The 57,671-nt window shown below is 45.2% G+C and carries 57 protein-coding genes (1 of these 57 cut by a window edge); 28 read left to right on the top strand and 29 right to left on the bottom strand.

Annotated elements, in window-relative coordinates; translation table 11 throughout:
- Positions 1-464, top strand: the 3' portion of a protein-coding gene (locus EWM62_RS06395) for an SDR family NAD(P)-dependent oxidoreductase (protein ID WP_129875823.1). It extends 343 nt beyond the left edge of the window; only the last 464 of its 807 coding nucleotides appear in the window; the start codon falls outside the window, past its left edge; its stop codon occupies positions 462-464.
- A 2-nt stretch (positions 465-466) separates the two neighbouring features.
- Entirely contained in the window at positions 467-952 is a 486-nt protein-coding gene (locus EWM62_RS06390; protein ID WP_129875822.1) for a methylated-DNA--[protein]-cysteine S-methyltransferase, read from the top strand.
- Here EWM62_RS06390 and EWM62_RS06385 read toward each other — a convergent pair.
- The 8 genes from EWM62_RS06385 to EWM62_RS06350 all read right to left on the bottom strand — a co-directional run bounded on the left by EWM62_RS06385 (position 936) and on the right by EWM62_RS06350 (position 10,315).
- Entirely contained in the window at positions 936-2,879 is a 1,944-nt protein-coding gene (locus EWM62_RS06385) for a response regulator (protein ID WP_129875821.1), read from the bottom strand. The genes EWM62_RS06390 and EWM62_RS06385 overlap by 17 nt on opposite strands.
- Positions 2,880-2,908: 29 nt before the next feature.
- Positions 2,909-3,496, bottom strand: a complete 588-nt coding sequence (locus tag EWM62_RS06380) for a chemotaxis protein CheB (protein ID WP_162499792.1) — start codon at positions 3,494-3,496, stop codon at positions 2,909-2,911.
- On the bottom strand, positions 3,486-4,322 hold the full coding sequence (locus EWM62_RS06375) for a CheR family methyltransferase (protein ID WP_129875819.1): 837 nt from the start codon (positions 4,320-4,322) through the stop codon (positions 3,486-3,488). Before EWM62_RS06375 ends, EWM62_RS06380 begins: the two co-directional genes overlap by 11 nt.
- A 3-nt stretch (positions 4,323-4,325) precedes the next feature.
- Positions 4,326-7,757, bottom strand: coding sequence for a response regulator (locus EWM62_RS06370; protein WP_129875818.1), 3,432 nt, complete (start codon positions 7,755-7,757; stop codon positions 4,326-4,328).
- Positions 7,758-7,849: 92 nt separating this feature from the next.
- Positions 7,850-8,266 carry a hypothetical protein gene (locus EWM62_RS06365; RefSeq protein WP_129875817.1) on the bottom strand — a complete coding sequence of 139 codons (417 nt, stop codon included), beginning with the start codon at positions 8,264-8,266 and terminating at the stop codon, positions 7,850-7,852.
- A gap of 7 nt (positions 8,267-8,273) precedes the next feature.
- On the bottom strand, positions 8,274-8,606 hold the full coding sequence (gene gldC, locus EWM62_RS06360; protein ID WP_129875816.1) for a gliding motility protein GldC: 333 nt from the start codon (positions 8,604-8,606) through the stop codon (positions 8,274-8,276).
- Between the two features lie 73 nt (positions 8,607-8,679).
- Positions 8,680-8,991: a hypothetical protein gene (locus tag EWM62_RS06355; RefSeq protein ID WP_129875815.1), complete on the bottom strand. Its 312-nt coding sequence runs from the start codon at positions 8,989-8,991 to the stop codon at positions 8,680-8,682.
- On the bottom strand, positions 8,951-10,315 hold the full coding sequence (locus EWM62_RS06350) for a DEAD/DEAH box helicase (RefSeq protein WP_129875814.1): 1,365 nt from the start codon (positions 10,313-10,315) through the stop codon (positions 8,951-8,953). The genes EWM62_RS06355 and EWM62_RS06350 overlap by 41 nt, the downstream gene beginning before the upstream one ends.
- Positions 10,316-10,533: 218 nt before the next feature.
- On the opposite strand from EWM62_RS06350, the gene EWM62_RS06345 reads away from it, so the two are divergent.
- A complete protein-coding gene (locus EWM62_RS06345; protein ID WP_129875813.1) occupies positions 10,534-11,172 on the top strand; it encodes an outer membrane beta-barrel protein in 639 nt (212 codons plus the stop codon).
- A gap of 83 nt (positions 11,173-11,255) precedes the next feature.
- Here the strand turns inward: EWM62_RS06345 and EWM62_RS06340 are convergent, their stop codons facing one another.
- A complete protein-coding gene (locus tag EWM62_RS06340) occupies positions 11,256-12,062 on the bottom strand; it encodes a hypothetical protein (RefSeq protein ID WP_162499791.1) in 807 nt (268 codons plus the stop codon).
- Positions 12,063-12,216: 154 nt separating this feature from the next.
- On the opposite strand from EWM62_RS06340, the gene EWM62_RS06335 reads away from it, so the two are divergent.
- Entirely contained in the window at positions 12,217-13,551 is a 1,335-nt protein-coding gene (locus EWM62_RS06335; protein ID WP_129875811.1) for a dihydroorotase, read from the top strand.
- A gap of 50 nt (positions 13,552-13,601) precedes the next feature.
- Here EWM62_RS06335 and EWM62_RS06330 read toward each other — a convergent pair whose 3' ends face one another.
- The 3 genes from EWM62_RS06330 to EWM62_RS06320 form a co-directional block, all read right to left on the bottom strand.
- Entirely contained in the window at positions 13,602-14,063 is a 462-nt protein-coding gene (locus EWM62_RS06330) for a GyrI-like domain-containing protein (RefSeq protein WP_129875810.1), read from the bottom strand.
- A gap of 38 nt (positions 14,064-14,101) precedes the next feature.
- Positions 14,102-14,527, bottom strand: coding sequence for an SRPBCC family protein (locus EWM62_RS06325; RefSeq protein ID WP_129875809.1), 426 nt, complete (start codon positions 14,525-14,527; stop codon positions 14,102-14,104).
- A 183-nt stretch (positions 14,528-14,710) separates the two neighbouring features.
- Positions 14,711-15,664 carry a helix-turn-helix transcriptional regulator gene (locus tag EWM62_RS06320; RefSeq protein ID WP_129875808.1) on the bottom strand — a complete coding sequence of 318 codons (954 nt, stop codon included), beginning with the start codon at positions 15,662-15,664 and terminating at the stop codon, positions 14,711-14,713.
- A gap of 51 nt (positions 15,665-15,715) precedes the next feature.
- Here EWM62_RS06320 and EWM62_RS06315 point away from each other — a divergent pair, with 51 nt between their 5' ends.
- From EWM62_RS06315 to EWM62_RS06305, 3 genes are all read left to right on the top strand, one after another.
- A complete protein-coding gene (locus tag EWM62_RS06315; protein ID WP_129875807.1) occupies positions 15,716-16,156 on the top strand; it encodes a putative signal transducing protein in 441 nt (146 codons plus the stop codon).
- A gap of 146 nt (positions 16,157-16,302) precedes the next feature.
- Positions 16,303-17,322, top strand: a complete 1,020-nt coding sequence (locus EWM62_RS06310) for a N(4)-(beta-N-acetylglucosaminyl)-L-asparaginase (RefSeq protein WP_129875806.1) — start codon at positions 16,303-16,305, stop codon at positions 17,320-17,322.
- Positions 17,323-17,405: 83 nt separating this feature from the next.
- Positions 17,406-18,170: a copper homeostasis protein CutC gene (locus tag EWM62_RS06305; RefSeq protein ID WP_129875805.1), complete on the top strand. Its 765-nt coding sequence runs from the start codon at positions 17,406-17,408 to the stop codon at positions 18,168-18,170.
- 564 nt (positions 18,171-18,734) lie between these two features.
- Here EWM62_RS06305 and EWM62_RS06300 read toward each other — a convergent pair.
- On the bottom strand, positions 18,735-21,554 hold the full coding sequence (locus tag EWM62_RS06300; RefSeq protein ID WP_129875804.1) for a TolB-like translocation protein: 2,820 nt from the start codon (positions 21,552-21,554) through the stop codon (positions 18,735-18,737).
- A 191-nt stretch (positions 21,555-21,745) separates the two neighbouring features.
- Between EWM62_RS06300 and hscA the strand changes: the two genes are divergently transcribed.
- The 3 genes from hscA to EWM62_RS06285 all read left to right on the top strand — a co-directional run bounded on the left by hscA (position 21,746) and on the right by EWM62_RS06285 (position 25,399).
- A complete protein-coding gene (hscA, locus tag EWM62_RS06295; protein ID WP_129875803.1) occupies positions 21,746-23,602 on the top strand; it encodes a Fe-S protein assembly chaperone HscA in 1,857 nt (618 codons plus the stop codon).
- A 126-nt stretch (positions 23,603-23,728) separates the two neighbouring features.
- The gene (locus EWM62_RS06290) at positions 23,729-24,310 is read left to right on the top strand and encodes a Crp/Fnr family transcriptional regulator (protein WP_129875802.1); all 582 of its coding nucleotides are present in this window, start codon (positions 23,729-23,731) and stop codon (positions 24,308-24,310) included.
- A 66-nt stretch (positions 24,311-24,376) separates the two neighbouring features.
- Positions 24,377-25,399, top strand: coding sequence for an alpha/beta hydrolase family protein (locus EWM62_RS06285; RefSeq protein ID WP_129875801.1), 1,023 nt, complete (start codon positions 24,377-24,379; stop codon positions 25,397-25,399).
- Between the two features lie 423 nt (positions 25,400-25,822).
- Here the strand turns inward: EWM62_RS06285 and EWM62_RS06280 are convergent, their stop codons facing one another.
- The gene (locus tag EWM62_RS06280) at positions 25,823-26,113 is read right to left on the bottom strand and encodes a hypothetical protein (RefSeq protein WP_129875800.1); all 291 of its coding nucleotides are present in this window, start codon (positions 26,111-26,113) and stop codon (positions 25,823-25,825) included.
- Positions 26,114-26,203: 90 nt separating this feature from the next.
- On the opposite strand from EWM62_RS06280, the gene EWM62_RS06275 reads away from it, so the two are divergent.
- Positions 26,204-27,349, top strand: a complete 1,146-nt coding sequence (locus EWM62_RS06275) for a tetratricopeptide repeat protein (RefSeq protein WP_129875799.1) — start codon at positions 26,204-26,206, stop codon at positions 27,347-27,349.
- Between the two features lie 167 nt (positions 27,350-27,516).
- Here EWM62_RS06275 and EWM62_RS06270 read toward each other — a convergent pair whose 3' ends face one another.
- The 3 genes from EWM62_RS06270 to EWM62_RS06260 all read right to left on the bottom strand — a co-directional run bounded on the left by EWM62_RS06270 (position 27,517) and on the right by EWM62_RS06260 (position 29,604).
- Positions 27,517-28,104, bottom strand: a complete 588-nt coding sequence (locus tag EWM62_RS06270) for a riboflavin synthase (RefSeq protein ID WP_129875798.1) — start codon at positions 28,102-28,104, stop codon at positions 27,517-27,519.
- Positions 28,105-28,207: 103 nt separating this feature from the next.
- Positions 28,208-28,951 carry a hypothetical protein gene (locus EWM62_RS06265; protein WP_129875797.1) on the bottom strand — a complete coding sequence of 248 codons (744 nt, stop codon included), beginning with the start codon at positions 28,949-28,951 and terminating at the stop codon, positions 28,208-28,210.
- A 155-nt stretch (positions 28,952-29,106) separates the two neighbouring features.
- On the bottom strand, positions 29,107-29,604 hold the full coding sequence (locus EWM62_RS06260) for an SRPBCC family protein (RefSeq protein ID WP_162499790.1): 498 nt from the start codon (positions 29,602-29,604) through the stop codon (positions 29,107-29,109).
- An 85-nt stretch (positions 29,605-29,689) separates the two neighbouring features.
- On the opposite strand from EWM62_RS06260, the gene EWM62_RS06255 reads away from it, so the two are divergent.
- Positions 29,690-30,145, top strand: coding sequence for an NUDIX domain-containing protein (locus EWM62_RS06255; protein WP_129875795.1), 456 nt, complete (start codon positions 29,690-29,692; stop codon positions 30,143-30,145).
- 66 nt (positions 30,146-30,211) lie between these two features.
- Here the strand turns inward: EWM62_RS06255 and accC are convergent, their stop codons facing one another.
- The gene (accC, locus tag EWM62_RS06250; RefSeq protein ID WP_129875794.1) at positions 30,212-31,696 is read right to left on the bottom strand and encodes an acetyl-CoA carboxylase biotin carboxylase subunit; all 1,485 of its coding nucleotides are present in this window, start codon (positions 31,694-31,696) and stop codon (positions 30,212-30,214) included.
- 335 nt (positions 31,697-32,031) lie between these two features.
- Between accC and EWM62_RS06245 the strand changes: the two genes are divergently transcribed.
- Complete coding sequence (locus tag EWM62_RS06245; protein ID WP_129875793.1) at positions 32,032-32,313, top strand: hypothetical protein; 282 nt, start codon at positions 32,032-32,034, stop codon at positions 32,311-32,313.
- Between the two features lie 236 nt (positions 32,314-32,549).
- Here EWM62_RS06245 and EWM62_RS06240 read toward each other — a convergent pair whose 3' ends face one another.
- Positions 32,550-33,044, bottom strand: coding sequence for an NADH-quinone oxidoreductase subunit B (locus EWM62_RS06240; protein WP_129875792.1), 495 nt, complete (start codon positions 33,042-33,044; stop codon positions 32,550-32,552).
- Complete coding sequence (locus tag EWM62_RS06235) at positions 33,034-33,645, bottom strand: NADH-quinone oxidoreductase subunit A (protein ID WP_129875791.1); 612 nt, start codon at positions 33,643-33,645, stop codon at positions 33,034-33,036. The genes EWM62_RS06240 and EWM62_RS06235 overlap by 11 nt, the downstream gene beginning before the upstream one ends.
- On the opposite strand from EWM62_RS06235, the gene EWM62_RS06230 reads away from it, so the two are divergent.
- Entirely contained in the window at positions 33,644-34,858 is a 1,215-nt protein-coding gene (locus EWM62_RS06230) for a BaiN/RdsA family NAD(P)/FAD-dependent oxidoreductase (RefSeq protein WP_129875790.1), read from the top strand. The two genes, EWM62_RS06235 and EWM62_RS06230, sit on opposite strands and share 2 nt — an antisense overlap.
- A 551-nt stretch (positions 34,859-35,409) precedes the next feature.
- On the opposite strand, the gene EWM62_RS06225 is transcribed toward EWM62_RS06230, so the two are convergent.
- Positions 35,410-35,910, bottom strand: coding sequence for a c-type cytochrome (locus EWM62_RS06225; RefSeq protein ID WP_129875789.1), 501 nt, complete (start codon positions 35,908-35,910; stop codon positions 35,410-35,412).
- Positions 35,911-35,991: 81 nt separating this feature from the next.
- A complete protein-coding gene (locus EWM62_RS06220; RefSeq protein WP_129875788.1) occupies positions 35,992-36,837 on the bottom strand; it encodes an SDR family oxidoreductase in 846 nt (281 codons plus the stop codon).
- A 217-nt stretch (positions 36,838-37,054) separates the two neighbouring features.
- Between EWM62_RS06220 and EWM62_RS06215 the strand changes: the two genes are divergently transcribed.
- Positions 37,055-37,417 carry a BlaI/MecI/CopY family transcriptional regulator gene (locus EWM62_RS06215; protein ID WP_129875787.1) on the top strand — a complete coding sequence of 121 codons (363 nt, stop codon included), beginning with the start codon at positions 37,055-37,057 and terminating at the stop codon, positions 37,415-37,417.
- A gap of 4 nt (positions 37,418-37,421) precedes the next feature.
- Entirely contained in the window at positions 37,422-39,299 is a 1,878-nt protein-coding gene (locus tag EWM62_RS06210; protein ID WP_129875786.1) for a M56 family metallopeptidase, read from the top strand.
- Between the two features lie 185 nt (positions 39,300-39,484).
- Here EWM62_RS06210 and EWM62_RS06205 read toward each other — a convergent pair whose 3' ends face one another.
- On the bottom strand, positions 39,485-40,570 hold the full coding sequence (locus EWM62_RS06205; RefSeq protein WP_129875785.1) for a DNA topoisomerase IB: 1,086 nt from the start codon (positions 40,568-40,570) through the stop codon (positions 39,485-39,487).
- A gap of 113 nt (positions 40,571-40,683) precedes the next feature.
- Positions 40,684-41,697 carry a threonine aldolase family protein gene (locus tag EWM62_RS06200; protein WP_317127796.1) on the bottom strand — a complete coding sequence of 338 codons (1,014 nt, stop codon included), beginning with the start codon at positions 41,695-41,697 and terminating at the stop codon, positions 40,684-40,686.
- A 43-nt stretch (positions 41,698-41,740) separates the two neighbouring features.
- On the opposite strand from EWM62_RS06200, the gene EWM62_RS06195 reads away from it, so the two are divergent.
- Genes EWM62_RS06195 through EWM62_RS06185 form a run of 3 tightly spaced genes read left to right on the top strand, consistent with a single transcriptional unit; the run spans position 41,741 to position 43,755 of the window.
- Positions 41,741-42,394, top strand: coding sequence for a hypothetical protein (locus EWM62_RS06195; RefSeq protein WP_129875784.1), 654 nt, complete (start codon positions 41,741-41,743; stop codon positions 42,392-42,394).
- 4 nt (positions 42,395-42,398) lie between these two features.
- On the top strand, positions 42,399-43,049 hold the full coding sequence (locus EWM62_RS06190) for a hypothetical protein (protein ID WP_129875783.1): 651 nt from the start codon (positions 42,399-42,401) through the stop codon (positions 43,047-43,049).
- The gene (locus tag EWM62_RS06185; protein WP_129875782.1) at positions 43,039-43,755 is read left to right on the top strand and encodes a hypothetical protein; all 717 of its coding nucleotides are present in this window, start codon (positions 43,039-43,041) and stop codon (positions 43,753-43,755) included. Before EWM62_RS06190 ends, EWM62_RS06185 begins: the two co-directional genes overlap by 11 nt.
- Before the next feature lie 3 nt (positions 43,756-43,758).
- Here the strand turns inward: EWM62_RS06185 and EWM62_RS06180 are convergent, their stop codons facing one another.
- Positions 43,759-46,482, bottom strand: a complete 2,724-nt coding sequence (locus EWM62_RS06180) for a hypothetical protein (protein ID WP_129875781.1) — start codon at positions 46,480-46,482, stop codon at positions 43,759-43,761.
- A 214-nt stretch (positions 46,483-46,696) separates the two neighbouring features.
- Between EWM62_RS06180 and EWM62_RS06175 the strand changes: the two genes are divergently transcribed.
- A complete protein-coding gene (locus EWM62_RS06175) occupies positions 46,697-47,779 on the top strand; it encodes an AI-2E family transporter (protein ID WP_129875780.1) in 1,083 nt (360 codons plus the stop codon).
- 138 nt (positions 47,780-47,917) lie between these two features.
- Here EWM62_RS06175 and EWM62_RS06170 read toward each other — a convergent pair whose 3' ends face one another.
- Positions 47,918-49,375: an NADP-dependent isocitrate dehydrogenase gene (locus EWM62_RS06170; protein ID WP_129875779.1), complete on the bottom strand. Its 1,458-nt coding sequence runs from the start codon at positions 49,373-49,375 to the stop codon at positions 47,918-47,920.
- Between the two features lie 192 nt (positions 49,376-49,567).
- On the opposite strand from EWM62_RS06170, the gene EWM62_RS06165 reads away from it, so the two are divergent.
- The 3 genes from EWM62_RS06165 to purE are packed head-to-tail and all read left to right on the top strand — an operon-like array spanning position 49,568 to position 51,640.
- Positions 49,568-50,707, top strand: a complete 1,140-nt coding sequence (locus EWM62_RS06165) for a 5-(carboxyamino)imidazole ribonucleotide synthase (protein WP_129875778.1) — start codon at positions 49,568-49,570, stop codon at positions 50,705-50,707.
- Between the two features lie 55 nt (positions 50,708-50,762).
- Positions 50,763-51,113: a four helix bundle protein gene (locus EWM62_RS06160; RefSeq protein WP_129875777.1), complete on the top strand. Its 351-nt coding sequence runs from the start codon at positions 50,763-50,765 to the stop codon at positions 51,111-51,113.
- 8 nt (positions 51,114-51,121) lie between these two features.
- Positions 51,122-51,640, top strand: a complete 519-nt coding sequence (gene purE, locus EWM62_RS06155) for a 5-(carboxyamino)imidazole ribonucleotide mutase (RefSeq protein WP_129875776.1) — start codon at positions 51,122-51,124, stop codon at positions 51,638-51,640.
- 249 nt (positions 51,641-51,889) lie between these two features.
- Here purE and EWM62_RS06150 read toward each other — a convergent pair whose 3' ends face one another.
- A complete protein-coding gene (locus EWM62_RS06150; protein WP_129875775.1) occupies positions 51,890-52,453 on the bottom strand; it encodes a YqgE/AlgH family protein in 564 nt (187 codons plus the stop codon).
- A gap of 107 nt (positions 52,454-52,560) precedes the next feature.
- On the opposite strand from EWM62_RS06150, the gene pdxH reads away from it, so the two are divergent.
- The 3 genes from pdxH (at position 52,561) to EWM62_RS06135 (ending at position 55,048) form a co-directional block, all read left to right on the top strand.
- Positions 52,561-53,211, top strand: coding sequence for a pyridoxamine 5'-phosphate oxidase (pdxH, locus tag EWM62_RS06145; RefSeq protein ID WP_394342852.1), 651 nt, complete (start codon positions 52,561-52,563; stop codon positions 53,209-53,211).
- Complete coding sequence (locus EWM62_RS06140; RefSeq protein WP_129875774.1) at positions 53,208-53,705, top strand: NADH-quinone oxidoreductase subunit C; 498 nt, start codon at positions 53,208-53,210, stop codon at positions 53,703-53,705. The genes pdxH and EWM62_RS06140 overlap by 4 nt, the downstream gene beginning before the upstream one ends.
- 215 nt (positions 53,706-53,920) lie before the next feature.
- Entirely contained in the window at positions 53,921-55,048 is a 1,128-nt protein-coding gene (locus EWM62_RS06135) for an NADH-quinone oxidoreductase subunit D (protein WP_238989299.1), read from the top strand.
- Between the two features lie 183 nt (positions 55,049-55,231).
- On the opposite strand, the gene EWM62_RS06130 is transcribed toward EWM62_RS06135, so the two are convergent.
- Positions 55,232-56,335 carry a S1C family serine protease gene (locus EWM62_RS06130; protein WP_129875773.1) on the bottom strand — a complete coding sequence of 368 codons (1,104 nt, stop codon included), beginning with the start codon at positions 56,333-56,335 and terminating at the stop codon, positions 55,232-55,234.
- Positions 56,336-56,353: 18 nt separating this feature from the next.
- A complete protein-coding gene (locus tag EWM62_RS06125; protein ID WP_129875772.1) occupies positions 56,354-56,920 on the bottom strand; it encodes an RNA polymerase sigma factor in 567 nt (188 codons plus the stop codon).
- A gap of 169 nt (positions 56,921-57,089) precedes the next feature.
- Here EWM62_RS06125 and EWM62_RS06120 point away from each other — a divergent pair, with 169 nt between their 5' ends.
- Entirely contained in the window at positions 57,090-57,305 is a 216-nt protein-coding gene (locus EWM62_RS06120) for a hypothetical protein (RefSeq protein WP_129875771.1), read from the top strand.
- Between the two features lie 128 nt (positions 57,306-57,433).
- Positions 57,434-57,625: a hypothetical protein gene (locus EWM62_RS06115; protein WP_129875770.1), complete on the top strand. Its 192-nt coding sequence runs from the start codon at positions 57,434-57,436 to the stop codon at positions 57,623-57,625.
- The last annotated feature ends 46 nt before the right edge of the window (positions 57,626-57,671 follow it).

Raw genomic sequence — 57,671 nt, 5'->3', positions numbered from 1 at the left:
AAACAAATGTTATAGGCGTGGTACGCATGACCAACAGCCTTGTAAAATATTTTGATGAGCCCGGCACCGAAGGCGGCTTGATGCTGGTATCAAGCATGGCGGGGTTTTTCCCGGTGCCTTACCAGGCGGCATACTCGGCAACAAAGGCTTTTATAACCGCTTTTGGTAATGCCCTGCACAACGAGCTTACCAACCCTGCATTCTCCATCACCGTTTTTGCGCCGGGCGGTATTGCTACCGAAATGACCGATAACAGCAAATTTAACGAACTTAAAGGCTGGCTGATGCCCGTTAGCGTAGCGGCAAAAGAAGGCATCCACGCGCTTATTACCCGTAAATACAGCTATGTACCGGGTTTGCTTAACCGCATAGGCAACGTATTCATGAATTTTTTACCGTCGAAATTTATCGGGGGTAAAATGAGCAAGGTTTATTTAAAGTCGCTTACTAAGGCACAACAGTAACCATGTACGAAGTTTATCACCGCACACCCGTTGGCATAGCCCTCATTACTGCTGATGATACGCACATTACCAAAGTATCTATCCGCGATGAGGAACTGGAAGAAACCGCTACCGATTCGCCTTTACTGAACGAGGCCATAAAACAGCTTGACGAATACTTTGCCGGCGAAAGAAAGGAATTTGACCTGCCGCTAAACCAGCCGGGCTCGGCTTTTCAGCAGCAGGTGTGGCAGGAGCTGCTCAAGATCCCTTACGGTACCACCATTACCTACGGGCAGCAGTCAAACAAAATGAAAAACCCGCTGGCTATCCGCGCAATTGCGGCATCCAACGGGAAAAATAATTTATGGATAATTGTGCCCTGCCACCGTGTAATTGGCAGCAATGGCAGCCTAACCGGTTACGCGGGCGGCCTTTGGCGCAAACAGTGGCTGTTAGAGCACGAAGCCCGTGTTATGGGCACCGGCCAAACTAAACTGGCTTTTTAATAGCGCTGCCTTTCAACAGCTTAGTCATTTTAGCATGCAGTTCATGCGCTTCAAACGGTTTCGACAAAACATCGTTCATGCCTGCGGCAATGGCTTCCAGTTGTTCGTGCTCAAATGCCGATGCAGAAAGGGATATGATGGGCACACTGCGCATAGGCTCTTCCAGCTCCATGCGGATAATACGGGCAGCCTGGTAACCATTTAAACCCGGCATATGGGTATCCATCAGCACCAGGTCGTAAGTATCTTCCTTCAGTTTGTCAATGGCCTTATAACCGCTATCTGCTATCTCTACCTCCACATTCCAGTCCTTCAGGATCTTTGATACCATAAACTGGTTTATCATATTATCCTCGGCAACTAAAACACGGGTGTTTACAAACGGGGCGAGTTTTTTATCCGGTTTAGGTGTTTTTTCAGTAGCGGGTGCGTTTGCGGTGTTAAACCAATTGGTGAAATTAAACACGCTACCCTGGCCCGGTTTACTGCTTACGGTAAGGTCACCTCCCTTTAGTTCTATCAATTTTTTAACAATTGTAAGCCCCAGCCCGGTACCGCCGTATTTATTAGTGGTATCGTCTTCGGCTTGTTCAAACGATTCAAATATTTTTGATAAACGGTCTGTGGGGATGCCAATGCCGGTATCTTCCACACTAAATTTAAGCTTAACCTTATCATTTAGTTTTTGCAACACCGATACAGTAAGCTTAACATATCCCCTATCGGTAAACTTAATGGCGTTGCTCAGCAGGTTCATCAGTATCTGGTTCAACCGCAACGAGTCTACCATCAGTGTATCGGGCACATCGTTATCGATCTCTACAATAAACTCAATATTTTTTTCGTCGGCATTAAATTTCAATAAACCGGCAACCGAATTAACTATGGCTTTAAGGTTGTTAGGTGCACGCACAATACTAAACTTTCCGGCTTCTATCTTGGATATGTCAAGCACATCGTTTATTACGCCTAACAACGAGCGGGACGATGTTTCCAGCATATCCAGCAAACCGTTCTGCTGATCGTTAAGCGGTGTTTTGCGCAGTAAATTACTAAGGCCTATAATGCCGTTAACCGGCGTGCGCAGCTCGTGGCTCATGTTGGCTAAAAAGGTTTCCTTTACTTTTTTACCATACTCTGCCGCTTCTTTTGATTTAATAAGCTGCAGCTGGTAGCTTTTTTGAGGGGAGCTATCGCTGATGTTGATAAAGATGGTTTTGTTGCGGTACGATGCACGGCATTCTACCCAGATAACGTGCTTATCAAAGGTGTTGAACTGAAACTCGGATACCGAAAAGCTTTTATTATCCTTAATGATCTCGCCCAGCTTTTTTCTGAACACATCGCGGTCGGCATCAATGGCCAGGTCAATAATGCTTTTGCCTAACACCTCGGTCTGCTTATAGCCTAAAATGGCCTCAACCGCGGGGTTAACAGATCTGATGCGCAGGGTATCGGCATCAACAGCGCATATAATGTCAGCGCTGTTTTTTACCACTATCGAAAAATCCTGTAATTCATCATTCTTTTGCCTGATCTCGTCGCGCGAGCGGGCAAGCTGTATAAAAGCATCAACTTTGGCCGATGTAATGTAAGGGTCAAGCGGTTTGTAAAGATAATCTACCGCGCCGGCGCCAAAGCCCTTAACAGCGTATTTGGTTTCTTTTGATATAGCGGTAACAAATATTACCATTATATCTTTTGTGCGCGGGTTAGATTTTAGCATCTGTACCAGTTCAAACCCATCCATACCGGGCATCTGAACATCAACAAGCGCTATAGCAATGGGGTTTTCCCAGGCTATTTTCAACGCATCGTTTGGCGATGTAGTTGTAAATAAACGTATATCGTTTCGGCTCAAAAGCGCTTCAAGCGCTATAATGTTCTCTTCCCTATCATCAACAATAAGGATATTTACAGGTGTCATTTAAGTATGATAAATTGTGTAGGGGTAAGTTATAGTTCAAGTAGCTCAAAAATCTCTGTTGTTCGTAAAATGTATTCGGCGGCGTGCATATCAATTGCAGCCTGCGGCATTTCGGCCATTTCAGCATCGCCCGGATACTGGGCAATGGTTAACGCCCCTTTTTGGCGCAATTTTAACAAACCTTCTGCACCGTCCTGGTTAGCGCCTGAGAACAAAACGGCGGTAACCTGCCCTTTGTAAACTTCGGCAACACTCTCAAAAGTTACATCTATCGATGGTTTTGAGTACCAGACAGCATCAGATACATCAAGGCTAAAAAAGCCCTCATTTTCAACCAACGTATGATAATTTGCCGGGGCAATGTATATCGTATTACCCTTTATTGGCTCTTTGTCGCTAATTTCCTGTAGCAACATACGGCTATTCTCGGCAAACAGTTTTTCAATTTCGCTAAAAAAGTTTTTTTTTCGGTGGATAACGATGATAACCGTTTTGTTGAGGTTTACAGGCAGTATTTTCACCAGCCTGAACAGCAGTTTGAACGCCCCCGCCGAACCGCCCAAAAGCAGTATGCGGGATTGCGCCCAGCGCTTTTTTATTTCATCATCAAGAGCCAATTTTTTGGTATATGTTTTCCTTTTGATTGATAACCTTGAATTTTTTGCGAAAGGCCTCTGACCGGATGGTTTCTTTATTACCTAAGCAAAGGTACCCAAGCGGGCACAGGCTCCTGTAAAAAAGATCGAGTATTTTGTATTGCAGCTCGGTTTCAAAGTAGATGAATACGTTACGGCAGCTTATCATCTGAAACTCGTTAAAACCGGTATCGGATATCAGGTTATGTACCGAAAATAAGGTGTTTTGCTTTAGCTCGCTGTGTATGGCGGCGGCATCGTACATCATGGTAAAATGGTCGGTAAGTGAACCTGGCAAGCCGGTAAATAAATAATTTTCGGCGTAGCTTTTTATTTTGCGCAGGCTGTAAATGCCTTTGCGGGCCTCGTTCAAAACACCTGTATTGATATCGGTACCGTAAATGAAAGATTTTTTACTTAGTTTTTCCTCGTTCAGCAAAATGGCCAGCGAATACACCTCCTCGCCCGAGGAACAGCCCGCACACCACACTTTAATATGCTGATAGGTAGACAGGTAAGGCACGACCTGGCTGCGCAGCGCTTTATAAAAGGCCGGGTCGCGAAACATCTCGGTAACGTTAACCGTAATTTCTTCTAAAAACTCCTGGAAAAAGCCGGGGTCGTTAACCAGTATGTGCTTCAGGTCGTAAAATTCCAGCTTCTTAAGCATCATGATACGGCTAAGCCTTCGCTTAAACGATGCTTCTGTATAATCACTAAAATCAAACCCGTGGATCTTTTTTACAATATCTATCAGTTCGTTCAGCTCTGTGCCTGTAATCGCGTCTTTAGTTCCCGTTCCCTTCATATGTTAGCTATCCAGCCACAACTGCATTAAGGATATCAACCTATCCATATCAACCGGTTTTGTAATGTAATCATTAGCACCGGCAGCTATGCATTTTTCGCGGTCGTCCTTCATGGCCTTTGCGGTTAACGCTATAACAGGAAGCTTTGCCCATTTGTTTTGCTTACGGATATGCCTTGTGGCTTCGTAACCATCCATTTTTGGCATCATAATATCCATCAGCACAATATCAATGTCGGTTATCTCTTCCAATTTGGCAATGGCTTCTTCGCCATCGTTGGCAATTACCACGTTAAGGTCATAACTTTCAAGGGCGCTGCTTAGCGCAAATATGTTACGCATATCATCATCAACAACAAGCACTTTTTTACCTTTTATGGTATCCTTTCCCTTGGTGGTGGTTTTGATTTTGCCGGGAGTACCGGTTGCCTGCGCGCCCGATTCGCTTATTTTGTTCAGGAACAGGTTTACCTCATCTATCAGCCTGTCAGACGATTTGCTGGTTTTTACCACCATAGCATTGGCGTATTGCATAAGCCTGTTAACCGATGTTTTATCAAGCTCCATAGCGGTATTGATGATAACCGGCAGCGAGATAAATTTATCAACCTCTTTGATCTTATCTAACAGATCGAGGCCTGATATATCCGGCAGGTTAAGATCGAGTATCACGCATTGGTATTCGTTCTCGTACAGCATCCTGAAGGCCGATTCGCCGTCAAATGCCTGGTCAACCGTTATACCCTGGCTTTGCATCAGGTCCTTAAGCGCCTGGCTTTGCGCCTTATGGTCTTCAACCAGTAGTATCTGCGTAAATTTAGTACCGCTGTTGGCCATAATATCGCCAAACAGTTTATCAAGCGTTTCGGTGTTCACCGGTTTTTTAAGGAAGCTGATAGCCCCCTCTTTACGCACACGGTTTGCCGCGGCTTCGCCTGCCGACATTAAATGTACCGGTATATGAAGCGTTGCCTCGTCAAGCTTCAGCTCTTTCAAGATCTGCCAGCCATCTTTACCGGGCAGCATAATATCCAGTATAACAGCATCGGGCTGCTGCTCTTTAATGATCTCGACGGCATTTGTACCCTCGTTTATCACTACCGATTTAAAGCCGTGGTCGCGCGAGTAATCCTGCAGGATGTTGGCGAAGTTTTTATCGTCCTCAACAATAACCACAAAAGGCTCGTAGTTAGGGTCGGCAGATTTTTTAACTACGGTATCAAGGAAGGTAGTTGGCTTATAATTTTCAATTGTAGGCAGGCTGTCTTCCTGCGGCTCAACATGTTTGGCTTCAAACGGCAGCGTGAGTACAAACTCGCTTCCATTACCCGGCTCGCTGCTAAGGGTGATATTACCACCCAGTAATGATGCCAGTTCGCGGCTGATAGAAAGCCCCAGGCCGGTACCACCATACTTACGGCTGGTTGACCCATCGGCTTGCTGAAACGCCTCGAATATGATCTTCTGCTTATCGGCCGGGATACCAATTCCCGAATCCTTTATTTTAAAGCTTACCGTATTTTCGCGCGGGCCTGCAACGGCGTTTATGGCTATTGTACCGCTCTCGGGCGTAAACTTAAACGCGTTTGATAACAGGTTTTTAAGCACCTGCTCAACCCTTACCTTATCGGTATAAATGGTGGCCGGCACGCCTGTTAAACTGGTGGTATAAGTTATTTTTTTATTGCTGGCAACCTCGGCAAACAGGGATTGCATATCGCTAAGGATATCAGAAATGCGGGTATCCTCGTTCTGCATATCCAGCTTGCCCGATTCGATCTTCGACAAGTCGAGGATATCGTTTATCAGGGTAAGCAGGTCGTTACCGGCGTTAAATATTACACTGGCATATTTTATCTGGTCTTCTGACAGGTTTAGCGGCTTATTATCTTTTAAGATACGGGCCAGTACCAATATACTGTTCAGCGGCGTGCGCAGTTCGTGGCTCATGTTAGCCAAAAACTCTGATTTATACCTGCCGGTGGTTTCCAGTTCGTTAGCTTTTATACTGATGGACCGGCGCGCCTCTTCAATGGCCTGGTTCTTCTCTTCCAGCAGGCTGGCTTTTTCTTCCAGTTCGGCGTTAATGGTGCGCAGTTCTTCCTGCTGTACACGTAGTTCTTCTTCTGATGCCTGCAACATTTCTGTTTTGTTCATCAGTTCCTCGTTAGTAACACGCATCTCTTCCTGCTGTGCTTCCAGTTCTTCGGCCTGCTGCTGGGTTTCCTCGAACAGATCGTGCATAATGGTTCGCGCCTGCGAGGTATTAACCGCTATGCCAATATCATTTGCTATAAGCAGTATATACTCTTTAACATGCTCAGGGACCTGGTTACGGAAACCAAGCTCGATAACGCCTTTTAACTTCTTATCAAAAAAGAAAGGCACGATAAAGGTTTCAACCAGTTCGTCCTCTAAAAGTGATGAGCCTAATATCAGCTTATTGTTTAGCTTACCCTTAACAATGGCCGATTTTTCATCGCTGGCGGCCTGCCCTATCCAGCCTTCGGATATGCGGATGGATTGTTTTAAAGCCCCCGGATCGCTAAAAGCGTATGAGGCGTACAGGTCGAGCTTTTCTTCGCCCTCGTTGAACAGGTACATGGTACCCGTTAGGGCATTTGCGTATTTGCTAACCTCTGATAATATATTGCCCGAAAGTTCTTTTTCGCTTTGCTGGCCCTGCATTTTCTCGTTAAGGGTGCCGCTGCCGGTAAGCAGCCAGTTTTTAGATTCGTTCTCGGCAAGCACCCTCTCCAGCTCAATATTTGCTACCCTTACTTCTTCCTCGACCCGTTTTTGGCGGGCAAAAGTTGCCTGTATGTAAAAGAACATGATGATTACTATCAACAGGAATATACCGCAGCCAACAGCAATAACAGCTATTGCCTGTGCCGATGCTTTATCTGAAGCGGACTTACGCTCGGCCAGTAATTTATTTTCGGTTTCAACTACGCGGCTATTGATATCGCGTATGCTATCCATATTGCCCTTGCCTTTAAAGAACATGTGGTTGGCCACCATGTAATCGAGCCCTTTTGCCTCCCGTGTTTCGATGTTTGTTTTCAGGATAACCAGCTGGCGGTTAACGATCATCTTCAGCGAATCTACCCTTTGAATTTGGGCGGGGTTATCGGCAACAAGTTCGGTAAGCTGGCTCAGGTTTTCGGTTATGCGCGGAACCGCCTCATTATAAGGGTCAAGGAAGGTTTTATTGGCAGTAGCTCCATAGCCCCGCATGCCGGTTTCGCCATCAATAAGTAATTGCAGTAAATTGTTGGTGGTTTTAATAACTTTTTGGGTATGGTTTACCCAAACGGTATCATCCTCTAACTGTTTTATACTTTTAAAAGAAAGTATACCAACAATTAATACAAGCAATATAGATATAGCAAACCCTGCTAATACCTGATTGCGAAAAGTAAGCTTAAACATAGAATACGATGTAGTTTAATGTGTTACAAATATGTTTAAAAATATTTGCACCAAAAATAATTATGAGTAATAAACAAATAAGTGGTGAACAACTAATTACCCTGGTTATAAACGCGCTTTTTTGAAGCTGATACTCCTATTACCGAAAGCACCGGCCCTGCAAATAATACATACCAGCCCCATTTAAAAGCAATTTGCCTGGTAAGGAAACCGTTGATGCCTTTAAAGGGGATAAAGCTAAAGCTGGCTTTTACTTTAAGAAAAGCGGCGACGTATAGCAACACCACTAATATAAGGGATGCCCATGCGGCAATGCGGGTTACTTTGCCCTGGTTTAATACCGTGCACAATATGCCAATAACGCCAACCAGCATAATAACCATACCATAAGGCTGGTTTAGCTTATAAACGTTCATGTTAAATAAATGAAACGGGCGCAGCATTGGGCAAAAAGTTGCTGCGATAAGTATAATAAACCCTAATAAAGTGATAAGTGACGCGGGGCGCATAGGTTGGTTATTGTTTTTTTATTTCCATTTTATCAGCAAAGTGGGCGCAATAATCGCGCAGGTCTTCTACGATATTTTTTTCGCCGGTGGCACGCAAAAAGGTATCGCCCATGGTTTGCAGGGTTTCGTAAAAAAACCGTTTCATCTCGTCAACGGGCATATCCTTTGTCCAAAGGTCAATTTTAAGCGTATTTTGGTAGTTTTTATCCCAAAGCGACAGCATCATGGCCTGCACGGGCAGCGCCTCTTTGTTTTTAGAATCGGTTGATTCCCACAGGATGTTTTCAGGGATACTATTATCGTCGAGTTGGATGGTAAGCTTTATTTCAGCAGTCTTCATGTTTCTAATTAGTGATTTATTGTCCCGATTGTATCGGGATAGTGCTTTATTATCTGCATATCTGCCCTTGCCACTATTTAACAAGGAAAAATATAATGAGCACCAAAGTTATAAAGCTTAGCTCTACAATCCATAGTTTTTTGGTTTCGGAGAAGAAATTACGGAAAATTATATCCAGCAATGACACAACTACCCCAAACAGGATAAAGATCCAGGCAATAGTGCCGCTCCAGTGCTCGTACGGGCTGCCGGTAATTTTGGCGCCGTTTATAAATATGTAGCCGGCCAGTATAAAAAAGGCCGCCGTGGCAAAGTTTAAAGGACTTACCCTGAATTTTACCGGGTTAGTATCGTTTCTTTTTTGCAGATCGTTTTGCTCCGCCATAGGTTTTAGCTGGTTTCTTGTTAGCGCTGTTGGGTTGTTTTTTTGCTTTGGCAGCTTCAAATTTCTTGATCTGCGCAAGCGATTTCTTTTCGTGGAAAGCCCCTTTAAACTCAGGGTCCTCCTTACGCTTTTGCAGGTCTATCTCGCGTGCCTGGTCCTGCCGTTCCTCGTAAGGGGTTTCTTCAATAAAAACACCATCAGGGATATTATGTACCGGGATGGTTTGGCGAATAAGCTTCTGAATTTTATTGATGTAGTATTCCTCTGAAGGTACGGCAAAGGTTATGGCCACACCCGAATTATATGCCCTGCCTGTACGGCCAATACGGTGCACATAATCTTCAATTACCACGGGCACATCAAAGTTTATTACGTGGCTTACATCGCTCACATCGATACCGCGCGAGGCCACATCCGTAGCCACCAATATCTTCACCTCATCGTTCTTAAACGAATTGATGGAGTTGATACGTGTATTTTGCCCTTTGTTGGCATGCAGCACCTTTACTTCCTTTTCGCCAAACTTGCGTAGCAAAAATTTGTAAACGTCTTCGGCAGCTACACGGGTTTTGCAAAATATCATCAGCTTTTTTATGTCGCCTTCCTTATCAAGCAGGGTTTTAAGCAGGTTTATTTTGGTTTTAACATTGGGTACGTGGTACAACTGCTGGTCAACCGTTTCGGCAGTAGTTGCCTGCGGGGTAACCTCTATCACGGTAGGGAACTCCAGAAAATTATGCGAAAGCTCCTGGATCTTATCAGACATGGTAGCCGAAAAAAGCAAGTTCTGGCGTTTTACAGGCACTACTTCTAAAATGCGGTTTATTTGCGGCATAAAGCCCATATCCATCATCTTATCGGCCTCATCCAGCACCAATGTATTAATGGTTTTGGTAACGATGTGCCCCGCTATATAAGTATCTAAAAAACGACCGGGGGTTGCAACAATAATATCAACACCTTTTTTAAGGTTCTCTATCTGTGTTTTTGGGCCTATGCCCCCATAAAGCACCACAACGCGCAAATCGGTGTTAGCGGCGAAAGCCCTGATGTTCTCTTCTATCTGCATGGCCAACTCGCGGGTTGGCGATACAATAAGCGCGCGGGGGTTATCGCCCTGCGCGTATTTAAGCTTCATTAATATAGGAAGCACATAAGCCGCGGTTTTACCCGTGCCGGTTTGCGCAATGCCCATTACATCCTGCCCGTTCATTATCGGCGGGATAGCCTTTTGCTGGATAGGCGTAGCTTCGGTGTAACCGGCATCGGCAATAGCATTCAATATCTGCCGGTTAAATTTAAAATCTTCAAAAGTTACAGCCATAGCCGCAAAGATAAGGTTTTCTATTTAGAGCAAGGATTTATGGACAAAGGATGAACGACGGAAGGATAAAAGATGAAGACGGTTCGGCAGGCATACAACAACAAATTTCGGTCTTTTGTCGTTCGTCCTTTATCTTTTGTCCAAACAAACTGTATCAACCCAAACATTTTCTGCGTATAAGTGCCAAACGTTATCTTCGCCCACAATTAATACAACACATGAAAAAACTTTTACTTATCACATTCGCGGTACTTTTTGTTTCAGCAGCGGCTTCCGCGCAAACCGGCAAAGGCCACAAATACCTGGGTGGCGCCTTCACTTTTAGTTATGATGAAGATGGCACCGTACAAAATTATAACTTTGATACCGGTGTTACCCAATACTTTAATAAGGACATTGTAAGCTTTAACATCAGCCCCGAGTTTGGTTTCTTTTTGAGCGATAAATGGGCTATTGGCATACAGCCGGGCTACTCAAGGGTATCTGGCACCGAGGTATCAAACTTTTATTCGAGCACCGATCCTACAAAAAACTACAGCTATACCAGTAAGTACCATACCGATATTATTGGCCTGGCTATTAACCTGCGCTACTACTGCATGATAACCGAGAAGTTTGGCATTTATCCGCAAATGGGCATCAGTTCGTCGCACATTGCCAATAACTTTACCGACGGCCACTTCGCCGCTTACGCCGGCCCTAACGTGGTTTTCTTCCCTACGCCAAAGGTTGGCTTAAACATGGGCTTTGGCAATGTAAGCTACCAGTATAACTATTTAAGCCACGGCAGCTTTTTAAACGCGAGCCTAAACAATAACTTTAATTTCGGTATTAACTATTATTTCGGCGGCAAATAACACGGTGCTTAAACCATTATTCATAAAAAAAGAGCGTTGACAAACATCAACGCTCTTTTCTTTTTAATCAGTTAAGGTTTAGTTTATGGTTTATCTACAATTACTTTGGTATAAACATAATTTAATACCCGCACCGCTACCGAACTGTGCACTACGGTTGTTTTTGTAGGGTATCCCGCTTTGTTATATTCCTGGGCGTATACTTCCAGCACATTATTGGTGACGCGGTTGTTCATAAAGGTATTTATATCACCAAATATATTGTACATGGCATATGTATTATTGCGCAGCGCCAAAAACGGACTATGTTTTTTATCGTAGGTATAATCTATTGTCATATTAGCATGTGCAGGGTTTGCACTATCGTACTGGCTCCGGTTTTTTATGTTGCCGGCCACATCGTATTTAAACAGGTAAAATTGCCCGTTACCCTCTAATTTTTTAGGGTTTCCGTCGGCATCAAGGGTTATGGTAACGTTCTGGTCACTGTCAGCGTATTTCAAAAGCACTTTAATTTCACTTCCCACATAGGTATATTGTATCTTATTCCAGTTGTAAACTTTTCCGCCGGTCCGGGTTACTTCAGTAACTTTACCATCAGTATAAACCAGGTTGTAATTTGTTACATAATCACTGGTGTTGTTTTTATATTGAACGCTGTGCCTTATCAGCTGCCGGGAATCGTTATAGGTGAACCTGTCGGTAATAGTTAACGGCGAAGGTGTAAGCAGGTAGTTGGTTGTAACCTTGCTTACCAGGTAAATGGTATCTTTTACCTTTACTTCGGTTTTGGTGGTGTCGGTCGGCTTTGGTTTGGTGGTTGTTTCTTTTTTACAGCCCGCCATTATACCCGTTATCATAACGAGTAAAATAAGGTGTTTAACGTTCATAAGATGCAGATTTACATAGGTTTAAAATTGTAACAGATAAATTACATAAAGATAAATCAAATAATGAAGTTTGCAACAATTTCTTTTAAATACATTTTTAATGCTATTAGGATATATACGCTAACATAAAAACGAAAATATTACCTTTACCCCTATGGCAAGTATCCTTATTAAAAACGCGACCATTGTAAACGAAGGGAAACAAACACAAGCCGACCTGCTCATAAAACACGGCTTTATTGAAAAAATAGCGGGCAGCATTGATGTTAAGGCCGATAAGGAAATAAACGCCGAAGGCTTGCACCTTTTACCCGGTTGTATTGACGACCAGGTGCATTTTCGCGAGCCGGGACTTACGCATAAGGGTAATATTTATACCGAATCGCACGGGGCGGTTGCTGGTGGTATTACCTCGTTTATGGAGATGCCCAACACCGTGCCCAACGCTTTAACCCAGCAGTTACTGCAGGATAAATACGATATAGCAGCGCAAAACTCGCCGGCTAACTACTCGTTTTTTATGGGTGCATCAAACGATAACCTGGACGAGGTTTTGCGCACCGATGCCAAAAACGTTTGCGGCATTAAGGTTTTTATGGGCTCATCAACCGGGAATATGCTGGTAGATAACCCTAATACGCTCGAAAACCTGTTTGCCCAATCGCCCATGCTGATAGCCACCCATTGCGAGGACGAAGCAACCATTAAAAGCAACCTGGCGCACTACAGGCAATTGCTTGGCGATAACATTCCCGTAAGGCTGCACCCCAAAATTCGCAGCGAAGAAGCCTGCTACCTGTCGTCGTCAATGGCGGTAGAACTGGCCAAAAAACACAACACCCGCCTGCATATATTGCATATCTCCACAGCTAAAGAAACGCACTTGTTCAGCAATGAGATCCCGCTGGCTGATAAGCGCATAACCGCCGAAGCCTGCATCCATCACTTGTGGTTTACCGATGCCGATTATGAAACAAAAGGCAACTTCATCAAATGGAACCCTGCGGTTAAAACCGAAGCTGACCGCGACGAGATATTAAAAGCCGTACTGGACGGGCGCATAGATGTTATAGCCACCGACCATGCCCCGCACACCCTTGAAGAAAAGACACAACCCTACCTGCAGGCCCCAAGCGGCGGCCCATTGGTACAGCATGCCCTGCCTGCAATGCTGGAACTTTACCATCATGGCAAGATAACGCTGGAGCAAATAGCCGAAAAAATGGCGCACAATGTGGCAACCATATTCCAGATAGAAAAACGCGGGTTTATCCGCGAAGGCTACTGGGCCGACCTGGCACTGGTTAACCTGAACAGCCCGTGGCAGGTAAATAAGGGTAACATTCTGTACAAATGCGGCTGGTCGCCATTTGAAGGCAATACATTTAAAGCTAAGGTGATAAGCACCCTTGTATCGGGTAATTTGGTATATGAAAACGGGCAATTAATGAGCGGACAAAGCGGACAAAGAATGACGTTTGACAGGTAAATTGTCAGCGAATAGATGCTTCACTACGTTCAGCATGACAAAGGGGGCGATCAATATACCGCTACATAAACCTTAGATTTAATGTCCTCAAAAGCCTTACCGGTCATTTCATAGCGGTCAAAATCAGCCGTGTAGGTTCTTTGGATGTCCGATTGCCAGATATGCTGCCAGGTAGCCCCGATACTTTCGGGAAATTTCCCTACGGGGGTAAACACCTTGTATTTACCCGCGGGAATAGCTTTACCTGTAAAACCTTCGGGCAGGTACTCTATTGAGCTTACCTTGCAGCCTAAAATAGCGGTGTAGTAATCGTTATGATCGCTTTCGTAATCGGTATAAACGCAATACACCTCGTTGCCCTCTTTTTCCTCCAGCTTTTCGGCCATATTGCCTTCGGTAAATTTTTGCCACAGGCCGCCAACATCCCGGCCGGCTTGCCCGTCTTTATTGATCGTTCGTACGGCTAAACCCGCCACATAAAACATGGGCAGGTTAATAATTTCGTTATCCATATGGTTATTACTGTTTATAAATGTAAGTTAAAAGACGGCTATTTCTCCAGTATCTTTTTTAAACCGCCAAACACCGTTTGCCAGTTTTTTTCAGAGTGTTCTTTCGAAGCCTCATCTTTAATACCATCCTGGGTTACTTCGAGTGTAGATCCGCCATCCTTTTCGGTTACGCGGTAACTTACATTATTGTAGTTTTCGGGTTTATCTTCAGTGCCGCTCATGCTGCTCCAATAGCTGTATTTTACGTATTCGCCGGGCGTTATTTCTAATATGGTACCCTTGTCCTGATAGGATTTGCCTTCCCATTCGCCATCGAATGTTATCGGGCTGCCCGTTTTCCAGTCCGACTGTACATTTGTGCCAAAAAAATATTGTTTAACAATTTCGGGGTCGGTAAGGCCTTTCCAAACTTCGGCGGCAGGGGCCTTCATGTCGATAGTTGTTTTTAATGATAGCTTGCTCATGATGTTAGATATTTATTGAAGTACTTCATACAAAAACTTAGCCACAAAGAAAGGGAGTGTTTTGACAAGGGTATGTCAGCAGGGAGAAAAATATTTATCATGGTGAGCCTGTCGAACCATTATCAAAGCGTACAAGTCTTCGACAAGCTCAGACTGACAATTTTACACAGGCAGATGTGCTATTTACACCTCCACCCCATTTCGCCTCACTATCCCCTCTGCTATTTCGGTTATTTTATCCCTTAAACCGGCCGGCTGCAGTACCTCGGCGTGGTCGCCAAACATCATAAACCAGCGGGCGAACCCTTGGGTAGATATGGTCAGAAAGGTCATTTCGCGGTATTTGGCAAATTGTTTTTCAGATACAAATCCGTGGTAATAGCGTTGCTCGTTTATATAGTTAGATACCTCATTATCCACCCTTATCACAACCGTCTCCAACTGATGCTCGGATGCGGTTTGGGCGATGTAATCCTTAAGCGTGGGGTGATTACCTTCAAATATCTCATCAGTTTCGGTAAGGCTCAAGATCCTGTCGAGCCTGAAATCGCGGTAATCGTTGCGCATACGGCAATAGGCCAGCAGGTGCCAGTAACTATCCAGGTAAAATATCCCTATAGGCTCGATATGCCGGTTGGTTTTGGTTTGGGTATAACCGGCCATATAATCTATACAAAGCACCTTTTTATGGGCTATACCATTAAGGATGGTTTGGATATGGTTGTTATTATTTATCCGGCGCTGTGTCTGGCTTTTCAGCACTTCTATACTGCTGTCCATGCTTTCCAGCAGGTCCTTTTCGGATGTTTTTAATATCGCGCGGATCTTATACATGGCCGATCTGTGCTGCGCGGCGGTAGATGCGTCGGTCATTTTCTCCACAAATTTTTCGGCGGTTAAAAATGCCGTGGCTTCTTCGCGGGTAAACATAATGGGCGGCAAACGGTAACCGTCTACCAGTGAATATCCTACTCCTGCTTCGCCAATTATAGGTACGCCTGCTTCCTCAAGCGAGCGCACATCGCGGTAAACCGTGCGCAGGCTTATGTTAAACCTTGCTGCAATATCGCTTGCTTTTACAACCCTGCGCGTTTGCAGCTGTATTAATATGGCAGATATACGGTCGATACGGTTCATTGCCCCAAAATAAACAAAAACTAAGTACCTTAGTATAAATGTTATATAAAAATGGCAGAACAACCGGAAGATAAAATCATCACCTTTGAACACTATTACGACCCAATGCTGGCGCATATTATACGCACAAAGCTGGAAGATAATGGCATCCACTGTTTTATTGCCGATGAAAATACGCTGGTAGTAAACCCGATTTTAAATAATGCCATTGGTGGTATCAAACTAAAAATATTTGCGCGCGATCTGGAAAGATGCCGCGAAATATTAGCCCAAAGCGGCGACCTGCACGAGCAGGACCATTTTGAGATAGACGAAGAAACCCATTCACCGGTTATTTGCCCCTACTGCGGGTCCAGTAATGTAAATTACGGGCCGGCAACCGAAAAGAAGGCCAACTGGTTAGTAATGATCATATCGATGCTTTTAATGGTTATGCCTTTTTACGCACGCAAGGCCTGGCATTGTTTTAATTGCCAAAGGGATTTTGAGTAAAGAAACCTCTGCCCGGCCCTCTCCGAAGGCGAGGAGCAGAAGCACTTTTCAAGTCCTCTCCTTTTGAGAGGATTTAGGTGAGGCTCCTTATGTATCAAAGCTGATACAATACCACTAATTTATGCCCTATTATTATATTTAACTTTATGTATAACCGCCGCAAATTCCTTAAATTAACAGCAGTAACCGCCTCGTTAACAGCTATTTCAAAGTACTCGCCTGCCAAAGTTTTAGCTTATAAAGCTACCAATAAATACCCGATAGTGATATCCACCTGGGATTTTGGCATCGCAGCCAATCAGGAGGCCTGGAAAACACTCGTTAAAGGCGGCCGCGCTTTAGATGCCGTTGAAGCCGGTGTACGCATCCCTGAAGCGGATATGAAAAACCATACGGTTGGCCGCGCCGGCTATCCGGACCGCGACGGACACGTTACGCTGGATGCCTGTATAATGGACGAGTTTGGCAATTGCGGGTCGGTAGCGGCTATGGAGAACATTGCGCACCCTATATCGGTTGCACGACTGGTAATGGAAAAAACCCCGCACGTAATGCTGGTTGGCGATGGCGCTACCCAGTTTGCGGTTGAACAGGGGTTTAAAAAAGAAAAATTATTAACACCCGAATCATACCGCGACTGGAAGAAATGGCTTAAAACAGCCAAATACTCGCCGGTATTGAATATCGAAAACAAACAGCACCGCCCCGGCAGTAAATACAACCACGATACCATTGGTATGCTGGCGCTTGATGCTAAAGGCAATATCAGCGGCGCCTGTACCACCAGCGGCATGGCCTTTAAACTGCATGGCCGCGTTGGCGATAGCCCGATAATTGGAGCGGGGCTTTATGTAGATAACGAAGTGGGCGGCGCTACATCAACCGGTGTGGGCGAAGAAGTGATACGCAACGTGGGCAGCTTTTTGGTAGTAGAACTGATGCGCCAGGGTTACTCGCCCGAAGACGCTTGTAAAGAAGCCGTTAACCGCATCATCAAAAAGAAACCCGAAACTGCCAAAGATATCCAGGTGGGATTTTTGGCCATCAACAAAAAAGGTGAATATGGCGCATATGCCATACAGGAAGGTTTTAGTTTTGCAGTATGCGATGCAAACCGGCAAGACCTGCTAATACCCGGTAAAAGCTTTTATAAGGACAAAAAATAGTACCTTTAATAAGGCTTTATACCTGCCGATAAAACATATTACGCTTAAATAAGGTTTAATACCGTAACCCCCGCTATGATATAATGAACCGTGAAAAATTACCCGTAATACTCGAAGTTTGTTCTAATTCTGTAACATCGGCCATTGCCGCTCAGGAGGGCGGTGCATCAAGGGTTGAATTATGCGAGAACTTATCAGAAGGCGGTACTACCCCATCGTATGGCCAAATGCTTCTGGCACGTAAACATTTACACATTAAACTTTACGTGCTTATCCGTCCGCGGCGCGGCGATTTCCTTTACACCGACCTGGAGTTTGAAGTGATGCAGGCCGATATCCGCAATTGTATCGAGGCCGGCTGCGATGGTATTGTTATAGGTATGCTAAAGGCAGATGGCAATGTAGATAAGGAACGATGTACCGAACTGGTACGCCTTGCCCGGCAATGGGGACTTGGGGTTACCTTTCACCGCGCGTTTGACATGAGTGCCAACCTGTACCAGGCCCTCGAAGACATTATTGAGATAGGCTGCGAGCGCATCCTTACTTCGGGCGGCAGAAGCACGGCTATGGAGGGTGCAAGCGTTATTACACACCTGATAGAAAAAGCCGCCGGGCGCATAGCCATTATGCCCGGCTGCGGCATTACCGAAACCAACGTTGCCGACCTGGTGCACTTTACCGGCGCAACCGAGGTGCATTCATCCGCACGTATCAGCGTAGCGGGTGGCATGGAGTATAAAAACGATCATATCTTACTCATCACCAGCGGCATTGCCGATGAATACAGCCTTGACGTTACAAGCGCCGATAGGGTGAAAGCGATATTGGAAGCAGCGAACGGATAATTTTTTCACATAGGTCGTTGATACAAGCAATCTCCCCTTCACAGAACTGCGGTTCAATGCTCCGTTAGGAACGGCAGTATGTATTATTAAGCCTGTGGATGTTCATTTTCTTTGCCTTAGCCGCAAAGAAAACGAACCAAAAGAAAAGGCCAAGTCAAAGCGATGCTTCCGCCCGCCCTGCCGGTTCTTAACGCTTTCTCCCGCATGCGCGAGTTCGAAAGCTAAACCGACATTCCCGCCATACTCCCGGCCCGCCCGCTTTGACGTTTAGGCCAGCCCTTTCTAAATGAGTTTGATGAACTGAACGTTTGCCCTTCTAATGCGGCATTAGTGCGTTGCGGGTAGCACAGGCACTGCCTTTACACACCCGTTCATAGCGACGCGATACAGCCGCGTGTTTTTTCTTTGGTTCGTTTCTTTTTTGCGACAAAAAAGAAATGAACATCCACAGGTCGCACAACTTAAAACTGCCATTCCTAACGGAGCACCAATATTGTCTTGTCTAACAAGATTTCTCCTCGTACCTTGTTCGAAATGCAACCAGGTTAAACGATGCAATCCTGTTTAAAAAATCGCCACCGGCAAAACCAGCTCTACCCTGTTCCTGCCGTTCCCTCCAAACAAATCATCATCTAATAATCGGCTGTACCTGATGCCGAATGATATGGAGGCCTGGTTGAACCACTTGGTATCAAAGAATATTGCCGCGCCTGCCGACCTGAAGTTTGCCTTTAAGGCAGACTTATTTGCAAAAAATTCCGATTCGGTTGCATGTGTTTGATCATAAAAAATATTGCCGCGTATACGCATAAAATACACCAGGTTGGCAGCGCCCGCATCGGGGTAGGCAATGGGGAAATGATAGCTTGCGGCAAACTTGTTCATGTTATCCAGGCTTTCGGCGGTGTAGCCGTGCGAGAACGGGAAATCGTTGGAGAAACCTATGCCGTTGTTTTGTCCGCGGTGCTGGTATGCGCCGCTTATGGCTAAACTATGATTAGGCAACAGGCCGGGGAAATAGAATGTACCGGTACTTAAAAACTGGTTTGCCTCCCTGCCCGAAACAGATTTTTTATAGTTGATGCTGATACTTTGGGCAAAACGCGGGTTGATATGCTGCCGGGCCTGCTGCGTTTGGTTACTAAAACGGATACTATTACTTAAATAGGTATAATAACTATCCCTGAACGTACTGCGAAAAGCCTCCTGGAATGTGTTGCGGCTGTAATAAAAGCTGCTGCTAAATGATAAAGACCGCGAGTACTTTCCAACCGATAAATTAAGCGGCACCTGCAATCCGGCGTGAATATCGGTTTCGTTGAAATAAATCCTGGTGCCCTTATACAATCCCCGGCGGTCAAAAGTGTAATCCGCGCCGGCTAAAAGGTACGGGAAAAACGCGCCGTATGCCGCCTCGTAGCCTATTTGCTTGTAACCTTCATCGCGGTTATAGGTAAAGGTAAGCTGCGACTGAAACGTATTTAACAAGTTTTCGCCAACCAACTGCAGCGAATAATTGGGATCATCCAGACTTGGGAATATACTATGAAAATTAAACAGCCCATGCAGTTTGCTATAATTGGTTACAGGCAGCGAATCGGTTTTTACAGATGCCAGCAGGTTAGCGGCGCTGTCTTTTTTCAACACGCTTATATTCAGGTCAGGCAGGGCCGAAAACCCCTGCGAATTGCTTACCGGTATTAACTTTACATCCGTATTGTTGTACTCCTGCAACCGGTAACCGGATGCGGTAAAGCCTGTCCACGCTATTTTATTTTGGCTGATGGCAGGTTGGTAAGCCCCTATCGCGCTGTTTTGTACGGCTGCCTGTACTTCGGCTAATTGATTGGAGGCGAGATCCAAAACAAACAGCCTGTCGTTTAAGCCGGCTGTTTTGGTAAAATAAACCTTATCGCCCTGCACCTGCGGGAAGGCGATAGGTTCAAAGCTAAAGAGCAATAAATATTTGGTTGCGCCCGATGTTATGTCAATTAATGCCAGTGACATTTCACCCTTAAAATTGCGCACGGCCGAGATGATTTTGCCATCGCCATAAAATTTAGGGTAGGTATAAAACAAGCCGGCAGTATTGGGCAATGCAGTCAACAGCTTACCATTTTCAGCATTTAGCAAATGCAGCTCGCTTTTACCTGTCGATGCGTTTTGTACAGCCACAATGGTCTTGCCATCCGCGCTAAAGGCAGGCGCGAAGTATTTGGTTTTGCGGGTAATGCGATGTTCCTTGCCTGTGTTTATGTCAATCACAACCAACTCGCTATAATTGCGGTAGCCCCAGCGCAGATCGGGCCGGTAGGCGGCGTAAATTATCTTGCCATCTTGGTAACTAAAATAGTTATCGGTAGTGATTCCCTGAACGGCTATAGCCCGCTCACTGTCCCCGGTTTTAATAACAAATTGCGGGATCTGGTTATAGCTCGATCTTAAATAGATCAGCGTGCTGTCGTTTACGTAAGCCGGGTATTCCTCATCACCCGTAAAATGCCGGCGTTTAGCATTTGGGCTTTCGTCTTTCGCATCGGCCTTAAATACCTGCTTAAAGTGGTTAAAAGCAGCGTTTCTGAATGTAGTATAATCAACACCAGCATGCCTTTTTATCGCGCCCTGTAATGGATAAAAGCCCGTATTAAAGGCAGCCGCATCGTGGGTAACATCCTTCCAGAAGGTGTTACCATATTTTTCGCGCCCGTAGGCTACCATCATATACCCCAATGGATAGTGGTTGGGCGTATAATCAAGGTACGAGCCGTTGCGCAGTTTCATCCAGCTGTAACCCTTACCGGCTGCCCACAGCGCACGGAACCCGTTGAAAAAGTAGGGCAGCCTGCCCCTGCCCTGTTCGCTTACCAGTGTTTCGTTGTAGACCGCGTCGCCCTCAAAAAACCAGTCGGGTACGGATAATGCGTTGCCCAGCGCCTGCCCACCTTCGCCAAATAGTACACGCAGGCCGCGAGAGAGGCCGACATTAAAATTATTGTATTGTTGTACGTGCCTAAACTCGTGGATGGCCAATTGCCCGGGCCAGGGCAGGCTGCCCACATCAAAGCTGTTTTGCCCCGCTGTTAAATAAAACTCGCTGCGGAAAGGCGCCAGGCCAACATACGCGTTTGATATAGTGGTTTGGTTTTGCAGCACAATACTCACCTGCTTTTGCTTAAAGCCGATGGTGGGTTGTATAACACTGTTGAGGCGGGCAATGGTTTGCGCTACCCGCTGCGCCACCGAATCCATCCCCTGTGAAAATATAACCCGGGCAGCCGGGGTGTTCACCTGCTTCCATTTTATAGATGGCGGGTTGCCGCCAAATTGCTGCGCTTTTGTAAGTGTGGCGGTAAAAATCAGCAGTAACAGCAGCAGTCGTTTCATTGGGGATGAAAGTAATTAAAATTGTCTGAACTCGAATTAAACGAATTTGATGAATTAACAGAATATGCAACCCATTATTTCCGAAAATTCGTTAATTCTCGAAATTCGGGTTCAGACAATCGCAAATCCGAAATCCATATGACACTCCATCCCTTAAAACTAAGTACATTTGCGCTTTGTGATATATTACCATGGCTAAAGTTTCTATCAACCTGGCAACGGGTTCCATACAAAAAGAAGATATTATTGTAGGCATCGACTTGGGTACCACCAACTCGCTGGTGGCCTTCATCAACCCGGAGAAAGAGCCGCGTGTAATAAACGATGCCGGTAAGGGTGTATTGGTGCCATCGGTAGTACACTTTGGCCCTGCGGGCGATATTGCGGTGGGTAACGAAGCCAAAGAATATTTAATAACCGACCCGCAGAACACCGTGTTTTCGGTTAAGCGTTTGCTGGGCCGCTCGTATGCGGATGTAGCCAATTACCAAAATTTCTTCTCGTACAAGATCATCGACGACGACAGCGAGAACCTGGTAAAAATAAAAGTTGGCGATAAATTCTATAACCCTATCGAGCTTTCGGGCCTGATATTGAAAGAACTGAAAGAACGTGCCGAGCATGCCCTTAAAACCCCGGTTAACCGCGCTGTAATAACGGTACCGGCCTATTTTAACGATTCGCAGCGCCAGGCAACCCGCGACGCAGGTAAACTTGCCGGGCTGGATGTTTTGCGTATTGTGAACGAGCCCACTGCCGCGAGCCTTGCCTATGGCATTGGCTTAAACCCCGAGGAAACCAAAACCATTGCGGTGTATGACCTGGGCGGTGGTACGTTTGATGTGTCTATCCTGCAAATTCAGAATGGCATCTTCGAAGTGCTATCTACCAATGGTGATACTTTCCTTGGTGGTGATGATTTTGACCGCGCCATTGCCGATTACTGGATAGAAAAAAATAACATCGATAAAACCGGACTGGCCAATAACCGCGAGCTTACCCAGCAGCTTCGCCTTAAAGCCGAAGAAGCCAAAAAAGCATTCGCCCATCAAAGTATATTTAATGAGAAGATAGGCGACATCTGGTGCACTATCGACCGCAACACTTTTGAAGAACTGATATTGCCCAAAGTACAGCAAACCATTACCGCCTGCCAAAACGCGCTGAAAGATGCAAAGCTAACCACTGCCGATATTGATGAAGTAGTGATGGTTGGCGGCAGTACCCGCACGGCGCTGGTTAAGAAAATGGTGGCAGAATTTTTCGGTCGCCCGGTGCATGACGGCATTAACCCGGATGAAGTGGTTGCCCTTGGTGCCGCCATACAGGCCGATGTTTTGGCCGGTAACCGCAGCGATATTTTACTGCTTGATGTTACCCCGCTATCATTAGGTATCGAGACCATGGGCGGTTTAATGGATACCATTATCCCCCGTAACTCCAAGATCCCGACCAAAGCAGGCCGGCAATATACTACCAGCAAAGATGGCCAGGTGAACATGAAGATTGCCGTTTACCAGGGCGAGCGCGACCTGATCAGCGAGAACCGCAAACTGGCCGAGTTTGAATTAAAAGGCATCCCTGCTATGCCGGCAGGTTTCCCTAAAGTGGATATCAATTTTATCCTAAATGCCGATGGCATCCTGAAGATCCAGGCTATTGAACTACGTAGCGGTGTTAAGCAAGAGGTGGAAGTAAAACCTGCCTACGGTATTACCGATGACCTTGTTGAGCAAATGCTGATGGATAGCATCACCCACGCCAAAGACGACGTAAGCGCCCGCATGCTGATAGAAGCCAAAACCGAAGCAGAGCAAATAGTTTACGTTGTCGAGAATTTTCTTAAAAAGAACGGACAGCTGTTAAATGCTGATGAGATAACTCAAACCCACATCCAGGTAGAAGCCGTTAAAGCCGCTTTAAGCACCGGCGATAAAGACCTTATCCACGCCAAAATTGATGAACTTAATAACTTTACCCGCCCATTTGCCGAGCGTGTAATGGATGTAGCCATTGCTACCGCGATGAAGGGTAAGAGTATAGAGTAGGTATTTAAAACATGTCATTGCGAGCGATAGCGTGGCAACCTCGTCGCATGTATGATGCTTATGCATAGTTACGAGATTGCCACGTCGCTACGCTCCATGCAATAACATATTTTTTATATTTGGTGTATGCCATCCACCCCCTACCAGCAGCTCAAACAATACCTCGTCAACAACATATCTGTTGATGATGAACAGTTGGCGGCCTTCTGCAAAAAATTCAGGCATAAAACCACTAAACGGAACGAGGTATTGCTACAGGCAGGCGACGTTTGCCCCTATATTTACTTTGTAAACTCGGGCTGCCTGCGGATCTATATGCTGGATGTTAACGGAAAGGAATCTACCCGTTTCCTGGTTACCGAGGGCAGGTTTGGCACGGCGTTCCCAAGTTTTAATTTGCAGGAACCTTCGCTGGCCGCTATCCAAAGCATCGAGCCGAGCGATGTGCTTTATATCAGTCATTATGATTTTAACCAACTGCTGGATACCTTCCCCGGCTGGGAACATTTGTACCGCATAGGTTTGGAAAAGGATTATATCGCATCCATTAAACGCATCGAAAGCCTGATAACCATGGATGCCAGGCAGCGTTACCAGTTGCTGATGGAAACCAACCCCGCCCTGATACAAAAGCTACCCTCCAAGATCATAGCCGACTACCTGGGCGTTTCGCAGGAAACCCTGAGCCGGCTGAAATCAAAAAAGTAAATTATTGACAAATGTCAATAAGCGGCTGCTTTTAAATACCTTGCTTTGCATATCAATTAAAAAACAATGCGAGTAAAACATATCCTTTTCCTGTTATTCATGCTGCCGGCATCGGCATTTGCCCAAACACTTATCGGCGAGCAAACCTTTCGTTATAACGACACCGCCCGCAAGCGCCCGCTGATTACCGAGGTTTGGTACCCAACTGCTGATAACAGCAAGGCACCCACGTTAAAGGAAGGTTTCCCGTTCATTGTAGAGCCATCCGTACGGAACGCTGCCTTACCCGCGCAGAAGCATCCGCTCATCATGATTTCGCACGGTACCGGCGGCGGGCGCTTAACCATGGAATGGCTGGCCGATATATTGGTTAAGCAGGGTTTTATTGTTGCAGCGGTAGATCATTGGGGCAACACACACGATAATAAAATAGCCATTGAGTTTGTAACGCCATGGCAGCGCGCGCAGGACATCAGCTTTGTGCTTACGCAATTGCTTAATAACCCCGACCTGGATAAGGTGATCGACAGGCAGCGCATTGGCGCGGCAGGTTTTTCTATCGGCGGTTTTACCGTTATTGCTTTGGCAGGCGCTAAGCTGGACCTGCATGCCGCTGATGAATTTTCAAAAACGCCGCAAGGCATTAAGGAAATGACCATCCCCGAGTTCCCCAACCTGGTAAATACAATAGACGAAAACGCGATCGAAGCTTCGTTCAAAAAAAGCCCGCCGCTAAAGGATAAGCGGATAAAGGCGGTGTTCAGCATGTGCCCCGCAGTTGGGCAGGGATTTGTTAAGCAAAGCCAGTTTAAGGATGTTGATATTCCCCTGTTTATTGTGGGTGCGCAAAGCGACAGTATCGCGCCCGTTAAAACCAATGCGGCGCATTTTCATAAACTGATGCCTAAATCAAAGCTGTACGTAGTCCCCGGCAAAGCAGCCCACTATGTTTTCCTGAACGAAGCCATCCCCGAAATAAAGAAAACCGGTGGCCCCATATTTAACGACGATGCAAGTGTAGACCGCCGCGCGGTGCACCAGCAGGTTGGGGATATGGCTGTTAAGTTTTTTAAGGAGAGTTTGAAGTAAATAATTTAATTCCCTCCCAAGGGAGGGCAGGGAGAGGTTAATGAATAGGCAAAGCGCTTAAACCCCGGCGCACCCTTCAAGCTACCATGTAACCATATCTTCCGACATAGGTATTTCCTATGACCCGTAGGGCCTACCGCTTTGTAGCCAATGGAAGGAAATAATTTTGCTCCGTAGGAGCTACCCTTTATCAGTTTTTTTGGCGAAAACCAATCTAATCTGGCTTTCTGTCGGGTTAATGGGTAGCCGCTATGCGGCACAAACCGCATTTATACAATTTTCTACAAAGCGGTTGACCCTATGGGTCATTACTTTATAATTTTAAAACTTGTGGGTACACGGTAACTCCCCAGGGAGGGAATTAAAATCTAATCCAACAAAAAAGCCCCTATCCGGGGCTTTTTCTTATTCAATATTGTAGCGTTACAATTTGTCTATTTCTTCCTGCTCTTTCAAAGCCGAGATATTGTTTTTATTGCTATACTCGTCGGTTTGGTTTGCAAAGTCTTCCAGTATGCTGGCAATGGTATCCAGGTTATCGGCAATACGCTGATGCATATCAGGCAGGTCCTTTTCTATTCGTTTGTTACCAAGGTCGATATTGTCTACTTCAATTTTAGCAATTTTCTGTATCAAAGCCTGGTTACTGTTTTTTAAATCTTCTAATTCATGGACAATTTTTTCCATCAATTCAAATTTCCTTATCTTATCCATAGGTATCTTATTTTGTATGATGGTATAACCATAACAGTGCCAAATTGTTTAAAATTTGGAAATATCATTTATAACTAATAATTTAGTTATATGAAATCTACCTTGATATTTATAGCTGCCTGCCTTCTTTCTGCAAGTGTATTTGCTCAGCAAACACCGGTTGATGATGCTTTACTGTTAGATTATTACCAAACCCAACGCTTTGCCGAGGCATCCGACTACCTGAAAAAAGCATACACCGAGCCTATAACAAGCGCAAAAGCTTTAGGGCAGCTGGCATACACCTCGAACATGGCGGGCCACCTGTCCGATGCCGAAGGTTATTACCAGCGCATATATGATATCGATTCGACAAATACGGCTGTGCTGTATAGCCTGGGCAGCCTTAACCTGCGCCGCGGGAATAACCTAAAGGCAGAAGTTTATTACAAGCGCATTATCGCCCGCGATACCACCAATTTTATGGCTTACAAACAGCTTGCAACCATCAGTCATGATAAAAACGACCTTACCTCCTACATCGGTTACCTGCAAAGGGCCAATAAGCTTAATCCGGCCGAGCCCGACGTAGCAGCCGACCTGAGCGATATTTATGTGAGCATGAAGTTTAACGGGCAGGCCGAGAAGGTTTTGAGCGGGGCACTAACCGCCGACCCCGAGAATGTTGTATTGTTAAACAGCCTGATGAAACTGCAATACGCCCAAAAGAAATGGCTGGAAACCATCAGCACCTGCCTTAAACTGGTAGGTTTTGGCAGCCAGTCGGGCCTGGTGCTTACCAAACTTGGCGTTGCTTATTACAACATAAAAAATTACGAATGCAGTTTAGCTGCGTTTATGGATATGGATGAGAACGCCCGCAACGAAACCAGTTACTATTACACGGCATTAGCTTATAAGGCATTAAAAGATCAGCCCATGGCTATCTTCTACCTGCAAAAGGCCATTACTGAAGGGATCTCGCCAAACATAGCGTCGTACTATGGCGAAATAGCCGACAGCAACGAAAAACAGTCCAGGTATAAAAAAGCCATATCGGCCTACCAAAAAAGCATGCAGTTTGATGAAACGCCAATGATATACTATTCGCTGGCAAACGTTTATGACACCAACTTAAAGGACAAGAAAAGCGCGGTTAAGTATTACAAAAAATACCTGGCCGGCAAGCCACCCGTTAATAAACAGAAGAGTTTTATCGATTACTCGAAAAGCAGGGTTGCTGCGTTGAGCAGGTAGGCGTTAACTATTCAACTTGTCATCTCGAACGAGGTACGAGGAGAAATCTTATACGAGCAGCAAGTAATAAATATGCGTATCCGAATAGCATAGCGTATAAGATTTTCTCCTTACGCCAACGCTCAATCCAGGCCCGGGTTCGTTCGAAATGACAGGGTTATTAATAATTAGGACCTGTTCATCAGCCTTGCCACGTACTTGCCAATAATATCAAACTCCAGGTTTACCACTGTGTCTTCGCGCACATTGTGCAGGTTGGTATGTTCGTAGGTATAAGGGATTATAGCAACCGAAAAATAATTCGGCCCCGAGTTTACCACGGTAAGGCTGATGCCGTTCACACAGATCGACCCTTTCTCTACCGTAACATTACCTAAGGATGCATCATATTCAAAAGTATATTCCCAGCTGCCGTCAAGTTGCTTAAATTTGGTGCAGGTGGCGGTTTGGTCAACATGGCCTTGAACGATGTGGCCATCCAGCCGGGCATTCATTTGCATGCAGCGTTCCAGGTTTACAGGTTCGCCTGGTTGAAGGTAGCCAATGCTGGTTTTGTTCAGGGTTTCTTCAATGGCGGTTACAGTATGAGTATCACCGCTTAAAGCAATTACGGTTAGGCAAACGCCGTTATGCGCTACCGATTGATCGATCTTCAACTCGCTAACAATAGCAGATTCCACGGTAATGTGCAGGTTGCCCTGTTCGTGGCGCAAACCGGTTACCTTCCCTAAGGTTTCAATAATTCCTGTAAACATATGGCAAAAGTACAGTTTTTTGAGGGTGCCGCGTGTTATTGTAACATCATAAAAAAAGCGGTTAACCTTCGTTAACCGCTTTTTAAATTTCTGTGTAGTAATATTATAGTATCTCGATATCAAATACTTTACCGTCAAAAGCTACTTTAGCTTTGTGGTTGCCTAAAAATGTTATGGTACCATTGTAGCTAAAGTTTCTTCCCGCGTTTGTACCATTTGATGAAAAAGTTGCAGTACCTGCGGTGATATCAAATGGCCTTGATGATGCATCAATGGTTAAACCGCTTAATGCATAGCTGTTGTGTTGCTCCATGTACTCGCCATCTTTTTTAGTAGTAAACTTATAAACCGATACCTGGTTACCATCAACCTGCATTTTTGCAAACCCGGGCAGTAAAGCTTTAAGTGTGTAATACTCGTCAACGCTATTGTCGTAAGTAGAATACGGACTAAAGCCGGTATTTACATACGAACCTGCGTAAGTATAACCGTTTGGCTGCGTTCCATCACAGCTAACAACATATTTGTTTGTACCTATCATTACATCTTTTACGCTATCACCTTTGGTGTAAACATTATTGTATGGCACTTCAATAAGTTCGCCGCAAGTCAGGTCGTTAACCTTTTTACCGTTACGTACGCCGGTAGTAGTTGGTAAACCTGTAGTGGTTTGGCTTGCAATTGTGTTACCAATTGATTTATAAAAATTAGTGGCTATTTGGGTAGCTATCGCTAAACTATTGTCTTTTGTAGTGGTGGTTTTATTATCTTTTTGGCAAGATGAATAAGACAATACTGCGGTTGCTAATAAAGCTATAACAGCTATCGATCTGAATTTTGTGATCATGGTTATGGTAATTAGGGGTTATTTATCCTACCCAAAAGTACTTCATTTATAACTATTTACAAATATTTTTTTCAATTACCTGGAAAGAAAATTTACATTTAAGAAATACGAAAACCATAGCTGTTTAAGTTATTTTTGGGTAAAAATATTGCGCTTTACTTAAAACAGCTATTCAATTCCACCCTTTTATTTCGCAGGTCCTTACCACCCTCCATAACCGATTTGAGGTTGGCGAGGTAAAAGGTCCATCCTATCTGGCATTGTACCAGCAGGTTTTTGGCAGGGTCGTTTTCCTGTGGGATGTCTGTTTGCTCCAGGTCGATAATAGTTAATCCATTTCGGGTAGAGAACGAAACCGTCACGATACTACCACCGGTAAAGCTAAACTTTAAAAGATCCTGCCCGTTGGCTTCCAGTATCCTGCCTTTTTCAAATATATCGTTGTGGTGGCCATGCCAGTACCAGGTATAGGTGTCCTCTTTGGCAATCTGTTCGTCGTTGGCACGAAGGCGCTGCGGCACGGTGTAAAAATCCGCTTTGCGCAGAAACCATTTCTCCAGCCCGGCAGGTGTGCTCCAGGCCAGGTACAGGCTGCGCAGATCAACATTATAATCGCCACACAGCTTAAATTTTTTCCAGCGGGTATCTTCCATAGCTATAAAGTTTAATGCAGAATGTTGTTGCATAAAACTAACCATAATACTTTGTGTTTTGCTATTTTGCCATCAAAACAATTATATGCCAAAACAAAGCGCGGGGATACTATTATACAGGTTAACAGATGGTTTATTACAGGTTTTTTTGGTACATCCCGGCGGGCCGTTTTTTGTTAAAAAGGATGATGGTGCATGGTCCATCCCGAAAGGTGAATATATTGAAGGAGAAGAACCACTTGCCGCCGCACAACGCGAGTTTGAAGAAGAAACGGGACAAACCATTACCGGCAACTTCATCAAACTACAACCGGTAAAGCAAAAAAGCGGCAAAACCGTACATGCCTGGGCTGTTGAAGGCGACATAAATCACGAGAAGATAGTAAGTAACCTTTTTGAGATGGAGTGGCCGCCCAGATCAGGCAAACGAGCCAGCTTCCCCGAAATTGACCGTGCAAGCTGGTTTAGTATTGATGAAGCCAAAGTAAAGATAATATCGGGGCAGGTTGGATTGATAGTGGAGTTGGAGGGGTTGGTGTAAACCGGGATTTAGCGGATTAATAAGATTTATTGGATTTTCAATAAAGTCTCCCCTACCGGGGGAGATTTAGAGGGGGCTTTTCCTATTCCTAACCCAATTACTCTCTTCTACTCCTGCACTTTCGGCAAAAGCTACCTTTTTAGCGCTCAATAGCTTCTCCATAATCAGGGTCGCTATAAGCGCCTCGGTTTCGTTACCGGTTTGCAGGCTTTTGGGGGTGAAATATTTTTTAACGAAGTGCGTATCAAATTTGCCGGATGTAAAAGCCTCGTGCTGCATCACAAATTTGCCGAATGGTAAGGTTGTGGTGATACCGGTGATGATATACTCGTCAATAGCGCGGATCATCCGTTCAATGGCTTCGGTGCGATCTTTACCGTAGGTGATGAGCTTGGCTATCATCGGGTCGTAATAAATAGGGATCTCCATGCCTTGTTCAAAACCATCATCAACCCTTACGCCGGGGCCTTTTGGGGTAACATAGGTTTGCAGGGTACCGATATCAGGTAAAAAGTTATTATCGGGATCTTCGGCATAAACGCGCAGTTCCATGGCATGGCCTTGTATTTCCAGGTCTGTTTGTTTAAAGCTGATGGCTTCGCCGCGGGCAATGCGGATCTGTTCTTTCACCAGGTCGATACCGGTGATCAGTTCGGTAACGGGGTGTTCCACCTGTAAGCGGGTATTCATCTCCAGGAAAAAGAAATCCAGCTTCTCATCCATAATAAACTCAACCGTACCTGCGCCGGTATAATTAACCGATCGTGCCACATCAACAGCGCACTTGCCCATCGCCTCGCGAATTTCGGGCGTAAGTACCGAAGATGGCGCCTCTTCCACCACCTTTTGATGACGGCGCTGCACCGAGCAGTCCCGCTCAAAAAGGTGCACAATGTTGCCATGCGTATCACCCAGTACCTGGATCTCGATATGCCGTGGCGACGATACATAACGTTCTATAAACACCGCGCCATCACCAAAAGCGGAGATAGCCTCGGATACGGCCAGGCCCATTTGTTCTTCAAAACCTTCGGGAGTATCTACTATGCGCATGCCCTTACCGCCACCACCGGCAGCGGCCTTTATCAGGATGGGGAAGCCTACTTCAACCGCGCGCAGTTTTGCTTCGCTTACATCGGTGATGGCTTCTTCGGTGCCGGGCACCATGGGGATATTATATTTTAACGCTGCTGCTTTGGCAGATAGTTTGTTACCCATCACTTCCATTGCCTCGGGCGATGGGCCGATTAATATCAACCCCGCCTCGCGCACTTGCCTTGCAAATGCAGCGTTCTCGCTCAAAAATCCATAACCGGGATGAATACCTTCGGCACCGGTTTGTTTACAGGCGGCAATTATTTTATCGCCAACAAGGTAGGATTGACTGGAGGGCGCCTCGCCGATAAATACGGCTTCGTCGGCATAACGTACATGAAGCGCGTTGCGGTCGGCTTCAGAATAAACAGCAACAGTTTTGATCCCCATTTCGCGGGCCGAACGCATTACACGTAAAGCGATCTCGCCACGGTTTGCTACCAGTATTTTTTGCATAGGTAACAAATGTAGCAGATTAACTGTAGAAAAGAAATGCCATTTAAAACACCTTAAAAAGAGCACAAATGTTCACGTTCACGTTTTCACAAGCAGGCTTTTTTTTACAAAATGTTAATAATCAGATAATTAAATTGAAAACTACTGACAATATAGTGCCACCATGTTGTTCATTTAAAAGTTTATAGAGGTAAAAGCATCGCGCACAATATAACCATGTCATTGCGAACGATAGCGTGGCAATGACCTCTTTAAATAGTGCTTCGTTAGGAATGGTAGTTTTAGATTGTGAAGCCTGTGGATGTTCATTTTTTCGTATTGTGTTAGTTTTTGCTTTGGCACTTAAGAGGGCTACGCCGTTCTTTTTTGTCGCAAAAAAGAAACGAACCAAAGAAAAAACACGCGGCTGTACCGCGTCGCTATTAAAGGGTGTGCTAAAGCAACGCCAGTACTATCCGCAACGCGCTAAGGCCGCATCAGGAGGGTTAACGTTCCGTTCATCAGGCTCTTGCCTGAACCATAATTTCTTGTTTAATAAAAGCGTTGGCCCAAACGTCAAAGCGGGCGGGCCGGTCCAAAGGACTCCTTCGGAGGATATGGCGGGAATGGCGGTTTAGCGTCGAAGTCCGCGCATGCGGCGAGAAAGCGTTAAGAACCGGCAGGGCGGGCGGAAGCGTCGCTTTGACTTGGCCTTTTCTTTTGGTTCGTTTTCTTTGCGGCTAAGGCAAAGAAAATGAACATCCACAGGCTTCACAATCTAAAACTACCATTCCTAACAAAGCACTAATCGACAACTTTTCTATTGGAGATTGCCATGCTATCGCTCGCGATACGCGCGGAGGAAAGCTCACTTTTAAACCTCCTGCTCCCCCGCAACAATATGCTCCTTCTCTATCTTCTTTTGCAGTTCTAAAATAGAGCCTATCAGTGCTTCGGGGCGGGGCGGGCAGCCTTGTACGTAAACATCAACCGGGATAACCCTGTCAACACCTTTTACCACGTGGTAGCCGTGCTGCCAGTACGGGCCGCCGCAGTTGCTGCACGAGCCCATTGATATCACATATTTAGGGTCGGGCATTTGCTCGTACAGGCGCTTAATGCGCTCGGCCATTTTAAAGGTAACCGTACCGGCTATGATGATCACATCCGCCTGCCGGGCCGAAGGTCGTGGAAACACCCCAAACCTATCCAAATCGTAAGTAGAAGCCATTGCCCCCATCATTTCTATCGCGCAGCAGGCAATACCAAAACTTAAGGGCCATAACGATGATAGCCTTGCCCAGTTCAGCAGGTCGTCCATCTTGGTGATCACTATTCCACCGCTTTCGTTGGTCAGGTCAGGCGTCATTAGCTGGTTTTTTAAAGGATGGTTTAAACATAGGCTTCCTTATCTCAGTAGCGGTAGAAGAAGTGGCAGTGGCGGTTGCAGTTGCAGGTTGGGCTATCTCTAAGCTAAATTCTTTTACTTTAAAGTTGCCTTGTTGGGCGTTCAGGTCGTCATATAAACTTTGCGGGATGCGGGCGTCTGTTTGGGGCAGGGTTACGTTTGGTTTTATCCAGTCGAGGTCGCCTTTGCGCCATACGTAGGCCAGTCCCAGTATCAGTATCCCTAAAAAGATGAACATTTCCGTAAGCGAAATCCATCCCCAGCGGGCATCGGTAGCCAGTATCTCGCGGTTGCCAAACACCGTAGCCCAGGGGAACACAAACACCATCTCTACATCAAACAGCAAGAAAACCAAAGCGATTACATAAAAGCGCGAATTGAATGGCAGCCAGGCGTTGCCGGTTGGTTCTTCGCCGCATTCGTAGGTGGTTAGCTTTTCGTAATTAGGGTTACGGGGCGCCAATAAGCGGTTCACAAAAAATAAACCGCCGATAAACACGATACCCGTAATTAAAAAGATAAGTATCTTTCCAAATTCTGATATTTGCGCAACATCATCCATGACAGCAAATTTAACAAAACAATCAACTTTTGACGCTATAATTATTGGCGGCGGCGCCTGCGGACTTATGTGCGCGGTGCAAGCCGGCTTTTTAGGCAAGCGCACGTTGGTATTGGAGAAGAACGACCGTGTTGGCGCCAAGATCCTGATCAGCGGCGGCGGCAGGTGCAATTACACCAACCTGTACACCACCCACAAGCAATTTATCTCGCAGAACGAACATTTTAGCCGCTCGGCATTAGCGCAGTGGACCGTTGATGATACCGTTAACTTTTTTGAGACCTACGGCATTGAAGGCAAGGAAAAAACACTTGGGCAGCTTTTCCCGGTGAGCGACAAGGCTAAAGATGTGGTAAATGTTTTTACAAACCTGTGTAATGATCTGGGCCAGGAGATCTGGTGCGATACCGAGGTTATATGTGTTGAGCAGGTTGAAAATGGCTTTAATATCACCATTACAAGGAACGATAAACAGCAAATACTTTTCGCGCCGAAAGTGGTTATCGCCAGCGGTGGCCTGCCTATCCAAAAAATGGGCGCTACCGATTTTGGCCTGCGCGTAGCCCGTAAATTTGAGATAGTCGTTACCGAAACCTCCCCTGCCCTGGTGCCGCTTACCATAACCGGTAAGGATCAGCCCTGGTACGAGCAACTATCCGGCAACAGTATCTTTTGCCGGGTGTGGAACGATAGGGCAAGTTTTGAAGAGAACATCCTGTTTACCCATTGGGGATTAAGCGGCCCGGCCATTTTGCAGATCTCATCGTACTGGAGGCCCGGCGAGCATATCTACATCGACCTGCTGCCAGGTAAGGATATCATAGAACTGATATTACAGGAACGCGAGCAGAACGGTAAGAAAATGCTGCTGGCCTATCTTTCCAACTTATTCACTCGCAAATTTGCCGAGGCTTTGGTAGATTATATCCCTGCCGATAAAAACCTGGCATCGTTAACAAAAACGGAACTGGAGGACATTAGCATTTTACTACACGAATTTAAAGTAAAACCCGCCGGTACCAAAGGTTACGACAAAGCCGAGGTTATGACAGGCGGCGTAGACACGAACGAGCTTTCCTCCAAAACCCTCGAAAGCAAAAAAGTACCCGGCCTGTTCTTTGGCGGCGAATGTGTGGATGTTACCGGCTGGCTGGGTGGCTACAACTTTCAGTGGGCATGGGCAAGTGGTTTTGTAATAGCACAGAATTTATAGATACCTAATAACCCCTTGTCATCCTGAGCGAGAGCGAAGGATCTATTAGCGAACTGTGCAATGGCCTGTAAGCATATCGGCTATTAGATGCTTCACTACGTTCAGCATGACAATTGGGATAATATCATAGTTCCGTCCTCGCAGGGTCTTAGGAACGAGACCCTGCGCCCGCATGCAAGGCAACGCAGGGTCCACGATGTGAGACCCTGCGGCGACAAAAGTTCTCTTTGTCATCCTGAGCGAGAGCGAAGGATCTATTGGCGAACTGTGCAATCGCCTATAAGCATGTCGGCTATCAGATGCTTCACTACGTTCAGCATGACAAAGTGAAATAGCCGATTGTAATTTCGAACGAGGTACGAGGAGAAACTATCTCTTGAGCGACAGCGAAAAATCTTATACGAGCAGTAAGTTAGCAACATGCATGGCGTATAAGATTTCTCGTCGCCCCATTTCACAGGCCACCCCATGCTCGCTCGAATGACATGGAGGGTAAAGTAAAAGGCCACAAAGTAAAAATCTTTGTGGCCTTTTAATTTTGGTTGAGCAAATTACGGTTTGGTTTCGGGTGCCGGCTGCTGGCCTTCGGGCGGTTTGTTACCATTTGGGGCAGTACGCGGCGGGCGGGGCAACTCAGAAGCCTTTACCACTTCGGGGTGCTGCACGCCACGGTGGCAGCTGTAGCAATTAACATTGCTTTCTACAACCATATTGGTGCTATCCTTTTTAGAGTGAAAATATTTTTTGTTGATGGCCTGGGTCATTTTGTACATATCGCGGGCCATTTCCTTTTCGGGTTTGGCATCGTTGGCCCAATCCATTTTTTTGGTATCCTCGTTACGTACATGGCAAAAGCTGCAATGCGCGCCTAAAGCGTGCTCCCACTCTTCCATTACTTTGTGCAGTTCTTTGTCCGAAATATCTTTTGGTAAAACCTTAAGGTTAGTAAACTTTTTATCATCATCGGCCGGGGCTGCAGCCGGCGACATGGCCATAAATACCACTACGGATAGCAGCGCCATTGTTGCCAGTAATTTTTTATTGATCCTCATTTATTGGTTGTGTGTTTAAACTTCTAAACTAAAGCAAATTATTAATAATAGCAATCAAGTCGAATTTTTTTTACGAATAAGTTAGGCCAGGAATGGTTCAATAAGTTCCATACTTAATTCCCACAGCCTGTCGCGGCCAACCTCGTTGGTTGCCGCTGCCGATGTGCCTGCCGGGTGCCTGTTTTTAAAATACTTACCGCTTTTGGTATCTATACGCGCGGCCGATGCCAGGTAAACGCTGGTAAGCGCCCCTGTTTCTGCCGATATCATAAACGGCCGGGCCAGCCACATCAATGTTTTACCAAAGCCTGTAAGGCCGGCGCCAAAACCGGTGTTAACCATACCGGGGTGCAGCGCAAAGGCGCTGATGCCCTTTGGCCCGTACTTTAATGCCAGCGAACGGGTAAAATATATATTAAACAATTTAGCGGTGCCATAAGCCTTCCATGACGAGTAGGGCCGTTTAACCCATTGCAGATCGTTAAAGTTTGGTTTGGCCATACGGTGCGCCTCCGAGCTTATGTTGATAATACGTGCCTGCCCTTTCTCTAATATGGGCAAAAGGCTTTGCACTAATAAAAAATGCCCCAGGTGGTTTACAGCAAAGGTCATTTCAAAACCATCCTTACTTTCCAGGCGCTCGTCAAAAATACCGCCGGCGTTGTTTATCAATACATTAATACCCAGCAGGCTGCTCTTTAATATACCGGCCGCATTACGCACGCTTTCCAGGTCGGCCAGGTCGCAGTGCACAACATAAATGTTTCTGTTTTTTGTAGCGGTTGCAATTTCCTGTTTAAGCGCTTCGCCCCTTTCGGTATCGCGTACCAGCAGGTAAATGGCATGGTCTTTTTTAGCCAGTGCCATGGCAGTTTCTTTACCTATACCGGATGTTGCACCGGTTATAACTGTGGTTGTGATAGGCATAGTGAGTAATTAATTATTTTTTTCGGTACCCAAAACTAATATAATTTAGCCAAAAGCAAAGCTGTATTGCCCCAAGTAACTGATTCATAAAACGATATGTACTGCTAAATCGTATTATAAAAGCCGGTAGTTGCCAAATATATTTTTTGTTAAAATTTGTTAAACAATTTGTATTATTACGAAATAGTCGTATGTTTACGAAATAATCGTAGATAGCATGGAGAAATTATCACAACAAGAGGAAGAAGCGATGCAGGCCGTTTGGCAGGCAGGTACCGGTTTTATTAAGGATTTTTTGGACCAGATGAACGACCCTAAACCGCCTTACACTACTCTTGCATCCACCATAAAGAACCTGGAACGCAAAGGTTTTGTAAACGGCGAAAAGCTTGGTAACTCGTACCGCTACACCCCGGCCATAGCCGAAGAGGAATACAAAAAACGCTTTATGAGCGGCTTTGTAAGCGACTATTTTAAAAACTCGTACAAAGACCTGGTTACCTTTTTCGCTAACGAGAAAAAAATAAGCGCTACCGAGTTAAAAGAGATCCTTAACCTGATAGAAAAACCTAAATTATAATACAATGCCAGCCTTATTTGTATTTTTATTTAAAGTAAATATTGCACTGCTGCTGTTTTGCGCGGGCTACTACCTGGTGCTACGCCACCTAACCTTTTACACGCTTAACAGGGCGTATTTAATGGTTGCCATACTTTTTGCTACCCTTTATCCTAAAATAGACCTGAGCGATTTTGCACTGCGCCACGAAACCCTGGCCAAACCTGTACAAACCGTTGTATTAAACTGGCAGGCGCCCGCGCAATCGTTTATAAAGCCGTTAACCCAGCCCAACTACTGGCAATGGGCAACCGTGATATTTTGGGCCGGGGCTATATTTTTGGCATTCAGGTTACTGATGCAGCTGTTCTCGCTGTTCCAGTTGTACCGCAGGTCGCAGCCGGCGCGCATCCACAACCATGACGTAAGGCTTATCGAGGGCGAGGCCGCGCCTTTTTCGTTCTGGAGGAGCATCTACGTAAACCCCAATAACCACACCCCTGCCGACCTGAAAGCTATACTGCTGCACGAACAGGTGCACGTAAACGGCTGGCATACCATTGATATTTTGCTGGCCGAATTAAGCAGCATATTCTACTGGTTTAACCCCGGTATATGGCTGATGAAAAAGGCCGTGCGCGAAAACATCGAGTTTATAACCGACCGCAAGATCCTTAACAAAGGCTTCGACAGTAAAACTTACCAATACAGCCTGGTGAACGTAAGCTTTAACGCTACCACGCCCGGTATTGTAAACCATTTTAATATTTCAATCATAAAAAAACGCATAATCATGATGAACGCAAAAAGATCTTCGAGGTTTACACTTACGCGTTATGCGTTTGTAGTGCCTGCCGTTATTGCCCTGCTGCTGGTGTTTACACTATCAAAGGCCGATGTTGCCAAACCGATAACACATAAAATTGCGGTTGCTATTAAACCCGTTACCCTTGCCATTAAAGAAGCTGCTAAAACCGCTATGGCCATTACCGATACCGTACCCGTTAAAAAAACAAAACCGGCCGTTGCCGCAAAAAAAGTGGATGGCGATACCATTAGGTTTAACCAGGTATTTGCCTTTAGTAAAGCTGATACCGGTAAAGTGCAGAAGTTTTATATCAGCACATCATCAAACAGCGACATAGATTCGATGAATGTGGTATTGAACGGCAAAAAGATCAGCAACACCAAATTCTCGCAAATAGCCCCGTCAAACATATTAAGCGTTAATATTATAAGCGCCGATAAAATAAAAACCTTACTTGGCGCCAACCCCGAGTACACTTTTAATAACAACCGCCATGTTGTTTTTATTACCACAAAAGATTCGAAAGAAGGAAATGAACTTGCCGAAAAGCTTGGCATAAATCGCCAGGTAACCAACATACGTATAGCTGGTGGTACAAACGATATTAAAGCATTAAGCGGTACAGCCACCCTGCTCCCTTCATTATCTGGTGTACGCGGCACCGTAAGCAATTTAACCGTTGTTAACGGCGATAAATTAGCGTTAAACGAAGACAGGCTGAACGAAGTTGTTGTGCAGGGTTATGGTACCAATACCTTAAAGTTTGATACCGCTGTGGTTGTAAAAGGCTATGGAACGGCTAACGGAAAACAAGTTTATGTACGCGAAGTACCCTCAAAACGCTATGCTGTAGCGGGTAACAACGTAACCTTTTCGCCCAGTGTAACTACTGCCTTAAGGCTTAACACAATGGAGCGCATATCTGATAAACTGATAGTAATTGACGGTAAAGTGGCCAGCGAAAGCGAGATGAAAAAGCTATCGGCTTTTGATATAGACCGGATAAGCACCAGTACAAGCGCTGATACTGTGAAGAAATATGGTGATAAAGCTAAGTACGGAGTAGTATATATCTATACCAAAAAAGGAAAATAATCAGATCAGTTAATAGTTAACCACTAAGGTTGATTGGGGCAAGCCCGATCGACCTTTTTTGGTGGAAAGGAAACCACTCCGTTATTGCGAAGAGCGATAGCGGCGTGGCAATCTTCGATAGAAAAGGCGGCGACAAGTAGGTCGAAAATTGCTACGCTACGCTCGCAATTACGCCCGGTATTTATTCAACTCGCTTCCGCCAGTTTCTCGTTCTCTAAAATATCCAGCAGGGCCTTTTCGGCGATATTTAACTCTGCCGATTTTACGTCCTTATCCTCATCAAGCGCCGAGATGTATTTAAAGATGGTGCCCTCCTCGTAGCTTTTTATTACGGTGGGGTGTACATAGTATTTTTTGCAAACGGTACGGGTATTACCCAGGCTTATGGCTACTTCGTCCAGCACGCTTACTATTTTCTTTTTACATTCAGATACCGTGTTAAACTCCCCCTGCTGTTTAAAAGCATAAAGGGCGCTTACGCTGCCCGCCCAGGTGCGGAAGTCTTTGGCGGTAAAATCCTCGCCGGTAATTTCTTTCAGGTACGTGTTGATATCGCCCGAGCCTATGGTGCAACGGGTGTTATCATCATTGTAGTATTGAAACAGCTCTTTCCCCGGTATATCGCGGCATTGCTTAACCAGTTTGGCCAGCTTTTTACTTTGCAGGGCAACCTTGTGCATCACCCCCTTTTTGCCCTTAAATTGAAAATTGAGTTTATTTCCCTCAATTTTCACATGTTTATCCATCAAGGTGGTTAAACCGAACGAGCCATATAATTTTTTGTAAGATTCGTTCCCTACGCGGATACTGGTCAGTTCCATCAGGCGCACCACAAGGGCCACTACCTTTTCGTGGTCGAGCTTATGACGGGCAAGGTCGTGGTCAACCTGTTTGCGTATGGCCGGCAGGTGCGCCGCAAAAGTTTGCAGCCGGTGATATTTTGATTGATTGCGGATCTGGTTCCAGTGTGCATGATACCGGTATTGCTTGCGCCCAGCGGCATCGGTGCCGGTGAACTGCAGGTGGCCATTATCATACGGCGAGATCCATACATTGGTATAAGCCGGTGGTATCACCAGTTTATTGAACCGCTCTACCAGTTCCTTATCCTTAACCGTTTTGCCGTCGGCGTCAAGGTATGTCCACCCCTTGCCGGATCTTTTACGGGTGTAACCGGGCACTGAGTCTGCCGCATAGTGAAGCCCAACTGCCTTAGCAGTTATTTTGGGGTCGCGGCCAATTTTTTCAAGTTTTTTTTCGAGGCGGGTCATGTGTAGGATACAACATGCGTTTAAGTCGAAAGTTTTAATGCCCCCTCTAAATCTCCCCCGATAGGGGAGACTTTATTTTAAAGCCCTCCCTTTCGGGGAGGGTTTGGGTGGGGCTACATACTTTTCAACACATCCACCACATACTCTACCCCTTCGGCATGTACATCCAAATGTGTTACAAAACGGATGCGGTGGGTATCGGTGCTGTTGGCTTTAATGCCTTTGGCGGTAAGTTTAGCCAATATGGCTTCGGCAGGTTCGGTGGTATCAAATAAAACGATATTGGTTTCTACAGGTACCACGGTGGTAACCAAGGGGCATTTAGCCAGTTCTTCGCCCAGGATACGCGCGTGGGCATGGTCTATCTTCAACCTTTCTACATGATGGTCTAAAGCATAGATGCCCGCGGCAGTCAGGAAACCCGCTTGCCGCATGCCACCACCCAATACTTTACGGATACGGCGGGCATACTTTATAGTGGCTTTATCAGCCAGCAGAACAGAGCCTACCGGCGCCCCCAGGCCTTTTGATAAACAAACCGAAATACCATCGAAATACTTGCCGTAATCCGCAGCACTGTCGCCTGTATGGGCAAGGGCGTTAAAAATGCGGGCACCATCCAGGTGCAATTTCAGGCCGCGCTGTTTACACAGTTGGGCAATTGGTTTTATATGTTCAAGGGTGTAGCAGCTTCCGCCGCCCTTGTTCACCGTATTTTCCAGCACTACTAAACTGGTGTGCGGGTAATGGATATTTTCTTCGTTGATCTCGGGCGCTATCATTTCGGCAGTAAGGATGCCGCGGTAGCCATTCAATAAGCGGGTTGATACCCCCGAATTAAACGCGATGCCACCACCCTCGTAACGATAAACGTGCGCGGTTTGGTCGGCGATCAGTTCATCAAGGGGCTGGGTGAAACACTTGATGGCTATCTGGTTGGTCATGGTGCCCGACGGGCAGTAGATGGCGGCTTCCATACCAAACATCGCGGCAGCTTTTTCTTCCAGCGCGTTCACGGTTTCGTCCTCGCCAAAAACATCATCGCCAACTTTGGCGCTCCACATGGCTTCGAGCATGCCGGGGGTTGGTTTTGTTACGGTATCGCTGCGCAGATCTACAGTTATCATGTCAAAAAATATTTTATATTTGGTTTCAAATCTAAACCATTTTATGAAGAAAATTTTACTCTTGCTTTGTATTTTAAGTGTTGCACTTTCATCTAAAGCGCAATTATTTGGCAAGCATTACGATGAAGGCTACTATTACGATTCGGTTGGCGTAAAACATACGGGGCTGATCTCGTGGTCGCCGCCGGCAAAATCTATTTTTGGTAACAAGGGGGATAACATATTTTTTAAAACCGACAAAAAGGCTGAGAAAATCAAACTAAAAAATATCGAACTAAGATCATTCTCCATCAAAAATGATAGCGCCCGGATGGATAGCTTTGTGGTAGCTACAAATAAAGATTTTGAGAAGGCACCTTTCTTACAAGTTTTGTTGGATAATAACGTTAAGATATACGGCTTTACTATGCTGTCATCAAGCGGTGGGGGCATGATGATGGGTGCGGGTGGTAATATGGTAATGACGCCCTCCTTTTCGAGCAGCGATACCAAATATTATTATGGCAGCGACCCGGACCATACCACGCGCCTTGATAAAAAGAATTTTATCGAGGTGATGAGCAAGGCACTTGCCAGCAAACCATATGTGGTAAAACGGGTACAGGATAAAACATTTAAAATAAGTAAATTGAACGAATTGTTATATTTCTATCGTACTGATAATTACCCTCAATCGATGCAGTCCCGTAATAATTAATTCCATGCGTAAAATAATATTCATAATCCTCATCCTGGCCGGCTCATTACCAGCCGATGCCCAGGGCCCCAGCCGCAAATGGTTCGAGGGCAGGGTTTACCATACCAGCGGCGAGATCTTCGACGGGCTGGTATCATGGGCGCCACCCCGCAAAGGCGAATACGAAGATGGCGACATGGTGCTATACCGCGCCGATGAACGATCGGAAGTGTTCCCTATCCCCTATTACAAGGTCAAGTCGTTTATCATGGGCGACGACAGCATCACGGTATCGCACAACGTGCTGTTTAAAAACAGCCCGTTTATGACGGTGTTGCTGGATAACCCCACCAAACTGTACACCAATAAAGTAATGAAGAACGGCATCCCGCTGATGATAAATACGGGCGGCTTTACAGGCGGCTTTGGGATGGGTGTTGGCGTGGGCACCTCAGTTGGCGGCGGTGTTAAAAAAACATATTATTATGGCAGCAGCCCCGATAATGTAACAAAATTAGAGAAGAAGCAGTTTATCGAAGTAATGAGCACGCTGTTGGCCGATAAACCCGAAGTGGTGGCTAAAATTAAAGATAAAACTTTCCGTTATGGTGATATAGAGGACCTGTTAACTTTTTACAGAACAGGCCAAATGCCAAAAAGATCGTATGATTACTAATTATAAAAAACATCTCAAATATCTTGGTTCGGCAGCGCTTATGGTTTTGTGTATGCTGGTAACAAGCAGTACGGCGAATGCTCAAAAATGGCTTCCAGGTTATTTTATTGATGTTAAGGGCGTTAAAACCGATGGCTTTATCCACCCCAACCCCGGTGGCAGAGGACCTATAAAAGATGAAGGCTTTATTGAATTTAAGGACGAGGAAAAATCGACACCATACTACCTCAGCACCAGCGACCTGCAATCGTTTGTGGCGGGTAAGGACAGCTTTGTGGTGGCACATGCCCCCGGCAACGAAACCTGGGCCAAAAAGGAGTTTGATTTTGTGCGCGTGGCTGTAAACGAGGAAATAAAAATTTATGCTACCCGCGGCGCAGGCAGTGGCGGCGGTGGCAAAAAGGTACAGGTATCGCCATCAATGGGTATTGGCACAGGCACCTATGGCACATCGTACGGCGGCGGCGTGGGCATAAACATTGGCGGCGGCGGTGGTGGCAGCAACAACACCAAACTAAGTTATTATTACGGCAGTAATACCGCTAAGATGCAGCACCTTACCCACGAAAACTTTACCGATATTATGAGCGAAGTGATGGCCGATGAACCCGAAGTAGTTGAGCAGATCCGCAACGACCGCTACAGCCTGGGCAGTATCGAAAAGCTGATCGCTTATTTTTATAAGGTAAAGGCATCACATCAATAATAACTAATGTTTAAAATTCATTAATGGCAGGTCGAACACCAGCCCTGCGTATATTGCTGATAGCGACCTAAACGTTTTTGGGGCGGCAGGCACATCCGGGTCGCCTAATTTACGCAGGTTGGGCAGGTACTGGTAAGCCACAACAAAATCAAGCGGGGTGTTTTTTATCCCCCAGTGCAGTTGTACCGAGGGCGATAAAAATTGCGAAAAATTAACTTCTTTAGGCAACCCTTCGGCCGAATCGTTACTGAAACGGTACCTTACAACCGCGCCTATATCAATAATGGTTAACGCTACCGAAAACGAATTACCCTTTAAATAAGTTACTTGTCCATCCTTTTTTATGTAGGGCTGGCCTGCCTCTTTATCAGCATAGCCCCAGCTAAATGCTACACCAATGGGTGCGGTAAGGCCGTAAGCGATCTTCGGGTGTTCAAAACTTTCGAACCCGGCTGTTAAACCCACATAGGCGTTAAGGTCTATCGAGAAACGGCTGTTACGTTTTATACGGTACGATTGTGGCGGCGACGCGTATGATGCTATAACCTTGCTCAAGTCATCGCTGTTACCGGTTACCATAACATCATTTATAAAATTGGTTGTTTTGATAAAGCCCGAGTAGCGGGTATCGTAATAATTTTGCAACCGTGCGTTATAATTTTTTGTAAAATCGGCGATGTGGTTGCTGTTATTTTCAATGAATCCTTTTCTAAAGAAATTTTGATAACCAGGTATGCCTTTAAACTTCCGGGCCACCGTAATCATCCTGTTACTATCGGCAGTTAAGGTATCTGCAACCATCTGCTTCTCGTAATCGTTCTGAAAGCGCTGAACCGAACTGAAAAATTCCTGATTGTTCGGCTCTTGAAACCACACCCTCATTTCGCGTTCTGTAAGATGTTGCTTATCGATAAAATATTTTACAAAAATGCGCCGCTGACGCGATTGTGGCTTTTCCAGGCCTTTAATTAATTCTAACACACTTTCAAGCACATGCGGATAATTTTTATCTTCAATAGCCCCGTACAATCCCGTTAGCTCCTGAAAGGTTGTATTTATTGTGTTTATATAACCCAAATATTTGTCATTCTGCTTAGCGAAAGGAGACGCAGCGTCTTTTTGTAAGATGAAGCGGTTGTTCTCCATACTGGTAAAACGCTTGAACGAATCGCCTATAAAGGTCCAATAACTGCTAACATCATGGATCTTATCTTTAAAATTTGCCGAATTGTTTTGCAAAGCAACCTGGTATTGATTGATAACAAAAAATATCCGCGACATCCATGCGCGGAAGTCGTTAATGGAAATACTATTTGCCGTACCAGTATCGTCTAACCTTAACGGGATAACTTTAAAAATTCCGTTTTCGTATTTTTGCTTTAATAAGGCCGCCAATATTTGAAATTCTTCGGCGTTCAATTGATTAAACTGTACATAATTTATCCAGTAGGTATTACTCCCTTTTACATAAAACTCGTTATTGATCATGTTAAGGAACCGGATGTAATTGCTTAAAAAATAATCATCGCTATTGTTAAGGTCCTGGGCCATATATTCTATAATGTCAATAAAATTTGTGTTGTCTCTTGACATTGTTGCCAGTTGTACCGCCATTTTAAAAAACCTATAGTACTGTGTATTTGAGCCCCCAAGTGTCTGTTCGGCATATCTCTCCAGGTTTTTATCTGTAGCAAGTTTATCGGGTATGGTTATCAGGTCGGCTGCAAACGCATGGCGCCATGACTGGCCAAAATTTGGCGACTCATATGAAGAAAAATTTGAAATTAATTCGCGCGTTTTCGGAAACAGGTCCAATAGTATTGTATCAGATTTTAGCTTGTTCCGAACCAGATCGATAAAGGCGAGTGAAGCCTCGGATTTAACCCTGTTAACCAGGTAAATTGCCATAGCGTCAATTATCTCCGACTGGCTTGGCAAAGCCATAGACGCAGCGGCTTTTTGTTGCGTTGCAGCCAGGCCGGTTTGCTGTTCTGTTTCCAGTTTAGCGCTAATATTAAAAGTTTCCTTATCCTGATCGTACCTCAGATCGATATTTGTGGTTGCTTGATCCATTAACGCTTTACTGCTCGTGAAACTTTTCGTTATTTCATAGTTATAACTTTCTATGGATGAATTGATCTTAGGCATCAGGTATACCAACGTATCCTTAATTTTGCGCAGGCCGCCAATACTATCAGGCAATTTATACGCCTTTTTCAATTTGCTGTAAGCTTCGTTGACAATGTCAGAATACCGTGCGGATATCTGTGCGCTATCTGAAGACAGGTCAATACTATCTTTTACTTTTCTAAAAGATAGTATCTCTTTAGATTTTAAAAGATCTAACTCTTTAAACAGTTTTTTGATCTTGTCAACTTTTATTACGTCTTCCTTTGATAAATTCAGGCCTTTGGCATTTATATGATCTCTTATATAGGGGATACTTACTTTTTTTTCTTTTTCTGCATTGTCAGTAATAAGGTTAGTAATATAGGTACTGAATTTATATCTGTCTTTGAGGCTTTCTACAGTTTTAGCGTCCTTATCTCCCTGCACATATTTTTTTAAAATGGCGGTGATCGTGTCGACCTTCGTTCCGGATTCATCCTTTTTAAATGATAATTCCTTTTTTATCCTCACAATGGTTTTAGCATCCTGGAAGGCATTTTGAGAAAAAGCAATTGTGCCGCATAGCATGCACAGGCATATTAATGATAATTTTTTCATGATGCGATAAGATTTAGGCGGTCTGGGGTGTGCAATTCAGCTCACAACCTTTCCATTAATCTAATATACAACTGTTTATAATCATTACATACCGTGTTTTCACCTATTTTTTATCCACAAAATCTCCTTTTAACAATTTAATACACCTTGTTTAATAAGGTTTAAAACTTTTACGGGCGCTATGTGTGTTATGTACGTAACCAAACAGCACACAATGCCCGATAAAAAACCTATCTCCGAAAAAGCCTCTAAAAAAGAACTAACCTATATTGAAAAAGTATGGCATACCGTAGCTATTGTAGCTCTGCTGGTTGTAGCCATATTAATTGCCCGCGTAGCCTTTAATGTGCTGCTGATGGTATTAGCGGGCTCGTTAATTGCCGTGTACTTTCATGGCCTGGGCGATATCATAGAGCGTAAAACCAAATGGAACCGCAAAATTTGCATGACCATTTCTGTGGTAGGCTCGTTCCTGATACTGGGCACCCTGCTTTGGGTGATGGGCACTACCATACAAGGGCAAATAGCCATTTTAAGCGAAAGTTTACCCCAAACCATTAACAATTTTAAGATCAAACTTGGTGAAGGCCCTATTGGCGCAAAAATACTCGAGTATTTTGCCGATGATAATACCGACAAGCTTTTCGCCACTGCCCAAAGCTTTTTCAGCACCAGTTTTGGTGTGCTGGGTAATATTTATATCATCATGTTTTTGGGGATATTTTTCACTACCACCCCCTCGCTGTATAAAGATGGTATCATCAGGCTTTTCCCCGATCAAAATAAGCCCATGGCCAAAAAGGTTATCGACCGTACCAGCCAGGCCTTAAAAGGATGGCTAAAGGGCATGATGCTATCTATGGTACTTATATTTGTAATGATAAGCACGGGCTTATCTTTTATTGGCATACCGGTAGCCCTGGTACTTGCCCTGCTAACCGGCTTATTAAAACTTATACCGAACTTCGGCTCGCTGGCGGCAATGATCCCCGGCGTATTGCTTGCGTTAACCAAAGACCTTAATACAGCTATTATAACGGCCCTGCTTTATATCATTTCGCAAACCATAGTAAGCAATATAGTTACGCCGCTTATCCAAAAAAAGATGATCAACATCCCGCCCGCCTTAACCATTATAAGCCAGGTATTAATGGGGGTGCTATCAGGCGTACTGGGTATTATACTGGCTGTACCCCTGCTGTCTATCATTATTATTTTGGTGGACGAGATCTACGTTAAAAAAATAAACAATGAGGCCGACGACCAGGTAGGCCACAAAACGGTTGACAGCGACTAAAATGTAGTTGGCAGTTGGCAGTTGGCAGTTGGCAAATATCACAAACTAAAAGGCCTGTCCGATTATTTTCGGACAGGCCTTTTTTTTAACTTTTACTTTTGACTTTGAACTTTTGACTTTGAACTTTATACTTTATACTTACTGCCCCTGCGCCAGGGTGTAGCCAATTTTGCCGTCAAACTTCATTAGGAACTCAACCGAGCACACTTTAAAGTCTTCAGACAGGTCGGCTGCGATATGCAGGATCTCTTTCTGGGTGATCTCGCTGCCTTCTATTTTTTCGAAACGGATGCGGTACTCGTTCACCAGCTCGGTAAAAATAGAGCCTGTCGGCCATACCTGTGTACCGCGGTTTGATATCATTACCAGTTGGAAGTTATCTGTAAGCTTGCGCTGCGCAAGGGCGGCCAGCTCATCGGGCTGGGCGTTCGACTGTACAAACACGTCCACCCCAACCATTTCTTCCTTGGTAGTGGTGCTGGTAACGGTTAATTTATTTTTTAACGGATGATCGTGATTGGCTTTTACTTCCATATCCGGCTGGCCAACTACGGCGCCTTTCGCCGGGATCTGGCCCAGGTTGGCAATCACCGCATCAGCAAAGGTATCGGTGTTAACCGATGGGATCTCTTTGTCGCCAAAATCGCCGGTGTGTATGCCTTGCTCAAGCGTATACAGCAACGAGTTTTCGATATTAGCCGCGGCGGTTGTAAAACCTAAATAACGCAGCATTAATATACCTGATAATAACAAAGCGGTTGGGTTAGCAATACCACGGCCTGCAATATCCGGCGCTGTACCGTGCACCGCTTCAAATATCGAAATGTTATCACCAATGTTTGCAGATGGGGCAAAGCCCAAACCGCCTACTAAGCCGGCGCACAGGTCAGATACGATATCGCCCTGCAGGTTAGTTAGTACAATAGCCTGGAACTGTTCCGGCCTTGATACCAGCTTCATACATAGGTCATCAACAATAATGTCTGATGATTCGATATCCGGGTACTCCTTAGCTATCTCCTGGAAGGTTTCCAGGAAAAGGCCGTCGGTAAGTTTCATGATATTGGCCTTGTGCCCGCAGGCCAGTTTGGTATAACCTTTACGGCGCGCCATTTCAAAAGCATAACGGATCACCTGCGCCGAACCGGGGCGGGTAATAATACGGCGGCCAACAGCAACATCGTTGGTTAGCAAGTGCTCTATGCCTCCGTAGGTATCTTCAATATTTTCGCGGACGATTGTTAAGTTAATAGGAATCCCTGCTTTTGAAAAAACAGTGTTAACACCATTCAGCGATCTAAAATCGCGCTGGTTTGCATAGGTATTCCAAACCTTGCGGGCAGTAACGTTGATGCTTTTTACACCTTTACCTTTTGGGGTTTCCATTGGGCCTTTAAAAAGTAAGCCTAAACGCTCGATGGTTTCTTTAGCCTGGGCGGTCATGCCGGTTGAGTGGCCCGCGTCGAAATAAGATTTTCCCATTTCTACGTACTCGTAATCGAGCTGTACATCGGCGGCTTCAAATATGCGGAGTACGGCGGCCATAATTTCGGGGCCTATACCGTCACCTTTTGCTACTGCTATTTTGGTTTTCATGAAAGAGTATGTGGTGTGTAAAAACAGCGCAAATATAGGTGTTTTTAAGGTATTTTTGCGTACCCATATGCCTATTCTGGTCAATTTGTGACAATTAAAACAGCTTTATTAACAGTTAGTTTGCCGGATATTTTACAACAAATAATTCTTCAACCGCTTTTTAAAAGATTTAGGTAAATTTGCAGCCTATACATGAAAGCATTTTACGGCGATTTAAAATTAGGGATATTAGGCGGCGGCCAGCTTGGGCGCATGCTGATACAGCAGGCAATAAATTATAACGTTACCGTAAAGGTACTCGACCCCGACCGCGAGGCACCCTGCCGCCGGCTTTGCAACGAGTTTGTTGTAGGTTCGCTGGGCGATTATGAAACGGTTTACAACTTTGGCAAAAAGGTTGACCTGCTTACCATCGAGATTGAAAAAGTAAACGTTGACGCGCTGGAGCAACTGGAAAAGGAAGGCGTGCTGGTTTACCCGCAATCGCGCATTATCCGCCTGATCCAGGATAAAGGCCTGCAAAAGCAATTTTTTAAAGAGAACGAGATCCCAACGGCCGAGTTCCAGGTGATCTCATCGCCCGAGCAACTGGCACAAAGCCATATACCTTTCCCGTACATTCAAAAGCTGCGCCGCGATGGTTACGATGGCAAAGGCGTTTACCGCGTTAACGACGCAAGTTACCTGACCAATGCCTTTACCGAACCCAGCCTTATAGAGCGCATGGTTGATTTTGAAAAAGAGATAGGCGTAATAGTAGCCCGTAACGAAAGCGGCGAGGTCAAAACGTTCCCGCTGGTAGAGATGGAGTTTAACCCCGAAGCCAACCTGGTGGAGTTTTTGATCTCTCCCTCTACCTTCCCCTTTGAAGTGCAAATGGAGGCCGAGAACATTGCCAAACGCATTGCCGAAACGCTAAACATTGTTGGCATCCTGGCGGTAGAAATGTTCCTGACCAAAGACGGCAAAATATTGGTGAACGAATTGGCCCCGCGCCCGCACAACAGCGGCCACCAAAGCATTGAGGGTAATGTGGTATCGCAGTTTGAACAGCACCTGCGCGCTATATTCGATCAGCCCCTTGGCGATACCGCCTGCCGCAGCAACGCCATTATGGTAAACATTTTAGGCGAAGCCGGCTACGAAGGCCCCGCCATTTACCAGGGAATAGAAAAGATCTTAAAATGCGATGGTGTTTACGTACACCTTTACGGCAAAGCGCTTACCAAGCCTTTCCGCAAAATGGGGCATGTTACCATTATAGATAACGACAGAGAGAAAGCGATAGAGAAAGCGAGATTTGTGCAGCAGACGCTGAAAGTGATAGCGTAGGAGTTCATAGTTGATGGTTCATAGTTCATGGTAAGAAAAAACAAAATCTCAGTTAATGGCATTTAGGTTTGAAGACCTACAAGTTTGGCAAAAAGCTTTAGACTTGGGTGAACAAATAAATCAACTTACTAAAACTTTCCCTAAAGACGAAGTCTACGTATTAACTTCGCAGATCAAAAGAGCCGCCGATTCGGTTGTTTTAAATATTGCGGAAGGTTCTACAGGACAAAGCAAAGCTGTATTTAAGTTATTTTTAAACTATTCGCTTCGTTCTGCTATTGAAGTTGTTAGCTGTCTATTTATAGCAAAAAGAAGAACTTACATAAGTGAGGTTTCGTTTCAGGAACTTTACAACGAATACGAAATACTTGTCAAAATGATAACATCATTAAGAAACTCGCTATAATTTTTACTATGAACCATCAACCATCAACTATAAGCCCTTCCCAACCAAAAATAGCCATCATTATGGGCAGCAAGTCCGATCTGAACGTTATGCAGGATGCTGCTGATGTTTTAAAAGAATTGGGCGTTGATTATGAAATTACTGTTGTATCGGCACACCGTACGCCCGACAGGATGTTCAGCTACGCCCGTGCCGCTGCTGACCGTGGCATTAAGGTAATTATAGCCGGTGCAGGTGGTGCCGCGCATTTGCCTGGCATGGTGGCATCGTTAACCCATTTGCCGGTTATTGGTGTACCCGTAAAATCAAGTAATTCCATAGATGGCTGGGATTCTATCCTGTCTATCCTGCAAATGCCAAATGGCATCCCGGTGGCTACCGTAGCCCTTAATGCCGCTAAAAATGCCGGGATCCTTGCCGCACAGATCCTATCAACGGCTGATGAACACCTTGTGGCAAACCTTATCGCCTTTAAAGAAAAATTAAAGCAGGTGGTGGAAGCTTCGGCTGCAGAGATGGAGAAATAAGTCAGAAGTCTAAAAAGCTTAGCCGCATTTCATGCTGAACTTGTTTCAGCACCTCTCATGCAAGGTTGCTACTTGTCCTGTGGGATCCCGAAATAAATTCGGGATGACGGCGCTCTTTTCATGCTGAGCGATAGCGAAGCATTTGTTAATGAAGCGTTCGCGAACCATGTCGGCGATCAGATCCTCTACGTTGGCTAAAAGATTAGGCTGACAAATTCGAAATTGAACATTCGAAATTCGAAATCCCTTCTAATTCAGCATCGGGTTCTCCGGAAAATTGGCTATGTGGGCGTAACGCTGGCCAAGGCTTATCACTATTTCCTTCCAGAGGTTATGCTCGTTGTTGCTGAAGATACTGTCAGCTTCAAATTTATTGGCTACTATCCAGGCGTCTTCGCGCAATTCATCATCTAACTGGCCGGGTGTCCAGCCCGAGTAGCCGGTAAAAAATTTGATCTCGTCCTCTTTTAGCTGGTAATTGGTTATCAGTTCTTTGATCTGGTCAAACTCTCCGCCCCAGTAAATGCCATCCCAAATCTCTATCCCATTCTCAATTTTATCCGGGCAGCGGTGTATGTAATGCAAGGTATTCGCCGCAACCGGGCCGCCCATATAAACCGGGATCTCGGAGTACGAAATATCGGGCAAAATATCGCCCAGCAGGTATTCGCTTTGGTGATTAAGGATAAAACCCATAGCCCCGGCCTCAGAATACTCTGTAAGCAGGATAACCGAACGTTTAAAATTAGGGTCGGGCATAAACGGTTCTGAGATAAGCAAACGGCCTGCAGCCGCCGAAATTGGACTTAGCATGGGTTTATATTTATACAACGATAACAGTAAATGTAAAAATATGTTCATTAATAGCCAAAATGAACAGCGTATAGATATGTACGGTATAATTAATTTGTAAGTTTGCGATGATGGACCAAAAAGATATAGAAAATTTAAGGCAGGATTACGCCGCGGCTTCGCTAAACGAAACCGATGTTGATGCCAACCCCATACGCCAGTTTGATAAATGGTTTAACGAAGCCATTAACCACAAAGTGCACGAACCCAACGCCATGACTTTGGCCACCGCTACAAATGACGGCCGCCCATCGGCAAGGATAGTGCTGCTTAAAGGCTTCAGCGATGATGGCTTTAAGTTTTACACCAACTACCTTAGCCGCAAGGGTAAAGAAGTGAGCAAGAACCCATTGGGCGCACTTGTTTTCTTTTGGGGCGACATGGAGCGCCAGATCCGGATTGAAGGTACTATTGAGAAACTGGATAAGAACTATTCTGAAAAATACTTCCACTCGCGCCCAAAACTGAGCCAGATAGGCGCGGCAGCATCGCCGCAAAGCCAGGAAATTAGCGGCCGCGAAGAACTGGAACAAAAAATGGCAGCTTTAGAATTAGAGTACGCCGACAGCGAAGTGCCAAAACCATCGTACTGGGGCGGATATGTTTTAAGGCCGCGCCTGATAGAATTTTGGCAGGGCCGCCGCAGCCGCCTGCACGACAGGATAGTTTACAAAAAAACCGACAACAAAAACTGGAAAATTGTTCGCCTTGCGCCATGAGTTTTGATGATATTAAATTATTGCTTACCCAAAAGTTTGGCGACGATGTAATAACCGGCGAAGAACGCACCGGCCTGCAACCCGCCCTGCTGATAAACCCCGACCGCATTGTTGAGGTTTGTTTGGAGCTGCGCAATAACCCAAAAACTTATTTCGATTTCCTTTCGTGCCTTACGGGGATGGATTATGGTTTGGAAGCCGGCAGGTTTGGTGTGGTTTATCATCTGTCATCTATCCCTTACCATTTGCAGCTTACACTTAAGATAAGCAGGGAAAATGACCGCAGCGAGGATAATTTACCATCCTTCCCCAGCGTCACATCAGTTTACCGCACCGCCGACTGGCACGAGCGCGAAGCGTACGATCTGTTAGGCATTTTTTTTGAAGGCCACCCTGATCTGCGCAGGATACTTTTGCCTGATGATTGGGAAGGTTTTCCGTTACGTAAGGATTATGTAGCGGCTGAATATTATAAAGGGATTAAGGTAGATTAAGATAATAAAGCTGTCATTTCGAACGAGGTACGAAGAGAAATCTTATACGCCTTGCAAAACTCGACTTGTCGCTTGTATAAGATTTCTCCTCGCTATGCTCGTTCGAAATGACATGGCGTTTTAGACTTGAATAAAAAGATTTGGAAACAATTTCAAAATATAACAACGCGCTTCAACACTATCAGCAAAAGATCTCCGATGCTGCTGTAGAAGATATGGTGCTTAACATGGGGCCACAGCATCCGTCAACACACGGGGTTTTGCGGCTGGAGTTGATAACCGATGGCGAGATCGTTAAGGAGGTTATCCCTCATATTGGTTACCTGCACCGCTGTTTCGAAAAACACGCTGAATCGCTTACTTACCAGCAAACCATTCCGTTTACCGACAGGCTTGATTACCTGGCATCCATGAACAACAGCCACGCCTGGGTAATGGGTGTTGAGAAAATGCTGGGCATTGACAAGGATATCCCCAAACGCATCGAATACATCCGCGTGCTGGTTTGCGAGCTTAACCGCATTGCATCGCACCTGATAGCCATTGGCACCTACGGCATCGATATCGGCGCCTTCACCCCTTTCCTGTGGTGTTTCCGCGACCGCGAGCATATCATGGGTATGCTGGAGTGGGCTTCGGGCTCGCGCATGCTGTACAATTACATTTGGGTTGGCGGCCTGTTCTATGACTTGCCCGTTGGCTTTGAAGAACGCTGCCGCGAGTTTGTAGATTATTTTAAACCCAAAATGGTCGAGCTTAACCAGCTGCTTACCGATAACCAGATCTTTATCAGTCGCACCGCAAATGTTGGTGTATTGCCTATGGATGTTGCCATTAACTACGGCTGCAGCGGGCCGGTACTGCGCGGTTCGGGGCTTAAGTACGACCTGCGCCGCATTGATAATTATTCCGTTTACCCCGAACTGGAGTTTGACATCCCGGTAGGCAAGGGCGAAATGGGCACCAAAGGCGATTGCTGGGACAGGTACAAAGTTAGGGTCGACGAGATCCAGCAATCCTTACATATTGTTGAGCAGTGCCTTAACCGCCTGCAAAAAGAACTGAAACGCACCCCGGATTTTGACCCAAGGGCAAAACTCCCCCGTAAATTAACTCCAAAAGTGCAGGACTATTACGCCCGCTGCGAAGGTGCTAAAGGCGAACTGGGCTTTTACTTTGTGCACAATAACGAACGCTCAGAGATCCCCTTCCGTGGCAAAGTACGCGGGCCAAGTTTCAACAACCTATCCGTACTGCCTGAATTGGGCAAAAACGTAATGATTGCGGACTTGGTTGCCATCATCGGCTCGTTAGATTTTGTGTTGGGCGAGGTGGATAGGTAGGTCTTATTTGTCATCCTGAGCGATAGCGAAGGATCTGATAGCGAACTGTGCATTACCGTAAAACATAGTGGCGAATAGATGCTTCACTACGTTCAGCATGACAGGTTGTTTTAATTCCGCCGATCATAAAAAAAGGGAGGCAATTTCTTGCATCCCTCTTCGGATATTTAAATTGTTGATTTTTTACTGGTTGTAAACCTTTACAATAAACACGTAGTTGCGCAGTTTTTTAATTTGCTGTGTACGGCTTAAACTGGTTAAGGTGTTTTTGGTGTTAAGCGTAAGCGTTTTGTTTAACGAGTCGGCAGGGATGCTTTGGATAGCTTTAAGCAGGTAGTTTGATTTTACCGCGAATGCTACGCCCGATGCCTGGGTTTGCTTGCCGGTAATTACACCAATAACATTTCCTTTTTCGTCCATTAACGGGCCACCGCTATTGCCGGGGTTAACCGGGATGTACAATTCATACTCGGTCGAATCGCCATGAAAACCTGTACCCGCCGTTAAAGCGCCGGGGCCAAATTTAAGGTCATCGCCTGGGTAACCTAAGGTATAAACCGCTTCCCCTAAATCGCTTTTACCTTTTTTGAAGCTATAAGGAACAGCACCCAGGTTTTTAAAGGCCGGGTCGTTTATTTGAAGGATGGCAACATCATACAATGGATCGGTATAAACCACTTTGGTATGGAATGATTCACCTTCGTTGTTTTGCACGTAAACAGAATCGGCACCATTAATAACATGGCTGTTGGTTACAATATACCCATTACCCGTAAGCGCGAAACCGGTACCCCTAAACTTGGCAGAAATAGCCGGCCCGGTTGCTTTGCCCGATTTTATGATATCATCTGTTTTATCGCCAAGCTTACGTTGTTCGTTTTTTACACGGTCAACCTCTTGTTTCAACTGCTGGAAACGCGGGTCGCGGTTACTCAGGTCGCCGGTAAAATACAGGATAGTTAGTACAGCCAAAATAGCAACAGATGCCGCTACCGATATTTTTGAATGATGGTTACGCCACATTTGCACCACCCATGACGGATGCGCCATCAGGTCTTCCTTCAGCGTATGCACATCAATTTCCTCGTGGATCTCGTCCAGGCGGCTTTGCAGGCTTAAACGCTCGTTGTATTGCTTTAACAAGCCTGTAAAATGCTTATGCTCGGTTATTTTGGCATCAATAGTTGCATCCTTTTTACGTAATGCATCAAACTGAGCACGTTCCCCGGCAGGCATTTCGCCGCTCAGGTAGCTATCAATCATTTCTAAAAGTTGGTTATCTTTCATATTATCGCCCCTTCTTAATTACTGCTGAAAAAATAGCTTTTTCAGCCTTTGCAGACATTTGTATTTCTGCGTTTTCGCGTTATCAGCATTTGTGTACCCAAACCGTTCGCAAATATCCTGCATCGATCTGTTATGCATATAAAAATCCTCCATAATGGTTTTGCAGGGTTCGCCAAGCAATTTTAACGCATCGCCCATTTTATTAAGCTGTATATCGCGCTCATCGTGCATTTCTACCTCATCCTCAACCGGCAGGTACTCCTGCATATCTTTGATATCGCCGCCGTACCTGTTCAATTGTTTAAGACGTTTTAGCCATAAACGCCTGCATATCGAGTATATGTAGGTTTTTAATTTGCTGCTCAGCTCAAAATCGCCCCGCTTAACCTTATTGTAAAGAACTATTATCGCTTCCTGGTAAATATCTTTGGCCTCGTCCTCGTCGCCATTATTGCTGATGACAAGCTGCAAAACCATCGGGAAGTATGCCAGGTATAACTTTTTTAAAACACTATCGGAGTTATTAAGTATCCCAATGATCACTTCACTATCCGATGGTATTTCCACATTTAACTGATTATTCACTACTTAATACTTTTTATACTGAATTGTAACCCAACAATATGATTTATTTTTTGCTGCAGGCAATATTTTTACCGCGCACGTTCACATATGCCGCAATATCGGGAAATAATTGTTAGGATAACACGGCATTAAATTTGAGTTTGCTTAAATGCATCAATACTAATAAACTATGAAAAATTTATTTAAAACAGGCTTTATAGCCTTAACCATTATGATAAGCCTTGCAGCCTGCAGTGGCAACAACTCTACCCATGTGCCGGACAGCACCAGGGTAGATTCGGCAAATATGGATACCACAGCCGGCAAAAACGGGTCGCCAAACGCAATTGATACCGGTTTAGATAAATCCGGATCGGGCGGTACCGACACGGTAAAAAAAGACTAACAACCATAAAGCAGGCAAAACCAACAGATCCCGTCCTAAAAAGCCGGGATCTTTTTTATTAAAAGGGTTACCTTTTTAGGTTTTTGATATTAACCATCACAAAACCATTAAATAATAACAAACAAAACATGAAAAATTCATTCAAAATTGCATTTTTAGCTTTAGCCCTTGCTGTTACTGCTACCGCTTGCGAAAGCAAAAAAGCTACCAACGGTTCTGATACTACTGTAAAGGTAGACTCAACCGTAAAAGTTGACTCTACAGTTAAAGTTGACTCTACCGTTGTTGATTCAACAAAAAAAGATAGCGTAAAAAAATAATTCAATTTAAGGGTTACCTTTTAAAAATTGGAGTATTAAACAACTA

It is taken from the genome of Mucilaginibacter terrigena (genome assembly GCF_004168255.1).
GTDB lineage: Bacteria > Bacteroidota > Bacteroidia > Sphingobacteriales > Sphingobacteriaceae > Mucilaginibacter > Mucilaginibacter terrigena.
Note: the sequence above shows the minus strand (reverse complement) of the source record. Positions and strands in the feature narration are given on the sequence as shown.

Coding starts and splice junctions, on each gene's coding strand:
- EWM62_RS06375 (WP_129875819.1), bottom strand. CDS start 4,322: ATGAAGGGAACGGGAACTAAAGACGCGATTACAGGCACAGAGCTGAAC.
- EWM62_RS06300 (WP_129875804.1), bottom strand. CDS start 21,554: ATGAAACGACTGCTGCTGTTACTGCTGATTTTTACCGCCACACTTACA.
- EWM62_RS06365 (WP_129875817.1), bottom strand. CDS start 8,266: ATGCGCCCCGCGTCACTTATCACTTTATTAGGGTTTATTATACTTATC.
- EWM62_RS06240 (WP_129875792.1), bottom strand. CDS start 33,044: ATGACGCCTGACCTGACCAACGAAAGCGGTGGAATAGTGATCACCAAG.
- EWM62_RS06285 (WP_129875801.1), top strand. CDS start 24,377: ATGCGAGTAAAACATATCCTTTTCCTGTTATTCATGCTGCCGGCATCG.
- gldC (WP_129875816.1), bottom strand. CDS start 8,606: ATGAAGACTGCTGAAATAAAGCTTACCATCCAACTCGACGATAATAGT.
- EWM62_RS06180 (WP_129875781.1), bottom strand. CDS start 46,482: ATGAAAAAATTATCATTAATATGCCTGTGCATGCTATGCGGCACAATT.
- EWM62_RS06280 (WP_129875800.1), bottom strand. CDS start 26,113: ATGGATAAGATAAGGAAATTTGAATTGATGGAAAAAATTGTCCATGAA.
- EWM62_RS06135 (WP_238989299.1), top strand. CDS start 53,921: ATGGTGCTTAACATGGGGCCACAGCATCCGTCAACACACGGGGTTTTG.
- purE (WP_129875776.1), top strand. CDS start 51,122: ATGAACCATCAACCATCAACTATAAGCCCTTCCCAACCAAAAATAGCC.
- EWM62_RS06185 (WP_129875782.1), top strand. CDS start 43,039: ATGATTACTAATTATAAAAAACATCTCAAATATCTTGGTTCGGCAGCG.
- EWM62_RS06225 (WP_129875789.1), bottom strand. CDS start 35,910: ATGAGGATCAATAAAAAATTACTGGCAACAATGGCGCTGCTATCCGTA.
- EWM62_RS06215 (WP_129875787.1), top strand. CDS start 37,055: ATGGAGAAATTATCACAACAAGAGGAAGAAGCGATGCAGGCCGTTTGG.
- EWM62_RS06120 (WP_129875771.1), top strand. CDS start 57,090: ATGAAAAATTTATTTAAAACAGGCTTTATAGCCTTAACCATTATGATA.
- EWM62_RS06265 (WP_129875797.1), bottom strand. CDS start 28,951: ATGATCACAAAATTCAGATCGATAGCTGTTATAGCTTTATTAGCAACC.
- EWM62_RS06325 (WP_129875809.1), bottom strand. CDS start 14,527: ATGAGCAAGCTATCATTAAAAACAACTATCGACATGAAGGCCCCTGCC.
- accC (WP_129875794.1), bottom strand. CDS start 31,696: ATGCAAAAAATACTGGTAGCAAACCGTGGCGAGATCGCTTTACGTGTA.
- EWM62_RS06290 (WP_129875802.1), top strand. CDS start 23,729: ATGCCATCCACCCCCTACCAGCAGCTCAAACAATACCTCGTCAACAAC.
- EWM62_RS06390 (WP_129875822.1), top strand. CDS start 467: ATGTACGAAGTTTATCACCGCACACCCGTTGGCATAGCCCTCATTACT.
- pdxH (WP_394342852.1), top strand. CDS start 52,561: ATGATGGACCAAAAAGATATAGAAAATTTAAGGCAGGATTACGCCGCG.
- EWM62_RS06330 (WP_129875810.1), bottom strand. CDS start 14,063: ATGGATAACGAAATTATTAACCTGCCCATGTTTTATGTGGCGGGTTTA.
- EWM62_RS06340 (WP_162499791.1), bottom strand. CDS start 12,062: ATGAACGTTAAACACCTTATTTTACTCGTTATGATAACGGGTATAATG.
- EWM62_RS06305 (WP_129875805.1), top strand. CDS start 17,406: ATGAACCGTGAAAAATTACCCGTAATACTCGAAGTTTGTTCTAATTCT.
- EWM62_RS06235 (WP_129875791.1), bottom strand. CDS start 33,645: ATGGATGATGTTGCGCAAATATCAGAATTTGGAAAGATACTTATCTTT.
- EWM62_RS06140 (WP_129875774.1), top strand. CDS start 53,208: ATGAGTTTTGATGATATTAAATTATTGCTTACCCAAAAGTTTGGCGAC.
- hscA (WP_129875803.1), top strand. CDS start 21,746: ATGGCTAAAGTTTCTATCAACCTGGCAACGGGTTCCATACAAAAAGAA.
- EWM62_RS06200 (WP_317127796.1), bottom strand. CDS start 41,697: ATGATAACTGTAGATCTGCGCAGCGATACCGTAACAAAACCAACCCCC.
- EWM62_RS06130 (WP_129875773.1), bottom strand. CDS start 56,335: ATGAAAGATAACCAACTTTTAGAAATGATTGATAGCTACCTGAGCGGC.
- EWM62_RS06260 (WP_162499790.1), bottom strand. CDS start 29,604: ATGGAAGATACCCGCTGGAAAAAATTTAAGCTGTGTGGCGATTATAAT.
- EWM62_RS06220 (WP_129875788.1), bottom strand. CDS start 36,837: ATGCCTATCACAACCACAGTTATAACCGGTGCAACATCCGGTATAGGT.
- EWM62_RS06355 (WP_129875815.1), bottom strand. CDS start 8,991: ATGGCGGAGCAAAACGATCTGCAAAAAAGAAACGATACTAACCCGGTA.
- EWM62_RS06115 (WP_129875770.1), top strand. CDS start 57,434: ATGAAAAATTCATTCAAAATTGCATTTTTAGCTTTAGCCCTTGCTGTT.
- EWM62_RS06210 (WP_129875786.1), top strand. CDS start 37,422: ATGCCAGCCTTATTTGTATTTTTATTTAAAGTAAATATTGCACTGCTG.
- EWM62_RS06170 (WP_129875779.1), bottom strand. CDS start 49,375: ATGAAAACCAAAATAGCAGTAGCAAAAGGTGACGGTATAGGCCCCGAA.
- EWM62_RS06270 (WP_129875798.1), bottom strand. CDS start 28,104: ATGTTTACAGGAATTATTGAAACCTTAGGGAAGGTAACCGGTTTGCGC.
- EWM62_RS06385 (WP_129875821.1), bottom strand. CDS start 2,879: ATGACACCTGTAAATATCCTTATTGTTGATGATAGGGAAGAGAACATT.
- EWM62_RS06190 (WP_129875783.1), top strand. CDS start 42,399: ATGCGTAAAATAATATTCATAATCCTCATCCTGGCCGGCTCATTACCA.
- EWM62_RS06320 (WP_129875808.1), bottom strand. CDS start 15,664: ATGAACCGTATCGACCGTATATCTGCCATATTAATACAGCTGCAAACG.
- EWM62_RS06195 (WP_129875784.1), top strand. CDS start 41,741: ATGAAGAAAATTTTACTCTTGCTTTGTATTTTAAGTGTTGCACTTTCA.
- EWM62_RS06150 (WP_129875775.1), bottom strand. CDS start 52,453: ATGCTAAGTCCAATTTCGGCGGCTGCAGGCCGTTTGCTTATCTCAGAA.
- EWM62_RS06230 (WP_129875790.1), top strand. CDS start 33,644: ATGACAGCAAATTTAACAAAACAATCAACTTTTGACGCTATAATTATT.
- EWM62_RS06275 (WP_129875799.1), top strand. CDS start 26,204: ATGAAATCTACCTTGATATTTATAGCTGCCTGCCTTCTTTCTGCAAGT.
- EWM62_RS06370 (WP_129875818.1), bottom strand. CDS start 7,757: ATGTTTAAGCTTACTTTTCGCAATCAGGTATTAGCAGGGTTTGCTATA.
- EWM62_RS06315 (WP_129875807.1), top strand. CDS start 15,716: ATGGCAGAACAACCGGAAGATAAAATCATCACCTTTGAACACTATTAC.
- EWM62_RS06310 (WP_129875806.1), top strand. CDS start 16,303: ATGTATAACCGCCGCAAATTCCTTAAATTAACAGCAGTAACCGCCTCG.
- EWM62_RS06175 (WP_129875780.1), top strand. CDS start 46,697: ATGCCCGATAAAAAACCTATCTCCGAAAAAGCCTCTAAAAAAGAACTA.
- EWM62_RS06205 (WP_129875785.1), bottom strand. CDS start 40,570: ATGACCCGCCTCGAAAAAAAACTTGAAAAAATTGGCCGCGACCCCAAA.
- EWM62_RS06335 (WP_129875811.1), top strand. CDS start 12,217: ATGGCAAGTATCCTTATTAAAAACGCGACCATTGTAAACGAAGGGAAA.
- EWM62_RS06255 (WP_129875795.1), top strand. CDS start 29,690: ATGCCAAAACAAAGCGCGGGGATACTATTATACAGGTTAACAGATGGT.
- EWM62_RS06165 (WP_129875778.1), top strand. CDS start 49,568: ATGAAAGCATTTTACGGCGATTTAAAATTAGGGATATTAGGCGGCGGC.
- EWM62_RS06160 (WP_129875777.1), top strand. CDS start 50,763: ATGGCATTTAGGTTTGAAGACCTACAAGTTTGGCAAAAAGCTTTAGAC.
- EWM62_RS06345 (WP_129875813.1), top strand. CDS start 10,534: ATGAAAAAACTTTTACTTATCACATTCGCGGTACTTTTTGTTTCAGCA.
- EWM62_RS06350 (WP_129875814.1), bottom strand. CDS start 10,315: ATGGCTGTAACTTTTGAAGATTTTAAATTTAACCGGCAGATATTGAAT.